The sequence below is a fragment of the Mesorhizobium sp. WSM4829 genome (assembly GCF_055811475.1).
In genome coordinates this window covers 468,857-511,443 of record NZ_JBVVQJ010000001.1, presented here as the reverse complement: position 1 = coordinate 511,443, position 42,587 = coordinate 468,857, and the positions used below count along the sequence as shown (strand labels likewise).

Below are 42,587 nucleotides of genomic sequence, written 5' to 3'. Positions count from 1 at the left end.
GCCATGTCCGCCGCTCCGCTAAACACGGGGCTGCGCGGCGGACACGCCAACGTCACCGCTGAATGCCACGCCATTTTTGCAGAACTTGACGCACACAACTCCTTCCCTTCTCCCCTTGCGGGAGAAGGTGGATTGTCGCGAAGCGGCAAGACGGATGAGGGGTGTTCCAGCTGGACGAACACCCCTCATCCGTCGCCTTCGGCGACACCTTCTCCCACAAAGGGAGAAGGAAAGACCACCTCTGGCAACGCTGCCGCTCTTCGGCTAGCTTTCAGGATAATCCGGGCGGAAAGCGGTGAACCTTTTTGGGCCGATCAGCGACAGAGCAGAAAGGAGCCAGGCGGCTCGACCGGCCATGACGGCAGCCGCGGAAACCGATCGCGCGCTTGTCGGCCGGGTCGCCAAAGGCGACCGTGCCGCCGTGCGGCTCCTGTTCATGCGCCACCACGCGCGGGTCTACCGCTTCGTGGTGCGCCAGACGGGATCGGAAATGATGGCCGACGATATCGCCAACGAGGTGTTTCTCGAACTCTGGCGCCAGGCGCCCGGCTTCGAGGGGCGCTCGGAAGTCTCGACGTGGCTGCTCGGCATCGCCCGCTTCAAGGCGCTGTCGTCGTTGCGCAAGAAAAAGGAAGACTGGATCGACGACGATGACGCGGCCCAGATCGCCGACGGCGCCGATACGCCGGAAGTCGTCACCATGAAGGAAGACAAGGGCGCCGCGTTGCGGCGCTTCGTCGATGCCTTGCCGGAAGAACACCGAACGGTGATCGACCTTGCCTATTACCACGGACAGTCGGTGAGCGAGATCGGCGAGGTGCTCGGCATCCCGGTCGCCACCGTCAAGACCAGGATGTTCTACGCCCGCAAGAAACTCGGCGAGGCCCTCAAGGCCGCCGGTTACGACAGGGGATGGCCATGAGCGCCGCTGAAAAGATGTCGCGTCGCGATGAAATGGAAACGCTGCTGCCGTTCTATCTGAATGGCTCGCTGGAAGGTGCAGAGCTCGAAGCCGTCGAGGAATGGCTGGCGACCGACCCGGCAGCGCTTGCCGCACTCGGCGAGGCCGAAGCCGAATTCTCCGGCACCGCTGCATCCAATGAAGCGATCCGTCCGCCGGCCGATGCGCTCAGCCGCTTCGCCCGGGCGCTCGACGCCGAGGCCGGTCCAGCGCGCGCGCCGGCGGCGTCCTGGCTGGCGCAAGCGTGGGGCCGCTTCACGGCAGTTCCCGCCGGCGTCGCCTGGGCTGCGGCCGCGGCTCTGCTGGCGCTTGTTGTGGTGCAGTCGTTTGAGCAGCCTGGCGGCATCGACAGCGATTTCGAAATTGCCGGCCAGCAAGGCGATCTTGCGAAAATGCCGTTCGCGCTGGTCACGTTCAAGCCGGATGCGAAGATGGCCGACATTGTCGCTTTTCTTGGCGAGCACCAGCTGAAGATTGCCGCCGGCCCGACCGCCGAAGGTGTCTTCCGTCTTGGCATCCCGGCCGCGACCGCAGCCGACTATGAAAAAGTGCTCGGCCTGATTGCCGCCCAGCCTTTCGCGGAGGCTGTGGTCGAGGGAAGGAAACCGGTCGATGGCGGCTAGGGCGGTCATCCGATTTGCGGCGCTGCTCGTGGCGGCGATGATAATCGGCGCTGTGCCGGCCTTGGCGCAGACCAATGATCCGAACCTTACGCAGACTGAAATCGACTGCCTCAACCGAGGGGCGACGGCGGCCGACTGCATCAAGCGCGACACCACGGATACCAGTGGCGAAAGGCCTGGGGATACCAGCGGCGAAAGGCCTGGGGATAACAACGGCGAAAGCCCCGGCGCAGGTCCTGCCGCGACAAATGCGGTGCTTCTTCCCGCGCTGATCGTCGACCTGTTCCCCAATCCGATCGGCGGCGGCCAAGCGCCGCTGCCGACGCCCGATCCGCGCCGCGATCCGGCCAGCGGTGCGTTGCCGCCGCCGGTCCCGCCTGCCGGTGCGACAGCGATACAAGCCGCTGCGGCGGGCGGCCCGATCATTTCGCCCAGCGATCTCGTCGCGGCCGAGCCGCCGCGCGCCATCGTTGGTGATTTCGTGCCGGACGAGGTGCTGGTGACGGTGGAGGGCGATGCCGTCCAGCAGATCGCCGCCGCCTTTGGCCTCGAGGTGCGCTCGCAGCGCCAGTCTCAGTTGCTCGGCTCGACGCTGGTGCGCTTCGGCATTCCCGATGGCCGCCCGGTCGGCGTCGTGCTGGCACAGCTTGCCGCCGACGGCCGTACTTTGCGGCGCGAGCCCAACCATATCTACTCGCTGCAGCAGGCAGCCACCATCGTCAACTATGCCTTCGAGCGCATTGCGCTCGATGCGAAAGGGGCGAGCGGCGAGAACGTGCGCATTGCCGTCGTCGACACCGCCATCGACGACACCAATCCAGCACTCTCCGGCGTCATCGCCGATCAGTTCGACGCCATGCCCGACGTGCCGATCGAGGCGCGCGATCACGGCACCTCGATCGACGGCCTGATCGCCGGCGTCGGCGCGCTCAAAGGCATGGCGCCGGGCGCCAGGATCTACCACGCCCGCGCCTTCGAGGGCGGCAAATCGACGATGGACGTCATCCTTGCGGCGCTGGACTGGGCGGCGGAGCAGGACGTCCGCATCATCAATATGAGCTTCGTTGGCCCGAAGAACGACCTGCTCGGCGTCGCCTGCCGCAATGCTCGCGCCTTGGGCATCGTGCTGGTCGCGGCCGCCGGCAACAACGGACCGAAGGCGCCCTACGGCTACCCGGCCGCCTTCGACGGCATCATCGCGGTGACTGCCACCGATGCCAAGGACGGGCTGATGCAGCAGGCCAATCGCGGCGCCTACGTCTTCCTCTCCGCTCCCGGCGTCGAGATGGTGGCGCCGAGCGGCGCCGGTTCGGATGTCGTCACCGGCACCTCGTTTGCCGCAGCGATCGTCACCGGCGCGATCGCCAATCTGCTGCATGCCGCACCCGACCGTTCCGCCGACTGGGTCGAGAAAGCGCTGGCCGCCACGGCAAGGGATCTCGGCCCCAAGGGGCGGGACAATGATTTCGGCCATGGCCTGTTGGATATCAGGGCGGCCGAGGCGGCGAAGGAGTAAGTCCGCGTAGGAGGTAAAGCGATGAGGGGCGGCGCGAAGCACCCCCCTCTGTCCTGCCGGACAGAGGGGGCGAACCGCGATGTCGTATTTCCCGGTACCCGCCAACATTTGACCCCTTACGGCGGTGCGCCGGCGACCGATCCCCTGATGACCAGGTCGACCGGCCAGACTTCGCCGCGGGCGCCCTCCTCCGATCCGGAAATCCGCGCCGCCAGCCGCTCGGCGATACGAGCGCCGGCCAGGCGGATCGACGAACGCGTCGTCGACAACGGCACCGAAAAATTCTCCGGCTTCAGCCAGGGGAAGACGTCGTCGTGGGCGATCAGCGACAGGTCGCCCGGAATGGTCAGGCCGAGATCGCGCACCGCGCGCACGACGCCGAGCGCCATGATCAGGCTGGAGCAGGCGATCGCGGTCGGCGCATCGCTGCGCTCGAGCAACCGTCTGGCGGCGCGGTAGCCGTTCTCCTCGGTCATGGCGAGGGAACAGACATCGCCTTCGCCAAGCACCAGACCGCTTGCCGCCAGCGCCCGGCGCACGCCACGCTCGCGGTGAATGGCGAAGGTCTCGCGGCCGTCGCCGTTGATCAGCGCCAGCCGCCGGTGACCGAGCTGGACGAGCAACCGTGCCGCCTCGTGGAAGGCGCCCTCATTGTCGATGTCGGTGAAAGGGTAATCGAAATCGAGGCCTTCACTGCGGCCATGGACGATAAAGGGGATGCCGAGCGTGCTGACCAGCGCCACCCGCCGGTCGGCCGGCCTCGGCGAGGCGATGTAGACGGCGTCGACCTGCCGGTTGGCGACGATGCGCCGATAGGTCGTCTCCTGATCGTCGGCATCGGCGGGGGACAGCACCAGGTCGAGTTCGTGCGAACGGGCGTAGTCGCCGAGACCGGAGAGGAATTCGACGAAATGCGGGTCGATGTCGACGGCCGCCCCGGTCGGCAAGACATAACCGATCATCCCGGTCTTGCCGGTAGCCAGCCGACGCGCGCTCGGGTTGGGGCGATAGCCGTGGCGCTTGGCTGCGTCGATCACCCGCCGGCGCGTTTCCTCGTTGACTTCCGGGTAGCCGTTCAGCGCGCGGCTTACCGTCGTCTGCGAAAGCGCCAGCATGTGGGAAAGCTGTTTGAGGTTCACCGGAGGCCTCCAAGCCTCAAAGCGCTTTAACTATGGGTCGCTCGCGCCACGGCGGCAAGCGCTACCGATGCGAAGATCATAAGCACCCTTTCTAACCGGTTTGAAGCAAAATTTGCTGTTGCAGCGCCCAAAATGGTGCTGCAGCGCACTTTGTTTGCTCTTGCGGCCGTGAAATTAAATCGATTAGTTTACCAGCCTCTTGACTTCTGATTAATTCAGTGGCGTGATTGCAAAGACCAAAGCGCTTTGGAAGGCTCTTCGAAAGGTTGCGGTTCCCTTCCGAGTGAGTCACAGTCCTGCTGCGTCGGCGGACGGAATGGAGGTTCCGTCCGGTGTCTGTCACCACTGGGAGGGAATACCAATGAGGAAAATGCTTCTGCTGGGCGCCGCCTTTGTCGCGCTCGCCCTGGGCGCACCGGCGCAAGCCGAACTGAAGTTCAAGCCGGGCGAAGACCCCCGCTTCAACTGGGCGAATTACGAAGAGCTCAAGAAAGTCGACCTCAAGGGCGAGACGCTGTCGATCTTCGGGCCATGGCGCGGCGAGGACGAGGGCCTCATCCGCACCGTTCTCGACTATTTCTCGGAAGCCACCGGCGCCGAGGTCAAATACTCCTCGTCGGAAAATTACGAACAGCAGATCGTCATCGACACGCAGGCCGGCAGCCCGCCCAACATCGCCGTGCTGCCGCAGCCGGGCCTGATCCAGGATCTGGCGTCCAAGGGCCTGCTGACGCCGCTCGGCGACGACACCGCCAACTGGATCAAGGACAATTACGGCGCCGGCCAGTCATGGGTCGATCTCGGCACCTTCAAGGACAAGGATGGCAAGCCGGGCTTTTTCGCCTTTCCCTACAAGGCCGACGTGAAATCGCTGGTCTGGTACTCGCCGGACAATTTCGAGGAAGCCGACTACGAGGTGCCGAAGACGCAGGAAGAGCTCGCCGAGCTCGAAAAGCAGATCATCGCCGACGGGGGCACGCCATGGTGCATCGGGCTCGGTTCGGGCGGCGCCACCGGCTGGCCGGCGACCGACTGGGTCGAGGACATCATGCTGCGCACCCAGACGCCCGAGACCTACGACAAGTGGGTGAAGAACGAGATTCCGTTCAACGACCCCGCGGTGGTCAACGCCATCGACATTTTCGGCAAGATCGCGACCGACGACAAGATGGTCGACGGCGGCGCCAAGGCGGTGGCGGCGACCGATTTTCGCGATAGCCCGAAAGGCCTGTTCTCGGTGCCGCCGAAATGCTATTTGCACCATCAGGCGTCGTTCATCCCAACCTTCTTCCCGGAAGGCACCGAGATCGGCCAGGACGCCGACTTCTTCTACTTCCCAGCGTACGCTGCCAAGCCCGACCTCGGCACCCCGGTTCTCGGCGCCGGCACGCTGGCCATGATCACCAAGGATAGCAAGAGTGCCCGCGCGTTCATCGAATTCCTGAAGATGCCGCTCGCCCATGAGATCTGGATGGCCCAGGGCGGCTTCGTGACGCCGTTCAAGTCGGTCAACAAGGACGCCTATGCCAGCGACGCGCTGAAGAAGCAGGGCGATATCCTCGCCGAGGCCTCGACCTTCCGCTTCGACGGGTCCGACCTGATGCCGGGCAAGATCGGCGCCGGCGCCTTCTGGACCGGCATGATCGATCTCGTCGGCGGCAAGTCTGCCCAGGATGTCGCCACCGACATCCAGAAGAGCTGGGACGCGATCAAGTAGGCGGTCCCGGCTGAACGTCCGATCCTGCATGGATCCGGGCCTCGGTGGCCCGGATCCGACCGGCGGCCCGCACAGCAGCAATTTTTATGAGCACATTCCGGCATGACGCGCGACCAGCAAGTGCAAAACCCTGCCTTGCACCCGATCGCGTTCCAAATAACTGAATCGGCCTGTGATCGCATCGCCAAAGTCATTCCCGACTGGCGGATCATGCGCAGAGGGAGGGACCCGTGGCGGCTCAGATTTTCTCGGCCATATTCGTCATCGTCGTCGGCGTCGGCGGCTGCGTCGCCTATTTCTGGGGCGCCAACAAGCTGGTGGACATCATCTTCCCGTCGCGCGGCGTTGCAGGTGCGGCGGCCATCGACAATCTGCGCCGGCAGGGGATGATCCGGCCGTGGCTGTTCGTCGGCCCGGCCATGATCATCCTCACCATCTACCTGATCTACCCGGTCGTGGAGACGCTCAGGCTGTCGTTCCTCGATCGCGGTGGCGCCAATTTCGTCGGCTTCGCCAACTATGAATGGGCGTTCGGCGATCGCGAATTCCGCACCTCCATCCTCAACAACATCATCTGGCTGGCGGTCGTGCCTGCCGCCTGCACCTTCCTCGGGCTGATCATCGCCGTCCTCACCGACAAGATCTGGTGGGGCACCATCGCCAAGAGCCTCATCTTCCTGCCGCTGGCCATCTCGTTCGTCGGCGCCAGCGTCATCTGGAAATTCATCTACGAATACCGCGGTGCTGGCCAGACGCAGATCGGCCTGCTCAATGCCATCATCCAATATTTCGGCGGCCAGCCGCAGGTCTGGATATCGCTGCCGTTCTGGAACAATTTCTTCCTGATGATCATCCTGATCTGGATCCAGACCGGCTTTGCTATGGTCATCCTGTCCTCTGCCTTGCGGGGCATTCCCGAGGAGACGCTGGAGGCGGCCGTCATCGACGGCGCCAATCCGTTCCAGATCTTCTGGAAGATCATGGTGCCGCAGATCTGGGGAACGATCGCCGTCGTCTGGACCACCATCACCATCCTGGTGCTGAAGGTTTTCGACATCGTGCTGACGATGACCAACGGCCAATGGAACAGCCAGGTGCTGGCCAATCTGATGTTCGACTGGATGTTCCGCGGCGGCGGCGATTTCGGCCGTGGCGCCACCATCGCCATCATCATCATGATCGCGGTCATTCCGATCATGATCTGGAACATCCGCCAGGCCAACAAAGAGACGGGAGGACATTGAGATGGCCGTCTCGACCGGAAAGTCCTTTGCCAGCCGTTTCGGCGTCCATATCGCGGTCTTCCTCTTCGTCGCGATCTGGACGATCCCGACGCTCGGCATTCTCGTCTCGTCGCTGCGCGACAAGGACCAGATCATCGCCTCGGGCTGGTGGAACTCGTTCGCCAGTTCCACGCAGACGGAAGCGGGGCGGCTGCCACCCGCCTCGGCGCAAGTCGAGAAGGACGGCAAGTTCGTCCTCGAGGGCAACATCTTCGGCGATGATCCGGCCCGCGACATCAGCGCCTTTGGCGTCAAGTCGTCGGCGCCGACGCAATATCCCGCCGGCACCACAGCCGATCTCGGCGACGGCGAGACCTTGCAGCTCAACCCCGACGGCAGTTTCGTCATGACCTCGACCAAGCCGTTCGAGGGCGAGCGTGGCCAGCGCGTCTACTACGCCTCGTCGGCGCCACCGAAATTCACCACCGACAATTACAATACGGTGCTGTTTTCGGAGGGCATCGGCCGCTCCTTCATGAATTCCCTGACCGTCACCATTCCGGCGACGGTCATCCCGATCCTGATCGCGGCGTTCGCCGCCTATGCGCTGGCCTGGATGCGCTTTCCCGGCCGGGCGTTGCTCATCGCGGTGATCATCGGGCTCCTGGTCGTGCCGCTGCAGATGTCGCTGATCCCGCTGCTGAAGCTTTACAACGGTGTCGGCAGCTTCTTCGGCGTGCCGTCGAAAACCTATCTCGGCATCTGGCTGGCGCATACCGGCTTCGGCCTGCCCTTCGCCATCTATCTCTTGAGAAGCTACATTGCCGGCCTGCCACGAGAAATCATGGAATCGGCGCGCATCGACGGCGCCAGCGATTTCGAGATCTTTGTCAAAATCGTGCTGCCGCTGTCGTTCCCGGTGCTGGCCTCCTTCGCCATCTTCCAGTTCCTGTGGGTGTGGAACGATCTGCTGGTCGCGATGGTTTTCCTCGGCACCGAGGGCGACCAGATCGTGCTGACCGCCAAGCTCAACGCGTTGCTCGGCTCGCGCGGCGGCGACTGGGAGATCCTGACGACATCGGCCTTCATCACCATTGTCGTGCCGCTGATCGTGTTCTTCTCGCTGCAGCGCTATTTCGTCCGCGGGCTGCTCGCCGGCTCGGTGAAGGGAGGCTGAGATCATGCAATCCGCTGTGAAAGCGACGTTGAGTCCCGACTTCGCCGTCGACCGCGACTGGTGGCGAGGTGCCGTGATCTACCAGATCTATCCGCGCAGCTATCAGGACTCGAACGGCGACGGCATCGGCGACCTCAGGGGCATCATCGGCAGGCTGCCCTATATCGCGGCGCTCGGCGTCGATGCCATCTGGATCTCGCCGTTCTTCAAGTCGCCGATGAAGGATTTCGGCTACGACGTGTCAGACTATTGCGACGTCGATCCGATGTTCGGCACGCTGGCCGATTTCGACGCCCTGACCGCCGAGGCGCACAGGCTCGGGCTCAAGGTGATGATCGACGAGGTGCTGTCGCATACCGCCGACATCCATCCGTGGTTCAAGGAAAGCCGCTCGAGCCGCACCAACCTGAAGGCCGACTGGTATGTCTGGGCCGACGCCAGGCCCGACGGCACGCCACCCAACAACTGGCTGTCGATCTTCGGCGGTTCGGCCTGGCAGTGGGACACCAGCCGCCAGCAATATTACCTGCATAATTTCCTGGCCGAGCAGCCCGATCTCAACTTCCACAGCCGCGCAGTCCAGGACGCGCTGCTCGATGTCACCCGCTTCTGGCTGGAGCGCGGCGTCGACGGTTTCCGCCTCGACACCATCAATTTCTACTTCCACAGCCAGGGCCTCGAGGACAATCCGCCGCTGCCGCCCGAACAGCGCAACGACCAGACCGCTCCTTCCGTCAACCCCTACAACTACCAGGACCATCTCTACGACAAGAGCCGCCCCGAAAACCTTGGCTTCCTCGAACGTTTCCGCGCCCTGCTCGACGAATATCCGGCGACGGCGGCGGTTGGCGAAGTCGGCGACTCGCAGCGCGGACTGGAGGTGGTGGCGGCCTATACCGCCGGCAGCAAGCGCGTGCACATGTGCTATTCATTCGACTTCCTGGCGCCCGAAAAGATCAGCGCGGCAAAGGTGCGTTCGGTGCTGGAAGCCTTTGGCGAGGTCGCCAGCGACGGCTGGTCGTGTTGGGCCTTCTCCAACCACGACGTGATGCGCACTGCCTCGCGCTGGGCGGCCGGCGAGGCCGACCAGACCGCTTATCTCAAGGTGATCTCGGCGCTGCTGATGTCGCTGCGCGGCTCGGTCTGCATCTACCAGGGCGAGGAACTCGGTCTTGGCGAAGCGGAATTGCAATTCGAGGATCTGCAGGACCCCTACGGCATCCGGTTCTGGCCGGAATTCAAGGGCCGCGACGGCTGCCGCACGCCGATGGTCTGGAATGGCGCCGACGGCAATGGCGGCTTCTCCACGGCAAAGCCCTGGCTGCCTGTGCCTGCCAAGCACCTTTCGCAGGCGGTCGATGTGCAGCAGGGCGACGACAACTCGCTGCTCGAACACTACCGGCGCTTTCTCGCTTTCCGCCACCTGTATCCGGCGCTGGCCAAGGGCGAGATCGAGTTCATCGAAAGCCAGGGCGATACGGTCGCCTTCACGCGCCGCGAGGGCAATGAGCAGATCGTCTGCGCCTTCAATCTCGGCAGCCGACCGGCCGAAGTCAATCTCGGCGGACGCTCGCTGCAGCCCTTGCCGGGGCACGGGTTTTCGGGACAGACTGACGCCGGCTTTATCCGCCTCGGCGGCTACGGCGCCTGGTTCGGGCGTATCGACTGAATTTGCAATTCACTGGAGGGAACCCATGGCCGATGTCACGCTAAGGCAAGTGAAGAAATCATACGGCAATCTCAACATTCTCCATGGCATCGACCTCGACATAAAGTCGGGCGAGTTCATCGTCTTCGTCGGCCCTTCGGGCTGTGGCAAGTCGACCTTGCTGCGGTCGATCGCCGGGCTTGAGGAAATCACCTCCGGCGAGCTCAAGATCGACGGCGAGGTGGTGAACGACGTGCCACCGTCGAAGCGCGGCATCGCCATGGTGTTCCAGTCCTATGCGCTCTATCCGCACATGACTGTCTACGACAACATGGCGTTCTCGATGAAGATCGGCAAGGAGAGCAAGGCCGAGATCGACAAGCGGGTGCGCCAGGCGGCGGAAATCCTGCAGCTGACCAAATATCTCGACCGCCTGCCCAAGGCGATGTCGGGCGGCCAGCGCCAGCGCGTCGCCATCGGCCGCGCCATCGTGCGCAACCCCAAGGTCTTCCTGTTCGACGAGCCGCTGTCGAACCTCGACGCGGCGCTGCGCGTCGCCACCCGCATCGAGATCGCCAAGCTCAAGGAATCGATGCCTGCTACAACGATGATCTACGTCACCCACGACCAGGTCGAGGCGATGACGCTGGCCGACCGCATCGTGGTGCTCAAGGAGGGCCATATCGAGCAGGTCGGCACGCCGATGGAGCTCTACAAGAGACCCGGCAATCTGTTCGTCGCCCAGTTCATCGGCTCGCCGGCCATGAACATCCTGCCGGCGACGATCGACAAATCAGGCGACCCGACCATCGTCAGTCATGTCGGCGGGCGCAAGGCGACGGTGCCGATCGCCACGCCGGCGTCGGTGAAGGGCGCTTCGGTGAGCTTCGGCGTGCGGCCGGAAGATCTGACGATCGCCACCGGTGCGGATTATCTTTTCGAGGGAACGGTGGATTATGTCGAGCAACTCGGCGAGGTCCAGCTCGTCTATGTCGACATCGGCCGCGCCGACCTGCCGCTGGTCACCAAGCTGCCAGGCAATGTCGAGGTCAAGCGCGGTGCTGCGCTACGGTTGAATGCCGATGCCGGCGACCTGCATATTTTCGACGCCGACGGACATTCATTCACGCTCCACAAGGCGGAAGCAAAGGCAGCCTGAGAGCGGCAGCCGAACTGCTGGAAGTTGGTGACCCAAAAACGAGAGCGGCGGGCAAAGCCCGCCGGTCTTGTGCGTTCCGGTCGCTGCTAGAGCGACGTGCGCCCAAGTGGACGCACAAAAGTACGCTCTAACACTTTAACCTTGCGCATCGTGCTTTCCGAAAATCGAACCGATTTTCGGGCCGATGCGCTAGCGGCCGAACAGGTTCCGGTCGCTGCCCTGCGGGGCGGACTTCTGTACGTCGCCCGACGAGTTGAGCAGCTTGTAGACCGGCGAGCCGGTATTGCGTACCGAAGAAGTCTGCGTGTTGTCGACGCTGATGGTCGCCTGCTTGTTGATGTCGGTTCTGCCAAGGTTGTCGCTACCGGCAAAAGCGCCGCCCGCAGCAATCAAAAGCGCGGCGGCGGTAAGAACGATCTTCTTCATTTTCAAAACTCCTGGATTTTCTTGGTTCCGCCAGCCCGGCGGGCAAATGCCGCCGCCGCTGTTGGAACGAACTGTTAGTTGTTGCCGAACAGGTTGCGGTCGCTGCCGTTGACGGGTTTCTCGTCAGCCGGAACCGGATTCTGCGCCGAAGCCGAATTCCCAATCGAAGCCGTGTACGAGTTGCTGTCGACCGCAGCGGCCGGCTGGTTGGCGCCGTTCGATCCAAAGTTGTCGCTGCCGGCAAAAGCGCTGCCGGAGATGGCCACAATGGCGGCGGTGGCAAGAATGAGCTTCTTCATTTCAAATACTCCTGAGTTCCTCAGATCCCGAGCGGCGGACCGCCACTTTGCTGTTTGGGACCAGCTGTTAATTGTTGCCGAAAAGGTTGCGGTCGGCGCCCTGGCCAACGGGCTGCTTTTCAGCGTGAGCCGGCGTCTGGACAGAGGCCGTATACGAGCTGTCGACCGAAGCAGTCGGCTGGTTGGCGGCGTCGGACCCATAATGGTCGCTGCCGGCAAAGGCGCTGCCGGTGATGGCCAGAACGGCGACGGCAGCAAGAGCGATCTTTTTCATTTTAGTACTCCAGTATCTTGGTCTTCAGTCCGTCTAGCGGCGTGTCTTGGGAGGATGCGCGCGTCGTTCGGACAGCCCCGATGTGGGAAGGCCATTCGGCGGATTCCAATCACGAAGTTGTTCCGTGTGGACCAAGAATCTACACCTTGAAATTGTACCAGAGACATCTACTACCATGGTTTTATGGTTTGTTTTCAATAGCTTATTCAAAATTAGCCATTCATGATTTGACGGATTGGCGAATTTGCGTTCACAGCGTGCTGCACGCATTGTCAACAGAAACGAACCGTTCGGTTCGATTTTAGAAGCGGCTAATAGTCACTTTTGTAAACTGTTAACCTTCCTGGTTTCCGCCGCGGGTCGGATTCGATGTCACGGCAGCCGACAATGGCCGCCGACAAAGTGCGGTTTCAGCCCTGCAGATATAAACCTGCAGGTTTCGCCGGCGGTGTCGCGCCGCATGGATACGATGTCGCTTTCATGCCGGCAGTCAGCCGGCCGGCATGATTAGATCACGCCATCTCAGGTGCCGCTTGGTGACGACGAAGCGGAGAATTGGGAAGCCGGTCAGAACCCGGCGCTGCCCCCGCAACGGTGGTGGAGTTCAAGTCGCAACGGGAGACCACTGGGCCACAAGCCTGGGAAGGTGTCGCGACGAGTCCGCAAGGACACTCCAGAGCCCGGAAACCAGCCCGAGATTTTCAGACTCGACTGATCGCGGTGGGCGGTCAAGAGGTGGATGATGCACGTCCGGCCCTGTCGCCGGCGTGCAAACGGTCCTCCCTCCATCACCACCAGTTCAGTCCTTACACGAGGACAGGACATGGACGCGCGCAACGACATGCTGAGGCTCTTGCACGGCCGCAGGCAAGGCTATTCGCTCGAGCAGCCCTTCTACACCGATCCAGATTTCTTCAAGCTTGACATGGAGCTGATCTGGTATCGCGACTGGCTGTTCATCGGCCACGATTGCGAGTTGCCGAAAGCTGGCAGCTATATCACCGCCCAGATCGGCGACTATCCGGTCGTGCTGGTCCGCGACCAGCAAGGCAAGATCAATGCCTTCCACAATTCCTGCCGGCATCGCGGCAGCCGTGTCTGCAATGCCGACAAGGGCACTGCGGCGAAGCTGGTCTGCCCCTATCACCAGTGGACCTACGAGCTGGATGGCCGGCTGTTGTTTGCTCGTCAGATGGCAGACGGCTTCGACAAGAGCCAGTTCAGCCTGAAGCCGGTGGCTTGCGAAAGCGTTGGCGGCTACATCTTTATCTGCCTGGCCAACGAGCCGGCCGACTTCGCGCCGATGCGCGCCATGATCGAGCCTTACCTCCTGCCGCACCGGCTGCGCGAGGCAAAAATCGCCTTCGAATCGACCATCGTCGAGAAGGGCAACTGGAAGCTCGTCTGGGAGAACAACCGCGAGTGCTACCATTGCGCCGGCAACCATCCGGAACTCTGCAAGACATTCCCGGAAGCGCCGACCGTGACCGGCGTGCAGGGCGCCGACAGCGATCCAGAGATGCTCGCGCACTGGGCGAAATGCGAGGCGGCGGGCTTGCCGAGCAAGTTCCGCATCGATCCGGCCGGGCAGTATCGCGCCACCCGCGCGCCGTTGCTGCGCGACGCCGTCAGCTACACGATGACGGGAAGACGCGCGGTGAAGAAGAACCTTTCCGACAGCGTTTCGACCGACCGTATCGGCTCGCTGCTGCTCTATCACTATCCGACGAGTTGGAACCATATCCTCGGCGATCATGCCGTCACCTTCCGCGTGCTGCCGATCAGTGCCACGGAAACGGCCGTCACCACCAAATGGCTTGTCCACAAGGACGCGGTCGAAGGCGTCGATTACGACCTCGCCGAACTCACCCATGTCTGGACCGAGACCAACGACCAGGACCGTCGCATTGTCGAGGAAAACGCCTTCGGCATCCTGTCGCCGGCCTATGAGCCCGGCCCCTATTCGGAACTGCATGAGGGCGGCGTCATCCAGTTCGTCGAATGGTACGCCTCCTTCATCGGGCCGCGCCTTGCCGAGGCCGGGCGGCCGGCGCTGCGCAGCGTCGCCTGAACGAGCTCAAGGGGATGAATGCGATGACTGACCTTGGCCTCTACCGCCATCTCGACGAGATGGCGCCCTGGAACGACAGGCTCCAGGTGCTGGAAGTCATCGGCGTCAGCGACGAGGCGCCTGACGTGAAGACCTTCACCTTCCGCTCTGACAACCAGACCTGGTTCCGCTACAGACCGGGGCAGTTCGTGACGCTGGAACTGCCGACCACCGAGGGCCCGATGATGCGGACCTATACGCTGTCGTCCTCGCCGTCGAGGCCGTTCTCGATCGCGGTGACGGTGAAAGCGCAGGCCGGCAGCCTCGGCACCCGCTGGATGTTCGACAATCTGACACCCGGCGTTCACGTGAAGGCCTATGGGCCGGCGGGCGACTTTTCGCTGCACAGCCATCCAGCGGCCAAGTATCTGTTCATTTCGGCCGGCTCAGGCGTGACGCCGATGATGTCGATGCTGCGCTGGCTGAACGACTGCGCGCCATGGACAGATGTCGGCTTCGTCAACTGCGCGCGAAAGCCCGAGGAGATCATCTTCCGCAAAGAGCTCGAGCTGCTCGGCAGCCGCATGCCGGGCCTGACGCTCGGCTTCATGATCGAGGAGCGGTCCAGTCGTGAGGCTGGTTCGGCCATATGGGCCGGATCGACGCGATACGGCTGCCGCTGCTGGCGCCCGATTTTCGCGAGCGCGAAATTTTTTGCTGCGGCCCCGACCCGTTCATGCGCGCCGTGCGGCAGATGCTAGAGGCGGCCGGCTTCGACATGGCCAACTACCATCAGGAGAGCTTTGCGGCCCCGGCGGTGGAGGAAATTCCGGCCCCGTTCGGTTCGCCGGCAGAGGGTGGGCCGGCAAAAGGTGGGCCAGCAGAGGGCGGCATCGAGGTACCTGCCGAGGCCGCAACGCCGATCCGCTTTTCGCTTTCGGATATTGATGCCGAATGCGTTGCCGGCCAGACCGTGCTGCAGACGGCGCGCGCTTCGGGCGTACGCATCCCCGCAGCCTGCGAGTTCGGCCTGTGCGGAACCTGCAAGGTGAAAAAGGTCTCGGGCACGGTCGAGATGAGCCACAATGGCGGCATCCTCGATCACGAGATCGACGACGGCTTCATTCTTGCCTGCTGTTCGAAGCCGCTGACGGCGCTCGAGGTCGACGCCTGACCGGGGAGCTTAAAGCGCGTCGCGGCTGAATGGATTCATGCGACGCGCTTTAAGTTATTGTTTTTATGGATGTCGTCATCGCAAAACCGCTGCACATTTTTTGCGTGACATGCATTAAACCCCGTAGCGTTCGGTGCGGATGAGGCTTGCCGGCACACCGGCATCGATCAGCGCCTGGGCGGCGGCCGACACGAACGCATTCGAGCCGCAGACAAAGGCGAACCTTGGCGGCGCGGGCAGCCGCAGCATCGATTGCTCCATCATCGCGGCATCGACCCGCCGCGAATAGTCTGACGGGCGCCGGGCGGCCTCGCGGGTCAGCGCCAACACCAGATCGAAGCCGTCCCGGCGATCGTGGAAGTCGATCAGCTCGTCGCGAAAGATCACCTCGTCCCAGACCCGTGCGGAAAATACCAATGCCACGGGCACCGCCGATCTGCGCGCGGCGCGATGGCGGATCATCGCCATCAGCGGTACCACGCCGGACCCGCCGCCGACCAGCAGAAGCGGGCCGCCGTCGCTGTCGGACCAGACGAAGTGGCCACCGAGCGGTCCGCGCAACTCGACCTCGTCGCCAACCGCCGCGATATCGTGGAAGAAGGGCGAGATCTCGCCATCATCGAGCCTTTCGATCGCCAGCTCGATCGGCTCGCCGGCTTCCGGCGCCGAGGCGATTGAGTAGGAGCGGCGCGCCTGATAGCCGTCCGGCGCCGTCAGCCTGACATCGACATGCTGCCCGGCACGATAGGCGAAGGGCCGCGACGGCTGGAGGAAAAAGCTGGTGACGCGCGGCGTGCGCTTTTCGATGCGGGCGATGGTCACCGTCTGCCAGGGCGACTGCGCCGCCGGCGCGTTGCTCATGGATCGCCCGTATAGCGCTGCTCGCGCCACGGGTCGCCATAGATGTGATAGCCGCGCAGCTCCCAGAAGCCGGGCTCGTCGCGCTCGGTGAACTGCAGGCCGTTCAGCCATTTGGCCGACTTCCAGAAATAGAGATGCGGAACCAGCAGCCGCGCCGGGCCGCCATGGTCCGGCGTGATCGGCTTGCCTTCGTAAAGCAGCGCCACCATTGCCTTGCCGGCAGTGAGATCCTGCGTCGGCACGTTGGTTGTATAGCCGTCGAAGGACAGCGCCAGCGTGAAGGCGGTCGGTGGCTCGATGCCGGCATCCGCCAGAATATCGTCGACCAGCACACCCTGCCACGCCGTGTCGAACTTGGTCCACGCGGTGACACAATGGATGTCGCGCGTCATCTTGGTCAAAGGCAGCGCGTTGAACTCTGTCCAGTTCCACGTCTTGATCGGCCGCGGTCCGTGCTTGAGCGTGAACGACCAGTCCTCGGTGCGCACAGGCGGCGTCGGCCCGGCCGACAGCACCGGAAACCCTTGCTCGAGATACTGCCCCGGCGGGATACGCGCATCCGCATCCGTCGGGGGCTTTCGTCCTGAAGAGAAGCCGCGGGTGACCATCGAGACAATCCGTTTGCATCAGGCCGCCTGTCGGCCTTCACCAATGTTGTCAAAGATACTCTGGCGGGCAACCAGATTCTTGGCTTATGCGCCGTCTGTTCGCCTGAGATAACCGGTGGCGATCTCGCGCATCCGTTTGGCGTCGAAGCTTGGTCCATGGCCGCCATGGCCGATGCTGACAGGCAGATCGAGCAGCCGCTGCATGGTTCGGCGATAGGCTGATCGGTCGGAATCCGGCAGGTCGTCGATCAGCAAGGCGTCGTAGATGGCGTCGCCGGCGAAGAACAGGCCGTCGGCCTCATCGAACAGCGCGATCGAATCCGGCGAATGGCCGGGCAGATGCAGCACCCGGAATTGCCGGTCGCCAAGGTCGACCAGATCGCCCTCGTCAAGCGTCCGCGTCAGCGGCGCCGGCTGGATTCTGTATTCGGCCACTCTCCAGGCCGGTGCCGGCAGCTTCGAGACGGCGCCGTCGAGATCATGAAACATGTGGGCGTAGGTGACGGCGTCATCCATGCTGTCGAATTGCGCAGCACTCACCCTCGGCCCGGCTCGCAACGGAAATTCGTGCAGAGAGCCGACATGGTCGAGGTGGATATGGGTGGCGACGACGAGCAGCGGCTTGCCATCAGGCGTGTCGATCTCCGGCGCCAGCGGGCAAATCCCCATGCCGGTGTCGACAAGCAGGTCGACGTCGCGGCCACGCAGATGCCAGATGTTGGCGCGCACGAAATCATGCACGAACGGCTCGGTCAGCATCGTCGTATCGGCGTCGATGACGGTCTTGCTGAACCAGTCACGCATCACGAAGATTCCGGCATCAGAACCGAGCCGGCTCAGACGAACGGCTTTCCGACCTTGTATTTTTCGGGAACCAGCCGCTTCAGATAGGCCATTCCTGCATCGGAGAGTTGATTGACCTCAGGCAGCATGAAATCGTCGGGCATGTGACGGGTCTTGCCGGCGACGTTTTTCAGCGGCACCGTGTTCAGCACGGTTTTCTTGCCGTCATATTGCAGCGCCACCGAGCCGCCGCCCTGCTCGGCCACGGCGACCGCAAAGACGCCGGCATCAAAGGCTTCCTGTGCATCCACGGGGTTGATGGCGCCGACATAGCCGCGCGGCATGTAGCCGAGCGCATCGACGCGGGCCCGCTTGCCCGGCAATCCTTCGGCCAGCGCACGCTCGAGGGCGGCCGGCAGGTCGCTGCCCGACAGCTTGACGTTGCCATGCGCATCGCGCTCCAGTTTGTCCGGCGGGACAAGACTTTCGACCAGCGCCTTGCCGTCGGCTGTGCTGACGCCTTCGGAGACTGCGACGATGCAGCGCTTGTGGCGATCAAGCGTGGCGCGAACATCGTCGATGAAGGCCGCAGCCGAGAACGGACGCTCCGGCACATAGACGAGATGCGGGCCGCTGTCGGGATCAAGCTGCCATGCGGCGGCGGCGGCGGTGAGGAAACCGGCGTGCCGCCCCATGACGATGCCGACATAGATGCCGGGCAGAGCACGGAAATCGAGGTCGACCGAGAGAAAGGCGCCGGCGACGAACTCGGCTGCCGAAATGAAGCCGGGCGTGTGGTCGTTCTCCTCGAGATCGTTGTCGATGGTTTTCGGCGCATGGACGAAAGCCATCTTGCCGCCGGCGGCGTCGGTCAGGATCTGCTGCGTGCCCGACGTGTCGTTGCCGCCGATATAGATGAAGGCGTCGGCGCCGGCCTTCTTCAGGCCGTTGAGGATGATCTCGCAATAGGCCTCGTCCGGCTTGTCGCGGGTCGAGCCAAGCGCGGCGCTCGGCGTCGCAGCAATCAACCGCAACCGGTCCTCAGGGATAGCCGAAAGATCGACATAGTTGCCGTCGCGGATGCCGCGCACGCCATGGATGGATCCCAACACCTTGGCGCCGGGACGCCGCTTGCGGATCTCGAGTGTGGCGCCCACCACCGTCTGGTTGATGACGGCGGTCGGGCCGCCGCCTTGTGCGATGACAAAAGTTCCGGACATGCTTCACGTCTCCCGAGCAGTGACTTTGCAGGGCACATTCGCCTGTCTTGCGAGATCGCGCAACGGGAGAGTCGAGCGGCCGCGCCAGCAGCCTCGAGTCCAGACGATGACCGGGAGGGTCAGACGACGACGACCGGGTTCTTCCTGGAGACGCGGCTGTAGAGGTCGATGATATCCTGGTTGATCAGGCGAACGCAGCCCGACGACATCGCCTGGCCGATGCTCCACCATTCGGGCGAACCGTGGATGCGGTAGCCGGTGTCCTGGCCGTTCTGGTAGATGTACAGCGCACGCGCGCCGAGCGGGTTGTCGAGGCCGCCGGGCTGCCCAGCCTGCCATTTCACCAGTTCCGGCTTGCGGGCGATCATCTCGGCCGGCGGCCTCCAGGTCGGCCATTCCTTGCCGTACTGGATGTTGGCGCGGCCCGACCAGCGAAAGCCTTCCTTGCCGATGCCGACGCCGTAACGGATCGCGTCACCGCCGGGCTGCACCAGGTAGAGCAGCCGCTCCTGCGAATGGACGACGATGGTGCCGGGCTGCTCGCCGGTCGGGTCGACGACGATCTGGCGGCGGAACTCCGGCTTGACCTTGAGGTAGGGCACTTCCGGCAGCGTGAAGCCGCCGTCGGTGACGGAGGCATACATCACACCAGGGCTGGTGATGTTCTTGTCGACGCTGATGCTCGGGCGGACAGGGGTGATCGCGCCGGTGGTGACGGCGTCGAGTTGCAGCGCCGACAGGTCGAGCGTCTGGCTGCAGCCGGCGGCGCCGAGCAGCGCCAGCGCACCGGCGCCGGACAACACTGCGCGGCGGGAAAGCTGGATTTCGGAAATTTCGATTTCGTCGCCATTGTGCGGCGGCGTCAGACCTTGCGGCAACTCACGCATCTACCCAAACCCTACGCTGTCGGCGGGAAACACGGTCCGGCCGGATAGAGTGCATTTTCACCAATCATGGTTGAAAAAGCGTGAAGAACCGTCGCCTGATGTTAACCAGGGGCATTTTCGATTTTTGCCCCTTTACATCTTTGTGAGCCCAAGGATTTATCCTCTTCTTTGAGCTCAAGGAGACGAACATGTCCTTCGAAAACTGGGCCGCCTTTGCCGCCGCCTCGACGATCCTTCTTGTCATTCCCGGCCCAACTATCCTTCTGGTCGTGTCCTATGCGCTCGGCCAGGGCTGGCGCACGGCGCTGCCGATGGCGGTTGGCGTGGCGTTTGGCGATTTCACCGCGATGACGCTGTCGATGCTTGGCATCGGCGCGCTGCTGGCGGCGTCGGCCACCGTGTTCACGGTGCTGAAGGTGGTCGGCGCCGGCTATCTGATCTATCTCGGCATAAAGCTGTTTCGCGCCGGCGGCACGCTCAAGGCCGAGCCGCGCCTGGACGCGGTGTCCTCGGCCAAGATGATGGCGCATGCCTGGCTGGTCACCGCGCTCAATCCGAAAAGCATCACCTTCTTCGTCGCCTTCCTGCCACAGTTCCTCGACCGGCATGCCGATTTCTGGACGCAGATGCTGATCTTCGAGACGACTTTCCTGGCGCTCGCTTTCGCCAATGCCTTCGGTTACGCGCTGATCGCCGCAAGGGCACGCAACGTCGTTCGCAACCCGAAGGCGATCCGCATCTTCAACCGCACTGGCGGCACGCTGCTGGTCGGCGCCGGCGTCGCCACAGTGGCGATGCGCTCGGGCAATTGAGGACATGACGTGGCAGTCAGGGACGCATTCGGGCTGACGTTTTCGGGCGCGACGGAGGCCGGGTTCTCGTCCTACAGCCAGGCCGTGCGCGAACTGCAATGCTTCATCGGCGACCCGGTCGGCTCGGTCGATCGCGCCATCGCCGAGGATCCCGGCTTCGTCATGGCGCATGTGTTCAAGGGCTATCTCTTCGGCCTCGCCACCGAGCGCGAGGCGACAGCCGTGGCCAGGACATGCCATGAGGCGGCACTGCCGCTTGCCGCCACGCCGCGCGAGCAGGCGCATGTCGCAGCACTTGGCCATCTTGCCGCAGGTCGCTGGCATGAAGCCGCCCGTCTGCTCGAGGATATCGCCATCGAGTTTCCACTCGATGCGCTGGCGCTGCAGACCGGGCACCAGATCGATTTCTTCACCGGCAATGCCCGCATGCTGCGCGACCGCATCGGCCGCGCGCTGCCGTCGTGGCAAAGCGGCATGCCGGGCTACCACGCCGTACTCGGCATGCAGGCGTTCGGACTGGAGGAAATGGGCGACTATGCGCGCGCCGAAAAGCTTGGCCGCATGGCAGTCGACATCGAGCCGCGCGACGGCTGGGCGCAGCACGCCGTCGCCCATGTCATGGAAATGCAGAGCCGGCAAAGGGACGGCATCGCTTGGATGCGCGCCAACCCCGACGCGTGGACGCGTGAAAGCTTCCTGAAAGTGCATAATTGGTGGCATCTGGCGCTGTTCCACTATGATCTCGGCGAGACCGACGAGGTGTTGGCGCTCCATGACGGCCCGATCTACGGCGAGCGCTCGACGCTGGCGCTCAACATGGTCGACGCCTCGGCGATCCTGTGGCGGCTGCATCTCGACGGCGTCGATGTCGGCGGCCGCTGGGCGGCCCTCGCCGCCAACTGGGCCAAGGCCAGCGCCGGCAACTATGCCTTCAACGATGCCCACGCAATGATGGCCCTCGTCGGCGCCGGCCAGGAAGCGCCGGCTCGCACCTTGCTCGAAACACAGCGCGAGGCCATGCACGCCAACGACGACAACGCCGTCTTTACCCGGGATGTCGGCTACCCCCTGACGCTCGCCATCAAGGCGTTCGGCAACGGCAATTTTGCCGAGACGGTCCGCCTGATCCGACCCATCCGGGCGATCGCCCACCGCTTCGGCGGCAGTCATGCGCAGCGCGACGTCATCGACCTGACGCTGATCGAGGCAGCGCTGCGGTCGGGCGACCGTGCATTGGCAAGGGCACTTGCCGCGGAACGCGCGCTGGCGCGGCCCGCCAGCCCGCTCTCGGCGCTGCTTTCGCAGCGCGCTGCCGATTTGTCGGAGAATTGACCGGAGGCGGTTCTTGTCTTAAAAAACTGCCAAGTCGGATTTTTTCGAGATCCGAAAAAATTAATGGCAATGGGAGGACACCATGTATCTCGGCCTCGATCTGGGCACGTCGGGCGTCAAGGCGCTGTTGATCGATGCCGGGCAGAGCATCGTCGGCTCCGGCCACGCGTCACTCGACGTGTCGCGGCCGCACCCCGGCTGGTCGGAGCAGAACCCCGCCGAGTGGATCCGCGCCTGCGAGGAAGCGATCGCCGAGCTCAAGGTTTCTCATCCAGAACAGCTCGCCGCCGTGAAGGGCATCGGCCTCTCCGGCCAGATGCATGGCGCTACATTGCTCGATGCCGGCGACCAGGTGCTGCGCCCCTGCATCCTGTGGAACGACACGCGCAGCCATGCCGAGGCCGCCAAGCTCGACGCCGACCCGCGCTTTCGCAAGCTGACCGGCAACATCGTGTTTCCCGGTTTCACCGCGCCAAAGCTGGTCTGGGTGAGAAACAATGAGCCGGATATTTTCGCCAAACTGGCAAAGGTCTTGCTGCCAAAGGATTTTCTGCGGCTCTGGCTCACCGGCGAGCATATTTCGGAGATGTCGGACTCGGCCGGCACGTCCTGGCTCGATGTCGGCAAGCGAGGCTGGTCATCCGATCTGCTTTCCGCCACGTCGCTCGACGAGAAGCAGATGCCGTCACTGGTCGAAGGCACTGAGAAGGCTGGCGCGTTGCGCAGCGAACTGGCCTCGAAATGGGGGATGCAGGCGGGCATCCCGATCGCCGGTGGCGCCGGCGACAATGCGGCGTCGGCCTGCGGCATGGGCACGGTCGCCGCCGGCCAGGCCTTTGTCTCGCTTGGCACGTCAGGCGTGCTGTTTGCCGCCAATGCGTCCTATCTGCCCAACCCGGAAAGCGCGGTGCACACATTCTGCCACGCGCTGCCCGACACCTGGCACCAGATGGGCGTCATCCTGTCGGCAACCGATTCGCTCAACTGGCTGTCCGAGATTTCAGGCAAAGGCGCCGGCGAGCTGACCGCCGAGCTCGGCGATACGCTGAAGGCGCCGACCGGCGTGTCCTTCCTGCCCTATCTCTCGGGCGAGCGCACCCCGCACAATGATTCGGCCATTCGCGGCTCGTTTACCGGGCTTGCGCATGAATCGAGCCGCGCCGTGTTGACCCAGGCCGTGCTGGAGGGCGTGGCTTTCGCCTTCCGCGACAGTCTCGAAGCCCTGGCCAAGGCCGGCACGACGCTGACGCGGGTGACGGCGATCGGCGGCGGCTCGCGCTCGCACTACTGGCTAAAGGCAATCGCCACCGCGCTCGGCCTGCCCGTCGACATTCCCGCCGACGGCGATTTCGGCGCCGCCTTCGGAGCAGCGAGGCTTGGCCTGATCGCGGCGACGGGCGCCGATCCGCTCAGAGTGTGCACGGCGCCGGCCACCAATGCCACAATCGAACCGGTCGCCGCGCTAAGCAACGCCTATGCGGATGCCTATCAGCGCTACCGCTTGCTTTACCCGGCTATCAAGGCGGCCACGGCGTGAGTGGTTTCCCACCCCCGCCGCGGCCCGATATTTCCTCACTGTGCCGGGACCTTGTCGAGAAAGCCGGTGACGCTTTTCAGGCGGCCATTCTCGATGACGCCGATGTCGGTGCCTTCGATGACGGAATCGGTGCCTTCCGGCCCGAGATTCCACGAGAAGCGGATCGTGTCGCCAAACCCGTCCGGCTTGCCCTTCAGCGAGAACCGGAAGCCGGCAAATCGTTTTTGGACACCATCGATCAGTGCGGCGAGGCCATTGTGGCCGTCTCCCTGCATGATCGGATCGCGGTAGCTGACGTCATCGGTGAAGGCCGCCTTGAGCAAGGCTTGCCGGCGCGCGGCATCGCTCTCGTTCCAGGCGGCGATGTAGTTTTCGGCGATCGTGTTGAGGTCGGTCATGGTCTGTCTCCGTGGTTGATTGGCTTTGACATGACCCTTTTCATCCAGCGCCAGCGCGAAACCAATTACGCCTGAGGTAATCAGGACCGAACCCTGCGAGAGGACAGACAGACATGACCAGCGGCTTTTTCGGCGACATCCAGAAGATCAAATACGAGGGGCCGGATTCGACCAATCCGCTGGCCTACCGGTTCTACAATCCCGATGAAATTGTCGCCGGCAAGCGGCTGGAAGACCATTTGCGCTTTGCCGTCGCCTACTGGCATTCCTTCGCCTGGCCAGGCGGCGATCCGTTCGGCGGCCAGACCTTCGAGCGGCCGTGGTTCGCCGAGGCCGGTGGCACCGACACGATGGAACTGGCCAAGCTCAAGGCCGATGTCGCCTTCGACATGTTTTCGCTGCTGGGTGTTCCCTATTTCTGCTTCCACGATGCCGATGTGCGGCCGGAGGGAAAAGATTTTTCTGAAAGTGCCGCGCGGCTCGACGAGATATCAGACTATTTTGCGGCGAAGATGAAGAAGACCGGGGTCAAGCTGCTTTGGGGCACGGCCAACCTGTTCTCCAATCGCCGCTTCATGGCGGGAGCCGCCACCAATCCCGACCCGGACGTCTTTGCCTATGCGGCAGCGACGGTCAAACACTGCATCGACGTCACCAAGCGGCTGAAGGGCGACAATTATGTGCTGTGGGGCGGCCGCGAGGGCTATGAGACGCTGCTCAACACCGACCTTGCCCGCGAACAGGAACAGGCCGGCCGCTTCCTCAACATGGTCGTCGACTACAAGCACCGGATCGGCTTCAAGGGCACCATCCTGATCGAGCCGAAGCCGCAGGAGCCGACAAAGCACCAGTACGACTATGATGTCGCCACGGTCTACGGCTTCCTGAAGCGCTTCGGGCTGGAGAAGGAGGTCAAGCTCAACATCGAGCAGGGCCATGCGATCCTGGCCGGCCATTCCTTCGAGCATGAACTGGCGCTGGCCAATGCGCTCGGCATCTTCGGCTCGATCGACATGAACCGCAACGACTACCAGTCGGGCTGGGACACCGACCAGTTCCCCAACAACGTGCCGGAGATGGCATTGGCCTATTATCAGGTCCTGCAGGCCGGTGGCTTCAAGACCGGCGGCACCAATTTCGACGCCAAGCTTCGGCGACAGTCGCTCGATCCGCAGGATCTGCTGATTGGCCATATCGGCGGCATGGATTGCTGTGCACGCGGCCTCAAGGCCGCTGCTAAAATGGTGGAGGACAAGGCGCTGTCGGGACCGTTGGCCGAGCGCTATGCCGGCTGGAATTCGGCCGAGGCCAAGGCGATGCTTGCCGGCAAGCGGACGCTGGAGGAGATCACCGAGCGCGTCGTCAAGAAGAAGATCGAGCCGCAGCCGAGATCCGGCCGCCAGGAACTGCTCGAGAATATCGTCAACCGGTACGTCTGAGGTGCCGCACCGGCGGGTCTGTTGACCGACCCGCCGGCCCGGAACAGCTTTGCGCGAGGGCGGAACCGACGACAAGGTTTTGCCTCGCACCGCCCCTCAATCGCCTCGCTCTTGCCTTCAAACAGCCGTCACGAATCTCGTATATGTGGTTCGTGGCGGGAACAGAAAGAAGGAGGCGAAACGATATGCAGCACGAACGCGAAATCGACGCCCTGCTCTCATCTGGCGAGGGATCGATCATCGACCGGCTGATGGCGCTGCCGCATCCGAAGAATGGCGCGCGCGGTGCAAACGAATGGGACCGCGCGGTCGCCAGCCGCTTCGAGACCCACCTTGCGAGACAGATGCGCTCGCAGATCGACGGCAAAAGCGACCGCCAGGACGCTGCCTGATCCACCTTTGTCTATGCATGCCGTTACCCCAAAACCGCTACGCACTTTTGGGCGACATGCATTATCTCCTGCGCAGCCTGACCGGCGCTTCGCCGAAAGCCCTTGAGAACGCCCTGGAAAATGCCGCGGCGGACGAGAACCCCGTTCGCCCGGCAATATCGGCCATGGCCACGCGCGTGTCGACCACCAGCCGGCGCGCGGCAGCCAGCCGCAGCCTGAGATAATAGGCGCCCGGCGTCTCGCCGATCGACTTGCGAAAGATGCTTTCCAGCGTTCGTGCCGTCACCCCGGCGCGCTTTGCCACCGCGGCAATGGTCAAGGGCTGGTCGACGTGGGTTTCCATCAGCCGGATGGCTTGCGCAAGCCGCGGATCGTAGCCGTCGAGGCGGCCGAGCGAGACCAAAGGCTGCGCGTCGGTCGCGGCGCGTGCCTGGTCGTAGATGAAGACGCTTGCCACATCGAGCGCGACCGCCATGCCGAGCCGCGTGCGGATCAGATGCAGCATCAGGTCGAAGGTCGGCGAAGCGCCACCGGAGGTGAAGACCGGCCCGTCGATGACATAGCGGTCGGGGCGAACGTCGACCTCGGGAAAGGCCGAGGAGAAGTCCTCCATGTCCTCCCAATGGGTGGTGGCGCTACGCCCTTCCAGCAGACCGGCGCGGGCGACCAGCCAGGTGCCGGCTTCGACGCCGCCGCAGGCGCGTGCGGCGCGCCCCGCTCGGCGCAGGCCGGCAAGCAGGGCCGACGTGGCATAGTTCTGCGTGCCGAAACCGGCGACGACGACAAGCACATCCGTCGTATCCGCCGCATCGAAGCGGCCGCTGACCGCAACCGGCAGGCCGCATGTGGTGGCCGGCGCGTAGCCGGGCGCCGCAACCAGCCTGAAATCGAACAGCGTCTCGCCGGCAATACGGTTGGCGGCGCGCAGCGGATCGACGGCCGAGGCCACGCACATGATCGACGACCCGGAAAACACCAGCAGCGTCACCTTGAGCGGCAACCGTTCGGCGCGAAAGATCGACGACTTTTCGTTTTTCATCATACGTACTTCGTAAAATGCAAAACAGTTTCCGGCAAGTCAGGCATTGTTGCCATCTGTTCGATTGGGTCCATGTTTGATCGGGACCATCTGTGCTGATTGGGAGAAAAGTCGATGCCGCTTGCGATGAACCGTGAGGTCTTCATTACCTGTGCCATAACCGGGTCCGGCAGCTCGCAAGACCGCAGCCCGCATGTGCCGCGCTCGCCCAAGCAGATCGCCGATTCGGCCATCGACGCGGCAAAGGCGGGTGCGGCGATCGTCCACTGCCATGTGCGCGACCCCGAAACCGGCAGGCCGCGCCGCGACGTGCAGCTTTATCGCGAAGTGACCGAGCGCATCCGTGCGGCAGACGTCGACGTGGTGCTGAACCTGACCGCCGGCATGGGCGGCGACATGGTGTTCGGCTCGCCGGAAAACCCGCTGCCGCTGAACGAGAAAGCCACCGATATGGGCGGCGCCACCAACCGCGTGGAACATGTGCGCCAGTGCCTGCCGGAGATATGCACGCTCGACTGCGGCACCATGAATTTCGCCGAGGCCGACTATGTCATGACCAACACGCCAGGCATGCTGCGCGCCATGGGCGGCATGATGACGGCGCTTGGCGTCAAGCCGGAGATCGAGGCCTTCGACACCGGGCATCTGTGGTTTGCCAAGCAATTGGTCGAGGAAAAGGTGCTGGACCCGGATGCTCTCGTGCAATTGTGCATGGGCGTGCCATGGGGCGCGCCGGACGATCTCAACACTTTTATGGCGATGGTCAACAATGTGCCGTCGGGTTGGACCTGGTCGGCGTTCTCCATCGGCCGCAACCAGATGGCCTATGCCGCCGCCGCGGTGCTGGCCGGCGGCAATGTCCGCGTCGGGCTCGAGGACAATCTCTGGCTCGACAAGGGCGTGCTGGCAACCAATGCGCAGCTGGTCGAGCGGGCGGTCAGCATCGTGTCGAACATGGGCGCAAGGGTCATCGGCCCCGATGAAGTGCGCAAGAAGCTCAATTTGACAAAGCGCGCGCCGCTTTGAACAAGCAATCGGTAGGGAGGAGCCGCCGATGAAGACCGTGAAATTCACCGCAATGAAGGATGGCGACCGCGACGATTACGCGTTCCTCACCGAGCACGAGATCGACTATGCGGCGAAGACCGGCGAACGGCTGCTTGACGCGCTTGTCCAACTCGACGAAGGCCTGTCCGGCTACAAGATCACCCGGCTCGGCCATTCGCTGCAGGCGGCGACGCGCGCATGGCGCGACGGCGCCGACACCGACTGGATCGTCTGCGCCCTGCTGCACGACATCGGCGACGTCTACGCACCGTACAATCACGACGAATATGCAGCTTCGGTCCTAAAACCTTTTGTGCGCGAGCAGTGCACCTGGGTTGTGGAAAAGCACGGCGACTTCCAGCGCCTCTATTACGCCCACCATCTCGGCGGCAATCCGCATGCGCGCGACCGTTTCGCCGGCCACCTTTATTTCGACGATTGCGACCAGTTCTGTGAGCGCTGGGACCAGTCGAGCTTCGACCCCGACTACGAGACGTTGCCGATCAACTTCTTCCGGCCCTTCGTGCTCGAGGTGTTTGCGCGCAGGGCCTATGACCCCACCGTGATCCGCGCCGGCGAGCGCGTGCCTCTCATCGACCTGGAAAAAGCCAGGACAAGAACCGGAGCCTCCGCATGAGCATCATCACCAAGGCAGCTGCAATCGGCGGCGGCGTCATCGGCGCCGGCTGGGTGGCGCGGCTGCTCTTGAACGGTATCGACGTGTCGGTTTTCGATCCCGACCCCGAAGCCGCGCGCAAGGTCGGCGAAGTGATGAAAGGCGCGCGCCGCGCCTACAAGCAGATGCTGCCCGACGGCCTGCCAAAAGAAGGCAAATTGACCTTTGCCAAGACCATTGCCGACGCCGTCGCCGATGCCGATTTCATCCAGGAAAGCGTGCCGGAACGGCTCGACCTTAAACACCGCGTGCTGGCCGAGATCGACCTCTATGCGCCGGCCAATGCGATCGTCGGCTCCTCGACTTCCGGCATCAAGCCGACCGACATGCAGGTGGCGATGAAGAAGCATCCGGAGCGGCTGGTCGTCGGCCATCCGTTCAACCCGGTCTATTTGCTTCCGCTGGTCGAGATCGTCGGCGGCGAGCAGACCTTTCCCGAGGCGATCGAGGTCGCCAAGGAGATGTACGCCTCGATCGGCATGAAACCGGTGGTGATCCGCAAGGAGATCGAGGCGTTCGTTGGCGACCGCCTGCTGGAGGCGGCATGGCGCGAGGCGCTGTGGCTGATCAAGGACGGCATCTGCACGGTCGAGGAACTCGACGACATCATGCGCTATGGCTTCGGCCTGCGCTGGGCGCAGATGGGCATGTTCCAGGTCTACCGCGTCGCCGGCGGCGAAGCCGGCATGCGCCATTTCATGGCGCAGTTCGGGCCGTGCCTGAAATGGCCGTGGACCAAGCTGATGGATGTGCCGGAGTTCAACGACGAACTGGTCGACCTGATCGCCACGCAGTCGGACGACCAGGCGGATGGCCTGTCGATCCGCGAGCTCGAAAAGATCCGCGACGACAATCTGGTCGCCATCATGGATGCGCTGTCGAAGCAGAACAAAGGCAAGGGCTGGGGTGCCGGCGCCTTGCACAAGGACTATACCAAGCAGCTCGCCAAGCTTGCGGCGAAGAAGCCCACCGCCTCCAAGGCGGCCGAGAAGGCCAAGGCCGAAAAGCCGAAGAAAAAGAAGAAAGGCTGAGACCATGGATTTTGGCCTCTCCGAGGAACAGAAACTGATCGTCGAGACGACGCGCGCCTTCGTCGAGAACGAGCTTTACCCGCATGAGCGCGAGGTCGAGCGCACCGGCGTGCTGCGCCGCGAGCTGATCGATGAGATCAAGGCCAAGGCGATCGAAGCCGGGCTCTATGCCGCCAACATGCCTGCGGAGGTCGGTGGCGCCGGCCTCGATACGGTGACCTGGCTGCTTTACGAGAAGGAGCTCGGCCGCGCCAATTACGCACTGCACTGGACCTGCGTGGCGCGGCCATCCAACATCCTCTTGGCCGGCACGCCGGAGCAGCGCGAAAAGTATCTCTATCCCTGCATTCGCGGCGAGAAGTGGGATTGCCTGGCGATGACCGAGCCGGGTGCCGGCTCCGATCTGCGCGGCATGAAGGCAACCGCGGTGCAGGACGGCGACGACTGGGTGCTGAACGGCACCAAGCATTTCATCAGCCATGCCGACCTCGCCGATTTCGCCATCGTCTTCATGGCTTCGGGCGAAGAGGAGACGCCGCGTGGAAAACGCAAGAAGATCACGGCCTTCTTCGTCGACAAGGGCACCAAGGGTTTTACGGTGCGTGACGGCTACCGCAACGTCTCGCATCGCGGCTACACCAACGCCATCCTCGAATTCGACGATTGCCGGCTGCCCGGAGCCCAGGTTCTGGGCGAAGTCCACAAGGGTTTCGACGTCGCCAATTCATGGCTTGGTGCAACCCGCCTGCAGGTCGGCGCGACCTGTCTCGGCCGGGCCGAGCGGGCGCTTGGCCATGCGATCGAATACGCCGCGCAGCGCCAGCAGTTCGGCCAGCAGATCGGCAAGTTCCAGGGCGTTTCATTCAAGCTTGCCGATATGGCGACAGAACTGAAAGCGGCCGACCTGATGGTGTTCGAAGCCGGCTGGAAGTACGATCAGGGCACCGTCACCGATCAGGACATGGCCATGGCCAAGCTGAAGGCCACCGAAATGCTTGCCTTCGTCGCCGACGAGGCGATCCAGATCCATGGCGGCATGGGGCTGATGGACGATCTGCCGCTGGAACGCATCTGGCGCGACGCCCGCGTCGAGCGCATCTGGGAAGGCACGTCGGAAATCCAGCGCCACATCATTTCACGGGCGCTGCTGCGCCCGTTCGGGGGCTGATAAATGCACAAACTTGAGCGCCTCTTGCGCCCGCGCACGATTGCCGTCTTCGGCGGCGCGCAGGCCGCCGCCGTCGTCGCGCAGTCGATCAAGATGGGCTTTGCCGGCGAGATCTGGCCTGTGCACCCGACCAAGGATGAAGTCGCCGGCCGCAAGGCCTACCGTTCGGTGGCCGACCTGCCCGGCGCCCCGGACGCCGCCTTTGTCGGCGTCAACCGGCATTTGACCATCGAGGTTGTCAAGGCGCTGGCCGAGCGCGGTGCCGGCGGCGCCGTCTGCTTTGCCGCCGGCTTTCTCGAGACCGAGGCTTATGACGAGCATGGCGAGCGATTGCAGGCGGAACTGGTCGCTGCGGCGGGCCAGATGCCGATCATCGGGCCGAACTGCTACGGCCTGATCAATTATGCCGACGGCGCGCTTTTATGGCCCGACCAGCATGGCGGCATCAGGCTGGCCGAGGGCGGCCGCGGCGTCGCCATCATCACCCAGTCGTCGAACATCGCCATCAACATGACGATGCAGAAGCGCGGCCTGCCGATCGCCTTTCTGATGACCGCCGGCAACCAGGCACAGACCGGCCTTTCGGAAATGGCGCTCGGCCTGATCGAGGACGATCGGGTCACTTCGCTCGGCCTGCATATCGAGGCGTTCGATTCGGTAGCCGGCTTCGAAAGGCTGGCCGCGCGGGCGCGAGAGCTGAAGAAACCGATCATCGCCATGAAGGTTGGCCGCTCCGAGCAGGCGCGGCAAGCAACGGTGTCGCATACCGCGTCGCTGGCCGGCTCGGACGCTGCCTCGGGCGCCTTCCTGAAGCGGCTCGGCATCGCCCGCGTCGATTCCATCCCTGCCTTCATCGAGGCGCTCAAGCTGCTGCACGTCACCGGCCCCCTGCCCGGCTACCGGCTGTCGTCGATGAGCTGTTCGGGCGGCGAAGCGTCTGTCATGGCCGACAGCGCCGAAGGCCGCTGGGTCAATTTCCCGGCGCTGACCGACACCCACCGCGCCCACGTCAAATCGACGCTCGGGCCGCTGGTTGCGGTGGCCAACCCGCTCGACTACCACACCTTCATCTGGAACAACGAGCCGGCGATGACCGCCACCTTCACCGCCATGGTGTCGGGCGGCTTCGACCTCAACATGCTGGTGCTCGATTTCCCGCGCCCCGACCGCTGCTCCGACACCGACTGGTGGACGACGCTGCGCGCCTTCGAATCGGCGCTGAAGACCAACAAGGCGCAGGGCGCGATCGTCTCCTCGCTGCCGGAGAACCTGCCCGAGGAATACACCGCCGGCCTGATGGGACGCGGCATGGTGCCGTTGTTCGGCATTTCCGAAGCCATGGACGCCGCCCAGGCGGCCGCCTTCATTGGCTGGGCCTGGCGCGAGCCGCAGGCGCAGCCGATCGACACCTCCGCTTCCGGGGCGCCGGCCGGCGACCATGTCACGCCTGATGAGGCCGAGGCGAAAGCGCGGCTGATCGAGGCCGGGCTCCCCGTGCCGAGCGGTGAACGCGCCGGCAATGCGGTCGAGGCGGTCATCTCCTCGATGGCGCTCGGTTTTCCGGTTGCGCTGAAGGCTTTGGGCGTCACCCACAAATCCGAGCTTGACGCGGTTCGGCTCAACCTCAGGGACGCCGAATCCGTCAGCACGGCCGCCCATGATCTCGATGCGCTCGGCACCGGCCTCTATGTCGAGCGCATGGTGCGCGACGGCGTCGCCGAACTGCTCGTCGGCTTCACCCGTGACCCGATGTTCGGCGCGGTGATGACGCTGGGCACCGGCGGCGTGCTGGTCGAGTTGCTGCGCGACAGCGTCACGCTGATGCTGCCGGCGACCCGCGACGACATCGAGGCGGCATTGCGCGGGCTCAAATTGTTCCCGCTGCTCGAAGGCTATCGCGGCCGGCCCAAGGCCGATCTCGCGGCGGCCATCGAGGCGATATCAGGCATCGCCGCCTTCGTGCAGAAAAATGCCGGCGAGATCGAGGAGCTCGACATCAACCCGCTGATCGTCTGCGCGCAAGGCAAAGGCGCCTGGATCGCCGACGCGCTGCTGGTGCTTGGAGAAAACAAGAATGTCTGACGTCATCACCACCCGCCGCGAGGGCACCATCCTCGAAGTCACGCTCGATCGGCCCAAGGCCAATGCCATCGACCTCAACACCTCGCGGCTTATGGGCGAGACCTTCAAGGCGTTCCGCGACGATCCGGATCTGCGGGTCGCCATCGTCAAGACTGCCGGCGACAAGTTCTTCTGCGCCGGCTGGGACCTGAAAGCCGCGGCCGGTGGCGATGCTGTCGACGGCGACTATGGCGTCGGCGGGTTCGGCGGACTGCAGGAACTGCGCGATCTCAACAAGCCGGTCATCGCCTGCGTCAACGGCATGGCGGTCGGCGGCGGCTTCGAGCTGGCGCTGTCCTGCGACCTCATCTACGCGTCGGATCACTCCTCCTTTGCGCTGCCGGAAATTCGCGCCGGCACGCTGGCCGATGCAGCGACGATCAAGCTGCCGAAGCGCATTCCCTATCATGTCGCCATGGACCTTTTGTTCACCGGCCGCTGGATGGATGTCGCCGAAGCGCATCGCTGGGGTCTGGTCAACGAGGTTCTGCCCAAGGAGAAGCTCGAGGATCGCGTCTGGGGGATCGCACGACTGCTCGCCGGCGGTCCGCCGCTGGTCTTTGCCGCGATCAAGGAGACGGCGCGGATCGCCGAAGCACTCACCTTCCAGGACGCGATGAACCGGGTGACGCGCCGCCAATTGGCGACGGTTGACGCACTGTACGGCTCGGAGGACAATCTCGAGGGTTTTCGCGCCTTTGCCGAAAAGCGCGACCCGGTGTGGAAGGGGAAGTGACACTGCTGAGATGATGGCGTTCCTTCACACCCCCCTCTGCCCTGCCGGGCATCTCCCCCGCAAGGGGGGAGATTGGATGTCATTTCTGCTTTCGCCAATCGTCAACGCTGCAAGAAGAGCGCCGCAGGTGAAGCTGCCGATCTCCCCCCTTGCGGGGGAGATGGCCGGCAGGCCAGAGGGGGGTGCCTGGGCGAATTCGTTGCGATCCGGTCAGCGTCCATGACCGACTACAAAAAGCTCATCGACGCCGAGACCTGGGCCTTCATCGAGCGGACCAATTCCTATTTTCCGCCTGATGCGATCGACTACACGATCGATCAGCAGCGCGACATCTACGACCGCATGTGCCGTGAATTCTCTGCCGGCCACCCAGACAACGTTACGGCGGAGACCACCGCCATTGCCACGCCTTCGCATCCCATCCCGATCCGCATCTACCGCACACCCGCGCCGGAAGCGGCGGCGATGGTGCTTTATTTCCATGGCGGCGGTTATATCCTCGGCGGGCTCGACAGCCATGACGACCTCTGCGCCGAGCTTTGCAGCCGCACCGGCTATGAGCTGGTTTCGGTCGATTACCGGCTGGCGCCGGAACATCTGCATCCGGCCGGCTTCGACGATGCCATCAGCGCCTTCGAATGGGCGGCGACGACCTACAAGCGCCCGATCCTGCTTTGCGGCGACAGCGCCGGCGGCAATCTTGCCGCCGCGGTCAGCCATGCGACGCGCGGCCATGCACGAAGGCCGATCGGCCAGGTGCTGATCTATCCCGGCCTTGGCGGCGACCGCTCGCAAGGCTCTTACTTGACCCATGCCGAGGCGCCGATGCTGACGGTCCGCGACCTCGATTTCTACACGAATACCAGGACCGGCGGCGAAGACCGCACCGGCGATCTCACGCTGTCGCCGCTGGCCGATGCCGATTTTGCCAATCTGCCGCCGACTGTGCTGATCACCGCCCAATGCGACCCGCTGTCGTCAGACGGCGAGGCCTATCGCGACCGCCTCGTCGCGGAGGAGGGTCACGCCTACTGGTTCGAAGAGCCGGGGCTGGTGCATGGCTATCTCAGAGGCCGGCACACGGTCGGTCGTGCGCGCTCGAGCTTTACCCGGATCGTTGACGCGGTATCGGCTCTGGGACGCGGCGAATGGATCTGGTGAGGATCCTACCCCACTGCCCGCGACGCCGCCCGGCCGGCGCTGCGGCCTGAAAAAATGCAGCCGCCAAGAAACGTCCCTTCCAGCGCCGCATAGCCATGCATGCCGCCGCCGCCGAAACCGGCGGCTTCGCCGACCGCGTACAATCCCTCGACCGGCTGGCCATCGGTACCCAGGGCACGGCTGTCGAGATCGGTCTGCAAGCCGCCCAGCGTCTTGCGGGTCAGGATGTTGAGCCTGACCGCGATCAGCGGCCCATTGGCAGGGTCGAGCATCTTGTGCGGCTTGGCCGTGCGGATCAGCCGGTCGCCGAGATAGGCTCGGGCGCCGCGCAAGGCGGTGATCTGCATATCCTTGGAGAACGGATTGTCGAGCTGCCTGTCACGGGCGCGGATTTCGTGCTCGACCTGCGCCAGTTCGAGCAGCGGCTCGCCGCCGACAAGCGCGTTCATGCGGGCGACCAGCGCCGGCAAACCAGGCTCGACGATGAAATCCTCGCCCTTCTCCATGAACGCCTTTACCGGACCGGGAACGCCCGATGTGGCGCGGCCAAGCACCTGACGCCAGCTTTTTCCGGTGAGGTCGGGATTCTGCTCGGAGCCCGACAGCGCGATCTCCTTCTGGATGATCTTTTTGGTCAGGATGAACCAGGAATAATCGAAGCCTGTGCTCATGATGTGGCTGAGCGTGCCCAGCGTGTCAAAGCCGGGATAGAGCGGCACCGGCAGGCGCTTGCCGCGGGCGTCGAGCCACAGCGACGACGGGCCGGGCAGGATGCGGATTGCATGGTCGGTCCAGAGCGGCGCCCAGTTCCTGATGCCTTCGACATAGTGCCACATGCGGTCGCGGTTGATGATGCTGCCGCCGGCCTGTTCGGTGATCGCCAGCATGCGGCCGTCGACATGATCGGGAACGCCTGAGATCATGCGTCTGGGCGGCGTGCCGAGCCGCTGCGGCCAGTTTTTGCGGACAAGCTCGGGATTGCCGCCGATGCCGCCGGAGGCGACGATGACCGCTTGCGCCTTGAGCTCGAAGTCGCCGGCGATGTCGCGCGAACTCCTGCGGCCGCGCTCGACATCGCTCGGCTCAAGCATGTCGCCGCGCACGCCATTCACGGCGGCGCCTGTCTGCGTCAGTTCGTTGACCCGGTGGCGGAATTTGAAGCGGATCAGCCCGCTATTCTCGGCCTCGCGCACGCGCCGTACGAACGGGTCGAGCACGCCCGGCCCGGTGCCCCAGGTGACGTGAAAGCGCGGCACCGAATTGCCGTGGCCGATGGCGTTGCCGCCGCCGCGCTCGGCCCAGCCGACGATTGGGAAGAACTTCATGCCGCGCTGCGTCAGCCAGGAGCGCTTCTCGCCGGCGGCGAAGCCGACATAGGCCTCGGCCCAGCGGCGCGGCCAAAAGTCTTCCGCACGGTCGAAGGCGGCGGTGCCAAGCCAGTCCTCGAGCGCCAGATCATGCGAATCGCGGATGCGCATGCGCCGCTGCTCGGGCGAATCGACGAGGAAGATGCCGCCAAGCGACCAGAACGCCTGGCCGCCGAGCGACTGTTCAGGCTCCTGGTCGACAACGATGGTCTTCTTGCCGGCCTCGGCCAGCTCGGCCGCCGCGACGAGCCCGGCAAGGCCGGCGCCGACAATGATCACATCCGCATCGTCAGCCACTTTCTCCCCCCGGCTCTCCTCCCCGGCTGACGATTGTCAGACCGTCTCCCAGCCTTCCTTCTCGCCGGCGCGGAAGATGGCGTCGATGACCTTCTGGTTGAGCACGGACTCTTCCAGCGTGAAGACGCGGTCGGTGCCGCCCTGTGCCGCCCGCGCGAAGGCCTCGACCTCCAGCCGGTATTGCTGCATGCCGGGGAAGCGGAACACTTGCGCCTCGCTGTGGTTCTGGTTGTGCAGCTCGATGCGATGGTGGTCGTAGATGCCGGCGTTGAACGGCGAAAGCACCTCGATGAAGCCCTTCTCGCCGTGGAACACCATCACCTGCCGCGCCGCCATCTGCGTCGACAGATAGAACGACAATTCGAAGTCGCCGAAATCGGCGCGGATCGAGGAGTAGATGTCGGTGCCGAATGTCTTGTCGCGCTCGATCGTCGCCTGGACGCGCAGCGGCTCCTTGCCCGTCGAAAAGCGCGTCGACACCGTCGGGTAGACGCCGATGTCGGGCAGCGCGCCGCCACCGAGGTCGAGCTGGTTGCGCATGTTCTTGGGATCGACATTGTAGTAGGAGAACGCGCCCTGGACATGGCGCAGCCGGCCGATGGCGCCGTTGGCGATCAGCTCGCGCACCTTGACCCATTGCGGGTGGTAGACCACCATGAAGGCTTCGCAGACCAGCACGTTTTTGGCGTCGCGCAGCTTGATCAGCGGCGGAATGTCCTTGGCGTCGAGCGCCAGCGGCTTTTCGACCAGAACATGCTTGCCGGCCTCGATCGCCTTGGCGGTCCATTCGACATGCTGGGCGGTCGGCAGCGGGATGTAGACGCCGTCGACATCCCTGGATGCGAGCAGCTCGTCATAGGAGCCGAAGGCATGGGGGGCGCCGAACCGATCGGCCAGGGCACGGGCTTTCGACAGGTCGCGGCTGGCGATCGCCGACAGCACGCCGTTCTCCGCCTCGACCATTGCGGGCAAAAGATGCTCGCGGCCGATCTTGGCCGTCGACAAAACACCCCAACGAAACATCAGGCTTCTCCCTCACGATTGCAGACGATGTGGTTTGCCTGAAATCGGCGAAAAAGCCAATGCGGATGCATGGCAGCGAGCAAGGCGATCGTCTGCGGCTTGTTCGGATGCCGGCGCTGCTCTCCGCAGAGCTTGGGTTCCTCGTCCCGCAAAGGGGGGCGAGGAAACCAGGTCCTGCAAAGGCTATCCCCTTCTACCTGTATGTGTCATGTCGAAGCCGACGACGCTCCGACAAGCCGGCTTTCATCTGCTTACCTTGAAGAAATCGACAAAGGCTCGCAGCGCCGGCCGCATCTGGCGGCGGCTCGGGTAGTAGGCGAAGAAACCGTCGAAGGGCGGGCACCAGTCTTCCAGCACGCGAACGAGCCGGCCGGTGGCCAACGCTTCGCGGACATAGTCCTCGAACAGGAAGGCAAGCCCAGCGCCGTCGGCCGCCGCATTGGCGATCAGATGGTCCTCGTCGAGGATCAGCGGCCCTTGCACCGCCAGCTCGATCTCCTCGCCGTCCTTCTCGAATTCCCAGCGGTAGAGGATGCCGCTGGAGAAACGGAAGCGGATGCAACGGTGACCGACGAGATCGTGTGGATCGCGCGGCCTGGGCATGGTCGCGAAATAGGATGGCGCGCCGACGACGGCGCCGCGAAGGTTTGGACCGATGCGCACAGCGATCATGTCGCGCTGCAGGCTCTCGCCGAGCCGGACGCCGGCGTCGAAGCCGCCTTCGACCACATCGGTGAAGCGGTCTTCGATGACGATCTCCAGCACGATGTCGGGATAGGCCGATGCAAAGGCACCGAGCCGCGGCGTCAGCGCCAGGTGGGCGGCGGTGCGCGGCACGGTCAGCCGGAGATTGCCAGCCGGCCGGTCGCGCGCCTCGACCGCCGATTCCAGCGCCAGATCGATTTCCGACAGCGCCGGCCTCAGCCGCTCGAGCAGCTGTGCGCCTTCCTCGGTCGGGGCGACGCTGCGCGTGCTGCGCGCCAGGAGCCGCACGCCAAGACGCGCCTCCAGGCTGGAAACCGCATGGCTGACTGCGGAGGGCGCTATGCCGAGATCCTTGGCCGCACCGCGAAAGCTGCCGCACTGGGCGACGGTTGCCAGCACCGCAAGTTGCGAGAGATGCGTTCGGTTCATTGATCTATCTTTTAGAACAGCCCGTGCGAGTAAGAGCCGATTATAGAACGCGGTGCAAGGCGCTATCTCTGTCGCATCACAACAAGGAGACGCGTGATGCAAACCCGCAAGCTTGGAAATGAACTTGACGTCTATCCGGTCGGCCTCGGCTGCATGGGGATGAGCTTCGGCTATGGCGGCCAGCCGGAGGTGGACGCGATCGCCACACTGCGCCGCGCCGTCGATATCGGCGTCAATTTCTTCGACACGGCTGAGGTCTATGGCCCGTACGAGAATGAGATCCTGCTCGGCAAGGCGCTGAAGCCGGTGCGTGGCCAAGTGACGATCGCGACGAAATTCGGCTTCAAAATCCTTGAAGAAGGTAACGGCGTCGAGCGCATGGCGGGTGTCGACAGCCGCCCCGAACACGTCAAGGCGGTGGCCGAAGCGTCGCTGAAGCGGCTGGGCGTCGAGGTGATCGACCTGTACTACCAGCATCGCGTCGATCCCAATGTGCCGATCGAGGATACGGTCGGCACCATGGCCGAGCTGGTGCGCGAGGGCAAGGTGCGCGCGCTCGGCCTGTCGGAGGCGAGCGCGACGACCATTCGCCGGGCGCATGCGGTGCATCCGATATCAGCCGTGCAGAGCGAATATTCGCTGTGGAGCCGCGATCCGGAGGAAGAGGTGTTCGCCGTCTGCCGCGAACTCGGCATCGGCTTTGTCCCCTACAGCCCGCTCGGCCGCGGCCTGCTGACCGGAACGATCGCCAAGCCAGAGGTGCTCGGCGCCGATGACTGGCGGCGTGGACTACCGCGCTTCCAGGCCGACGCCATGGCGGCCAATGCAGCTGTTATCGCGACGCTGGAGGCAATGGCGGCGGGCAAGGGCGTGACGCCGGCGCAGCTGGCGCTCGCCTGGGTACTGCATCAGGGCGATTTCATCGTACCGATCCCAGGCGCACGAAAAATCCGCCATCTCGAGCAGAACGCGGCAGCAGCACAGATTGCGCTGAGCCGGGCGGAAGTGGCGGCCATTGGCGAGGCCCTGTCGCCGGAGAAGGTCGTCGGCAAGCGCTACACCGAAGAGCTGCTGGCGCTGGTCAATGGGTGAACGGTGATCGACGGAGCAATCGAAACGGGGCGTTCGGCGCGCCTTTTTCGAGCGCCGCGCAATGCAAAAATAATCGCGAGACGTGGGCGCGAGACACCCCCCTCTGTCCTGCCGGACATCTCCCCCTCAAGAGGGGAGATTGAATCTCTCCGACTTTCGCCAACTGCCAACGCCGTAAGATGGCGGGACGGCGAAACAGCCATTCTCCCCCCTTGAGGGGGAGATGTCCGGCAGGACAGAGGGGGGCGCTGTCCCGCCATCGTATGCGGAGAATACTCGGCTCACACGGCACAACAGTGATCGCCATGTGCCCGCAGCCGTCACGCTCTCAGCACGCCACCAGTCTGCTTATGCACATTCTCGACGATGCGCTTTGCCAGCGCCTCGAAATCCTCGTCGGTCAGCGTCTTTTCGACCGGCTGGATCGACACTTCGATGGCGATCGATTTCTTGGCGGCGCCGAGTGACGCCCCTTCGAACACGTCGAAGACCGAGACGTTGGTGATCAGCTTCCTGTCGGCCGCAAGGGCTGCGCGGGTCAGCGTGCCGGCTTCGACCGCCTTGTCGACGACGAAGGCGAAATCGCGCTTGACCGCCTGGAACGCGGACAATTCCAGTCTCGGTTTTGTCCGCGTCGGCTTGGCCTTCGGCTCGGGCACGGCATCGATGAAAACCTCGAAGCCGCAGAGCGGCCCGGAGACGTCGAGTTCTTCCAGCGTCTTCGGGTGGAACTCGCCAAACGTGCCCAAAATGACCTTCGGCCCGAGCTTGATCGTGCCGGAGCGGCCGGGATGATACCAGGCCGGGCCGCCGGCCTCGATCTGCAGCCGCTCGACCGGCGCGCCGCAGGCTTCAAGTGCTGCGATCGCGTCGGCCTTGGCGTCGAACACGCCGACCGGACCGGCATTGCCGGCCCAGTGGCGGCCGGAGCCTTCGAGCCTGGCCGTGCCGCGCCGCACGCCGGCGGCGACGCGCCGCTGCTGGTCGGCCGCATCGCCCTCGTAGGTGCCGGACACTTCGAACAGCGCGACATCGCCGATGCCCCTGTCGGCATTGCGCTGCGCGGCGGCGATCAGGCCCGGCAGCAGCGACGGCCGCATATCGGACATGTCGGCAGCGATCGGGTTGGCGAGCTTCAGTGCGTTATGGCCGCCGCCGAACAGTTCGGCATGTTTTGCCGGAATGAACGACCAGGTGACCGCCTCCATCATGCCGCGCACCGCCAGCGCCCGCTTGGCGGCGCGGGTGCGGACCTGCAGGACAGTCAGGATCTTGGCGTTGACGGCACCATGCGCGCCGAGCGGCTGCGGCGCGATGTTGTCGACGCCATGGATGCGCATGACCTCCTCGACCAGATCGGCCTTGCCGTCGACATCCGGCCGCCAGGACGGCACCGCCACATCGACGACATCGCCCGCGCCTTCCGGCTTGAAGCCGAGGCGCGAAAGAATGGCGAGGCTCTCCTCCATGGGCACCTCTGTGCCGGTCAGCCGCCTCACTTCCGACAGCGGGAAGGAAACGATCTTCGGCGCGTGACCGGCATAGCCGACGACTTCGGTTTCGGTCGGCGTGCCGCCGCAGAAGTCCATCACCAGCTTGGTCGCCAACTCCACGCCGGGCACCATGAATTCCGGGTCGACGCCGCGCTCGAAGCGGTAGCGCGCATCGCTGATGATGCCGAGCGTGCGGCCGGTGCGAGCCGTGGTGATCGGATCCCACAGCGCCGATTCGATCAGCACGTCGGTGGTGTTCTCGTCGCAGCCGGAATGTTCGCCGCCCATGATGCCGGCGATCGATTCGACGCCGTCCTGGTCTGCTATCACGCACATGTCAGGCGTCAGCGTGTATTCGCGGCCGTCAAGCGCCAGCACCTTTTCACCGTCACGCGCCCGGCGCACGGTAAGGTTGCCGGCGACCTTGTTCGCGTCGAACACATGCAGCGGCCGGCCGCGATCGAAGGTGACGAAATTGGTGATATCGACCAGCGCGCTGATCGGCCGAAGCCCAATGGCGATCAGCCGCTGCTGCAGCCATTTCGGCGACGGACCGTTGTTCACGCCTTTCACTAATCTCAGGGCGAAGCCGGGGCAGAGCTCCGGGGCTTCGATCGTCACCTTCACCGGGCACATGCCGCTGCCGGCATGCGGCATGATCGCGCCGCCGACGAGGCGGCCGAGCCCGCTCGCCGCCAGATCGCGGGCAATGCCGTAGACGCTGGTCGCGTCCGGACGGTTCGGCGTCAAATTGATCTCTATGACCGGATCGTCGAGATGCGCATAGGCGGCGAAGCTGGTGCCGACCGGCGCATCGGCCGGCAGATCGATGATGCCGTCATGCTCTTCCGAAAGTTCCAGTTCGCGCTCGGAGCACATCATGCCATGGCTTTCGACGCCCCTGATCTTGCCGACCGTCAGCGTCACGTCGATGCCCGGAATATAGGTGCCGGGTGCTGCAAAGGCGCCTATCAGGCCCGCGCGGGCGTTCGGCGCTCCACATACAACCTGCACGGGTGCCTTGCCGTCTCCGGTATCGACCGTCAGCACGCGCAACCGATCGGCATCGGGGTGCTGCACCGCCGCCAGCACCTTGGCAATGACGAAGGGTTTTAGGCTCGATCTGTCGTCGACATGCTCGACTTCGAGGCCGATCGAGGTCAGCCGCTCGACGATCTCGTTGAGCGAGGCGTCGGTCTCGAGGTGGTCCTTGAGCCAGGAGAGGGTGAATTTCATGACTGTGTTCCGTCTGGTCTGGGCACGCTGGTCTTCAGATGTCTCGGCAAGTCATCCGGCATGTGCACGAAGGGAAGCTGCTCGCGCACATGGGCGTGGTGCGTCGGCTTGAAATAGGCCGGCATGTCCATGGCGCCGAGCATGAAATAGATGTGGTCGGGCAGCCGCTCATCGACATAGGCGATCGGCGAGCCGCAGATGCCGCAAAAGGAGCGCGTCACCGGCCCGTTCTCGAACATCTTCAGCGCCTTACCCGTGAAGGCGACCTGCTCGGTGATGAAGCCGACGAAGGCCGATACCGGCGCGCCGCT

Annotated in this window: 38 protein-coding genes, 1 pseudogene and 1 riboswitch (1 of these 40 cut by a window edge); of the genes and pseudogenes, 23 read left to right on the top strand and 16 right to left on the bottom strand. The window is 64.1% G+C overall.

All coding sequences use genetic code 11. The annotated features are described in order from the left end of the window. Window positions 1-355: 355 nt before the first annotated feature. The 3 genes from AC0L17_RS02330 to AC0L17_RS02320 are packed head-to-tail and all read left to right on the top strand — an operon-like array spanning window position 356 to window position 3,100. Window positions 356-922: a sigma-70 family RNA polymerase sigma factor gene (locus AC0L17_RS02330; RefSeq protein ID WP_473514592.1), complete on the top strand. Its 567-nt coding sequence runs from the start codon at window positions 356-358 to the stop codon at window positions 920-922. After that, a complete protein-coding gene (locus AC0L17_RS02325; protein ID WP_023796841.1) occupies window positions 919-1,584 on the top strand; it encodes a hypothetical protein in 666 nt (221 codons plus the stop codon). The genes AC0L17_RS02330 and AC0L17_RS02325 overlap by 4 nt, the downstream gene beginning before the upstream one ends. After that, entirely contained in the window at window positions 1,574-3,100 is a 1,527-nt protein-coding gene (locus tag AC0L17_RS02320; RefSeq protein WP_473514591.1) for a S8 family serine peptidase, read from the top strand. Before AC0L17_RS02325 ends, AC0L17_RS02320 begins: the two co-directional genes overlap by 11 nt. A gap of 116 nt (window positions 3,101-3,216) precedes the next feature. Here the strand turns inward: AC0L17_RS02320 and AC0L17_RS02315 are convergent, their stop codons facing one another. Next, window positions 3,217-4,239 (bottom strand): substrate-binding domain-containing protein, encoded by a 1,023-nt coding sequence (locus AC0L17_RS02315; RefSeq protein WP_473514590.1) that lies wholly within the window; start codon window positions 4,237-4,239, stop codon window positions 3,217-3,219. A 361-nt stretch (window positions 4,240-4,600) separates the two neighbouring features. Here AC0L17_RS02315 and AC0L17_RS02310 point away from each other — a divergent pair, with 361 nt between their 5' ends. From AC0L17_RS02310 to AC0L17_RS02290, 5 genes are all read left to right on the top strand, one after another. After that, window positions 4,601-5,956, top strand: coding sequence for an ABC transporter substrate-binding protein (locus AC0L17_RS02310; RefSeq protein WP_473514589.1), 1,356 nt, complete (start codon window positions 4,601-4,603; stop codon window positions 5,954-5,956). Window positions 5,957-6,186: 230 nt separating this feature from the next. Continuing rightward, window positions 6,187-7,200, top strand: a complete 1,014-nt coding sequence (locus AC0L17_RS02305) for a carbohydrate ABC transporter permease (RefSeq protein WP_023796848.1) — start codon at window positions 6,187-6,189, stop codon at window positions 7,198-7,200. 1 nt (window position 7,201) lies between these two features. After that, window positions 7,202-8,356 (top strand): carbohydrate ABC transporter permease, encoded by a 1,155-nt coding sequence (locus tag AC0L17_RS02300; RefSeq protein WP_027151438.1) that lies wholly within the window; start codon window positions 7,202-7,204, stop codon window positions 8,354-8,356. A 4-nt stretch (window positions 8,357-8,360) separates the two neighbouring features. Continuing rightward, on the top strand, window positions 8,361-10,025 hold the full coding sequence (gene bglA / locus AC0L17_RS02295; protein WP_473514588.1) for a beta-galactosidase BglA: 1,665 nt from the start codon (window positions 8,361-8,363) through the stop codon (window positions 10,023-10,025). A gap of 25 nt (window positions 10,026-10,050) precedes the next feature. After that, complete coding sequence (locus tag AC0L17_RS02290; protein ID WP_473514587.1) at window positions 10,051-11,163, top strand: ABC transporter ATP-binding protein; 1,113 nt, start codon at window positions 10,051-10,053, stop codon at window positions 11,161-11,163. 189 nt (window positions 11,164-11,352) lie between these two features. On the opposite strand, the gene AC0L17_RS02285 is transcribed toward AC0L17_RS02290, so the two are convergent. The 3 genes from AC0L17_RS02285 to AC0L17_RS02275 form a co-directional block, all read right to left on the bottom strand. After that, entirely contained in the window at window positions 11,353-11,589 is a 237-nt protein-coding gene (locus AC0L17_RS02285) for a DUF680 domain-containing protein (protein ID WP_473514586.1), read from the bottom strand. 74 nt (window positions 11,590-11,663) lie between these two features. Further along, window positions 11,664-11,888 carry a DUF680 domain-containing protein gene (locus AC0L17_RS02280; RefSeq protein WP_473514585.1) on the bottom strand — a complete coding sequence of 75 codons (225 nt, stop codon included), beginning with the start codon at window positions 11,886-11,888 and terminating at the stop codon, window positions 11,664-11,666. Between the two features lie 67 nt (window positions 11,889-11,955). Beyond that, entirely contained in the window at window positions 11,956-12,162 is a 207-nt protein-coding gene (locus tag AC0L17_RS02275; RefSeq protein ID WP_473492677.1) for a DUF680 domain-containing protein, read from the bottom strand. A gap of 507 nt (window positions 12,163-12,669) precedes the next feature. After that, a riboswitch (cobalamin riboswitch) is annotated at window positions 12,670-12,872 on the top strand. A gap of 113 nt (window positions 12,873-12,985) precedes the next feature. On the opposite strand from AC0L17_RS02275, the gene AC0L17_RS02270 reads away from it, so the two are divergent. Continuing rightward, entirely contained in the window at window positions 12,986-14,233 is a 1,248-nt protein-coding gene (locus tag AC0L17_RS02270) for an aromatic ring-hydroxylating oxygenase subunit alpha (protein ID WP_091592642.1), read from the top strand. 23 nt (window positions 14,234-14,256) lie between these two features. Further along, a pseudogene (locus AC0L17_RS02265) lies at window positions 14,257-15,386 on the top strand (FAD-binding oxidoreductase). Window positions 15,387-15,500: 114 nt separating this feature from the next. Here the strand turns inward: AC0L17_RS02265 and AC0L17_RS02260 are convergent. From AC0L17_RS02260 to AC0L17_RS02240, 5 genes are all read right to left on the bottom strand, one after another. Beyond that, entirely contained in the window at window positions 15,501-16,247 is a 747-nt protein-coding gene (locus AC0L17_RS02260) for an FAD-binding oxidoreductase (RefSeq protein ID WP_473514584.1), read from the bottom strand. Next, the gene (locus AC0L17_RS02255) at window positions 16,244-16,855 is read right to left on the bottom strand and encodes a molybdopterin-dependent oxidoreductase (protein ID WP_128170384.1); all 612 of its coding nucleotides are present in this window, start codon (window positions 16,853-16,855) and stop codon (window positions 16,244-16,246) included. The genes AC0L17_RS02260 and AC0L17_RS02255 overlap by 4 nt, the downstream gene beginning before the upstream one ends. 84 nt (window positions 16,856-16,939) lie before the next feature. Beyond that, entirely contained in the window at window positions 16,940-17,659 is a 720-nt protein-coding gene (locus AC0L17_RS02250; protein ID WP_473514583.1) for an MBL fold metallo-hydrolase, read from the bottom strand. Between the two features lie 32 nt (window positions 17,660-17,691). Then, the gene (locus AC0L17_RS02245; protein ID WP_473514582.1) at window positions 17,692-18,858 is read right to left on the bottom strand and encodes a diphosphate--fructose-6-phosphate 1-phosphotransferase; all 1,167 of its coding nucleotides are present in this window, start codon (window positions 18,856-18,858) and stop codon (window positions 17,692-17,694) included. 119 nt (window positions 18,859-18,977) lie between these two features. Continuing rightward, the gene (locus AC0L17_RS02240; RefSeq protein ID WP_473514581.1) at window positions 18,978-19,745 is read right to left on the bottom strand and encodes a L,D-transpeptidase; all 768 of its coding nucleotides are present in this window, start codon (window positions 19,743-19,745) and stop codon (window positions 18,978-18,980) included. A 188-nt stretch (window positions 19,746-19,933) separates the two neighbouring features. Between AC0L17_RS02240 and AC0L17_RS02235 the strand changes: the two genes are divergently transcribed. From AC0L17_RS02235 to xylB, 3 genes are all read left to right on the top strand, one after another. After that, window positions 19,934-20,557 carry a LysE family translocator gene (locus tag AC0L17_RS02235; protein WP_473514580.1) on the top strand — a complete coding sequence of 208 codons (624 nt, stop codon included), beginning with the start codon at window positions 19,934-19,936 and terminating at the stop codon, window positions 20,555-20,557. A 9-nt stretch (window positions 20,558-20,566) separates the two neighbouring features. Next, entirely contained in the window at window positions 20,567-21,889 is a 1,323-nt protein-coding gene (locus AC0L17_RS02230) for a tetratricopeptide repeat protein (protein WP_473514579.1), read from the top strand. A gap of 82 nt (window positions 21,890-21,971) precedes the next feature. Then, window positions 21,972-23,426: a xylulokinase gene (gene xylB / locus AC0L17_RS02225; protein WP_473514578.1), complete on the top strand. Its 1,455-nt coding sequence runs from the start codon at window positions 21,972-21,974 to the stop codon at window positions 23,424-23,426. Window positions 23,427-23,461: 35 nt separating this feature from the next. Here the strand turns inward: xylB and AC0L17_RS02220 are convergent, their stop codons facing one another. Next, a complete protein-coding gene (locus tag AC0L17_RS02220; RefSeq protein WP_023796865.1) occupies window positions 23,462-23,824 on the bottom strand; it encodes a nuclear transport factor 2 family protein in 363 nt (120 codons plus the stop codon). 113 nt (window positions 23,825-23,937) lie between these two features. Here AC0L17_RS02220 and xylA point away from each other — a divergent pair, with 113 nt between their 5' ends. Both xylA and AC0L17_RS02210 read left to right on the top strand, forming a co-directional pair. Continuing rightward, entirely contained in the window at window positions 23,938-25,263 is a 1,326-nt protein-coding gene (gene xylA / locus AC0L17_RS02215) for a xylose isomerase (RefSeq protein ID WP_473514577.1), read from the top strand. A gap of 185 nt (window positions 25,264-25,448) precedes the next feature. Then, window positions 25,449-25,655: a hypothetical protein gene (locus tag AC0L17_RS02210; RefSeq protein WP_473514576.1), complete on the top strand. Its 207-nt coding sequence runs from the start codon at window positions 25,449-25,451 to the stop codon at window positions 25,653-25,655. A gap of 61 nt (window positions 25,656-25,716) precedes the next feature. On the opposite strand, the gene AC0L17_RS02205 is transcribed toward AC0L17_RS02210, so the two are convergent. Then, window positions 25,717-26,697, bottom strand: coding sequence for a GlxA family transcriptional regulator (locus AC0L17_RS02205; RefSeq protein WP_473514575.1), 981 nt, complete (start codon window positions 26,695-26,697; stop codon window positions 25,717-25,719). A 111-nt stretch (window positions 26,698-26,808) separates the two neighbouring features. Here AC0L17_RS02205 and bcoG point away from each other — a divergent pair, with 111 nt between their 5' ends. The 7 genes from bcoG to AC0L17_RS02170 all read left to right on the top strand — a co-directional run bounded on the left by bcoG (window position 26,809) and on the right by AC0L17_RS02170 (window position 34,634). Continuing rightward, complete coding sequence (gene bcoG, locus AC0L17_RS02200; protein ID WP_023796869.1) at window positions 26,809-27,720, top strand: 3-dehydrocarnitine:acetyl-CoA trimethylamine transferase BcoG; 912 nt, start codon at window positions 26,809-26,811, stop codon at window positions 27,718-27,720. Window positions 27,721-27,748: 28 nt separating this feature from the next. After that, window positions 27,749-28,378, top strand: a complete 630-nt coding sequence (locus AC0L17_RS02195) for an HD domain-containing protein (protein WP_473514574.1) — start codon at window positions 27,749-27,751, stop codon at window positions 28,376-28,378. Continuing rightward, window positions 28,375-29,448 carry a carnitine 3-dehydrogenase gene (locus AC0L17_RS02190; protein WP_473514573.1) on the top strand — a complete coding sequence of 358 codons (1,074 nt, stop codon included), beginning with the start codon at window positions 28,375-28,377 and terminating at the stop codon, window positions 29,446-29,448. The genes AC0L17_RS02195 and AC0L17_RS02190 overlap by 4 nt, the downstream gene beginning before the upstream one ends. A 4-nt stretch (window positions 29,449-29,452) precedes the next feature. Then, on the top strand, window positions 29,453-30,616 hold the full coding sequence (locus AC0L17_RS02185) for an acyl-CoA dehydrogenase family protein (protein WP_128170375.1): 1,164 nt from the start codon (window positions 29,453-29,455) through the stop codon (window positions 30,614-30,616). Window positions 30,617-30,619: 3 nt separating this feature from the next. Then, window positions 30,620-32,698 carry an acetate--CoA ligase family protein gene (locus AC0L17_RS02180; protein ID WP_473514572.1) on the top strand — a complete coding sequence of 693 codons (2,079 nt, stop codon included), beginning with the start codon at window positions 30,620-30,622 and terminating at the stop codon, window positions 32,696-32,698. Then, entirely contained in the window at window positions 32,691-33,473 is a 783-nt protein-coding gene (locus AC0L17_RS02175; protein ID WP_473514571.1) for a carnitinyl-CoA dehydratase, read from the top strand. The genes AC0L17_RS02180 and AC0L17_RS02175 overlap by 8 nt, the downstream gene beginning before the upstream one ends. 219 nt (window positions 33,474-33,692) lie before the next feature. Continuing rightward, entirely contained in the window at window positions 33,693-34,634 is a 942-nt protein-coding gene (locus tag AC0L17_RS02170; RefSeq protein WP_473514570.1) for an alpha/beta hydrolase, read from the top strand. Between the two features lie 5 nt (window positions 34,635-34,639). On the opposite strand, the gene AC0L17_RS02165 is transcribed toward AC0L17_RS02170, so the two are convergent. The 3 genes from AC0L17_RS02165 to AC0L17_RS02155 form a co-directional block, all read right to left on the bottom strand. Next, the gene (locus AC0L17_RS02165; RefSeq protein ID WP_473514569.1) at window positions 34,640-36,298 is read right to left on the bottom strand and encodes an FAD-binding dehydrogenase; all 1,659 of its coding nucleotides are present in this window, start codon (window positions 36,296-36,298) and stop codon (window positions 34,640-34,642) included. Between the two features lie 36 nt (window positions 36,299-36,334). Then, window positions 36,335-37,321, bottom strand: coding sequence for a Gfo/Idh/MocA family protein (locus AC0L17_RS02160; protein WP_473514568.1), 987 nt, complete (start codon window positions 37,319-37,321; stop codon window positions 36,335-36,337). A gap of 243 nt (window positions 37,322-37,564) precedes the next feature. Continuing rightward, a complete protein-coding gene (locus tag AC0L17_RS02155) occupies window positions 37,565-38,455 on the bottom strand; it encodes a LysR family transcriptional regulator (protein WP_473514567.1) in 891 nt (296 codons plus the stop codon). 96 nt (window positions 38,456-38,551) lie between these two features. On the opposite strand from AC0L17_RS02155, the gene AC0L17_RS02150 reads away from it, so the two are divergent. Further along, window positions 38,552-39,547 carry an aldo/keto reductase gene (locus AC0L17_RS02150; protein WP_473514566.1) on the top strand — a complete coding sequence of 332 codons (996 nt, stop codon included), beginning with the start codon at window positions 38,552-38,554 and terminating at the stop codon, window positions 39,545-39,547. 320 nt (window positions 39,548-39,867) lie between these two features. Here the strand turns inward: AC0L17_RS02150 and pheT are convergent, their stop codons facing one another. Then, window positions 39,868-42,276, bottom strand: coding sequence for a phenylalanine--tRNA ligase subunit beta (gene pheT / locus AC0L17_RS02145; protein WP_473514565.1), 2,409 nt, complete (start codon window positions 42,274-42,276; stop codon window positions 39,868-39,870). Continuing rightward, on the bottom strand, window positions 42,273-42,587 hold the 3' portion of the coding sequence (locus tag AC0L17_RS02140; protein ID WP_473514564.1) for a GFA family protein. It continues 108 nt past the right edge of the window; the window shows 315 of its 423 coding nt (coding positions 109-423); its start codon lies off the right edge, out of view; its stop codon occupies window positions 42,273-42,275. The genes pheT and AC0L17_RS02140 overlap by 4 nt, the downstream gene beginning before the upstream one ends.

Excerpts from the sequence above, each read along its gene's own strand:
- AC0L17_RS02330 (WP_473514592.1), top strand. The coding sequence starts at position 356 with ATGACGGCAGCCGCGGAAACCGATCGCGCGCTTGTCGGCCGGGTCGCC.
- AC0L17_RS02325 (WP_023796841.1), top strand. The coding sequence starts at position 919 with ATGAGCGCCGCTGAAAAGATGTCGCGTCGCGATGAAATGGAAACGCTG.
- AC0L17_RS02320 (WP_473514591.1), top strand. The coding sequence starts at position 1,574 with ATGGCGGCTAGGGCGGTCATCCGATTTGCGGCGCTGCTCGTGGCGGCG.
- AC0L17_RS02310 (WP_473514589.1), top strand. The coding sequence starts at position 4,601 with ATGAGGAAAATGCTTCTGCTGGGCGCCGCCTTTGTCGCGCTCGCCCTG.
- AC0L17_RS02300 (WP_027151438.1), top strand. The coding sequence starts at position 7,202 with ATGGCCGTCTCGACCGGAAAGTCCTTTGCCAGCCGTTTCGGCGTCCAT.
- bglA (WP_473514588.1), top strand. The coding sequence starts at position 8,361 with ATGCAATCCGCTGTGAAAGCGACGTTGAGTCCCGACTTCGCCGTCGAC.
- AC0L17_RS02290 (WP_473514587.1), top strand. The coding sequence starts at position 10,051 with ATGGCCGATGTCACGCTAAGGCAAGTGAAGAAATCATACGGCAATCTC.
- AC0L17_RS02285 (WP_473514586.1), bottom strand. The coding sequence starts at position 11,589 with ATGAAGAAGATCGTTCTTACCGCCGCCGCGCTTTTGATTGCTGCGGGC.
- AC0L17_RS02280 (WP_473514585.1), bottom strand. The coding sequence starts at position 11,888 with ATGAAGAAGCTCATTCTTGCCACCGCCGCCATTGTGGCCATCTCCGGC.
- AC0L17_RS02275 (WP_473492677.1), bottom strand. The coding sequence starts at position 12,162 with ATGAAAAAGATCGCTCTTGCTGCCGTCGCCGTTCTGGCCATCACCGGC.
- AC0L17_RS02270 (WP_091592642.1), top strand. The coding sequence starts at position 12,986 with ATGGACGCGCGCAACGACATGCTGAGGCTCTTGCACGGCCGCAGGCAA.
- AC0L17_RS02260 (WP_473514584.1), bottom strand. The coding sequence starts at position 16,247 with ATGAGCAACGCGCCGGCGGCGCAGTCGCCCTGGCAGACGGTGACCATC.
- AC0L17_RS02255 (WP_128170384.1), bottom strand. The coding sequence starts at position 16,855 with ATGGTCACCCGCGGCTTCTCTTCAGGACGAAAGCCCCCGACGGATGCG.
- AC0L17_RS02250 (WP_473514583.1), bottom strand. The coding sequence starts at position 17,659 with ATGCGTGACTGGTTCAGCAAGACCGTCATCGACGCCGATACGACGATG.
- AC0L17_RS02245 (WP_473514582.1), bottom strand. The coding sequence starts at position 18,858 with ATGTCCGGAACTTTTGTCATCGCACAAGGCGGCGGCCCGACCGCCGTC.
- AC0L17_RS02240 (WP_473514581.1), bottom strand. The coding sequence starts at position 19,745 with ATGCGTGAGTTGCCGCAAGGTCTGACGCCGCCGCACAATGGCGACGAA.
- AC0L17_RS02235 (WP_473514580.1), top strand. The coding sequence starts at position 19,934 with ATGTCCTTCGAAAACTGGGCCGCCTTTGCCGCCGCCTCGACGATCCTT.
- xylB (WP_473514578.1), top strand. The coding sequence starts at position 21,972 with ATGTATCTCGGCCTCGATCTGGGCACGTCGGGCGTCAAGGCGCTGTTG.
- AC0L17_RS02220 (WP_023796865.1), bottom strand. The coding sequence starts at position 23,824 with ATGACCGACCTCAACACGATCGCCGAAAACTACATCGCCGCCTGGAAC.
- xylA (WP_473514577.1), top strand. The coding sequence starts at position 23,938 with ATGACCAGCGGCTTTTTCGGCGACATCCAGAAGATCAAATACGAGGGG.
- AC0L17_RS02210 (WP_473514576.1), top strand. The coding sequence starts at position 25,449 with ATGCAGCACGAACGCGAAATCGACGCCCTGCTCTCATCTGGCGAGGGA.
- AC0L17_RS02205 (WP_473514575.1), bottom strand. The coding sequence starts at position 26,697 with ATGATGAAAAACGAAAAGTCGTCGATCTTTCGCGCCGAACGGTTGCCG.
- bcoG (WP_023796869.1), top strand. The coding sequence starts at position 26,809 with ATGCCGCTTGCGATGAACCGTGAGGTCTTCATTACCTGTGCCATAACC.
- AC0L17_RS02195 (WP_473514574.1), top strand. The coding sequence starts at position 27,749 with ATGAAGACCGTGAAATTCACCGCAATGAAGGATGGCGACCGCGACGAT.
- AC0L17_RS02190 (WP_473514573.1), top strand. The coding sequence starts at position 28,375 with ATGAGCATCATCACCAAGGCAGCTGCAATCGGCGGCGGCGTCATCGGC.
- AC0L17_RS02185 (WP_128170375.1), top strand. The coding sequence starts at position 29,453 with ATGGATTTTGGCCTCTCCGAGGAACAGAAACTGATCGTCGAGACGACG.
- AC0L17_RS02180 (WP_473514572.1), top strand. The coding sequence starts at position 30,620 with ATGCACAAACTTGAGCGCCTCTTGCGCCCGCGCACGATTGCCGTCTTC.
- AC0L17_RS02175 (WP_473514571.1), top strand. The coding sequence starts at position 32,691 with ATGTCTGACGTCATCACCACCCGCCGCGAGGGCACCATCCTCGAAGTC.
- AC0L17_RS02170 (WP_473514570.1), top strand. The coding sequence starts at position 33,693 with ATGACCGACTACAAAAAGCTCATCGACGCCGAGACCTGGGCCTTCATC.
- AC0L17_RS02160 (WP_473514568.1), bottom strand. The coding sequence starts at position 37,321 with ATGTTTCGTTGGGGTGTTTTGTCGACGGCCAAGATCGGCCGCGAGCAT.
- AC0L17_RS02155 (WP_473514567.1), bottom strand. The coding sequence starts at position 38,455 with ATGAACCGAACGCATCTCTCGCAACTTGCGGTGCTGGCAACCGTCGCC.
- AC0L17_RS02150 (WP_473514566.1), top strand. The coding sequence starts at position 38,552 with ATGCAAACCCGCAAGCTTGGAAATGAACTTGACGTCTATCCGGTCGGC.
- pheT (WP_473514565.1), bottom strand. The coding sequence starts at position 42,276 with ATGAAATTCACCCTCTCCTGGCTCAAGGACCACCTCGAGACCGACGCC.